Raw genomic sequence first — 54,776 nt, forward strand, 5'->3', positions numbered from 1 at the left:
CACGACCGCCTCACCGAGCGACACGAGCTGGCCTGAGTCGGAGCCGCGATCATGCCGCTACTTGGTCGGATCTCGTTCGTGCTGGGCGCGACGGCGGTGACGCTCCTCGCGGTCGGCTGTGCCGCACGTCACGAACCCGCACCCACCGTGGCCGCCGGCGCCGCGCCGCCGGCGGCACCGGCCACTCCGCTTCTCGCGCCCACCTGGCCCGACGCCGCCCCCGTGCCGGAAGCCTCCGCGCCGGACGCGGCGGGTCCGGCGCCCGATCCCGAGCGCATCGCCGAGTTCGCCCCGCGCGAGGAGCTGAAGGACGTCCACTTCGCCTCCGGCCACATCCAGGTGGAGCGGCGCGACCTGGCGTCGCTCGACGCGGCGGTCGCGTGGCTCAAGTCCAATCCGAGCCAGCTGGTGATCCTGGAGGGGTACACCGATGCGGTGGGCGCCCGCGCCGCCAATCTGGCGCTCGCCCATCGGCGCGCCACGTGGGTGATGCAGTACCTGGTCGGCCACGGCGTCCCGGAGAGCCGCATCACGGTGGTCTCGCGCGGCGAGGACGGCACGCGGTGCGCGGAGCGCCGCGCGGCCTGCCAGAGCCGCAACCGGCGCGTGCACTTCCTGGTGCGCGAGAGCGAGACCGTGCAGATCAGCGCGTCGCCCAGCCGCTGAGGCAGGCGCGCGCATCTTCGCGCCCGCGCTCCAGCGCGCGGGCCATCCCGGCCGGATCGAAGTCGAGCGGCCGGAGCGACAGCGGGGCCGACGGGGCCAGCAGGTGCACCTCCGCGGCGGGGAACTTCAGACGGGCCAGCTCGACGTCGCGCCGGATCTGGTGGATCATCCCCATCTCGAAGGCTTCCTCGAGAGCTCGCCGCACGGTGGTGGGCGGGGCGCCGCGCTCCTCGGCCGCGTAGCTCATCACCACCACCGCCCGCTCGACGTCGGGCGCCGCCGCGAGCGCCTCCAGCACCGGCGCGCGGCCGGTCAGGCCGCCGTCGACCAGCAGCGCGCCCTCGACGTCGACCGCGGGAAACGCCCCGGGCACCGCGGCGGCCGCCATGAGAGCCTCACGCGTCACGGTCGCGTTGTCGAAGAGGCGCTGCTCGCGGCGGGCCAGGTCGGTGGTGACCACGAGGAGGCGGACCGGGGAGGCGCGGATACGCTCGAGGTCGAGGCTCTCGGCGATCAACTCGCGCAGCGGAGCCGGATCGAAGAGCGAGCCGGCACGGTCCAGGATCAGCAAGGTCAGCCAGCCGGGCAGGAGCCCGCCGAAGAGCACTCGCGTGCGCAGCGAGTACACGCGATCGCGAGTGAGCTCGCGCCAGAGGGCCTCCAGTCGATCCGTCCGGCCGGCGGCGATCATGGCCGCGTTCAGGGCGCCCGCCGACGAGCCCGCGACCAGGCGGATCGGCAGCCCGCGCTCCACGAGCCACGCGGCCACCCCGGCCTCGTAGGCGCCCTTGGCGCCGCCGCCCGAGAGCACGAGCGTGGTCGGCGTGGCGAGCGGGCGCGCGGAGGTGCCGCACGACGACGCGGCCGTGGATCCGGCGCCGAGCGCGCACGCGAGGAGGGCGAGCGCGGAGCCGCGTCGGCCCGCGAGATGGCGGAGCATGCCCGGCTCTTACAACGAGCCGGGCCGGCCCGTCAATCGTCCACGCGTCTGCTGGACGACGCGCGAGTCGGTCTAGCCCGCGCGCCCGGTGAGCGGCGCGGTCGCGGCAGTGGACCGGTCAGCGAGGACCATGCGCACGCGCCGCGACAGGTACTCCACCGTGAACGGCTTCGTGATGACCGGCCCGGTGGGGACGAGACCGCGCGCGACCAGGAAGTCGCGGTCGTAGGCCGACATGAACATCACCTTGATGCCGGGCAGCAGCGCGGTGAGCCCGCTGGCCAGCTCGCAGCCGTTCAGGCCGGGCATCACCACGTCGGTCAGCAGCAGATGGATCGGCCCCGGATGCTGGGCCGCGACCCGGATCGCATCCTGACCGTCGGACGCTTCGAGCACTCGGTAGCCTTCATCGGCCAGCATGTCGCGAGCCAGGATCCGCACCCACGGGTCGTCGTCCACCACCAGGATCGTTCGCACGGCTATCGGCCTCCGGTTCGTGTCGTTAGGATTCAGACGGCGCGGCGCTGGGTCCGCAGGGGAAGCGGCACCGGGACCGCCGCGCGGACGGGATCGGGCATCGTGCTGCGGAGCCGTTCGATGAAGCGCGAGCGGGACGCCGGCTTCGGCGCGGCATCGACGCTGAACGTGGCGCGCACCGGCTTGCGCGAGCGCTCGCGATTGAGCCAGGTCTCGAGCGGATAGGACTCGACGCTGGCGCAGGTCGGACAGTGCCGGTACATGCGGGCGTCGAAGACGGTATTGCAATCGAGCTCCACGCAGAGCTTCGCGGAGCGCAGTTCGATGCGAAAGGTGTCTTGCTCGAGCTTCATCGATTCCTCCTGTCGGCCTCGTACGGCTCCGTCGTCTTCCGTGACCAGGCAGGCCGGGCGGGAGCATCCGGGCCGACGCGTCGGTGGAGAAGGGACCGAAACCCCGTTCCGTACACTCGCCGCTCGACCTGCCTGATCCGTACTTCGCTACTGGCGGCAAGTCCTGTACCAACGAAAATGCGGCGCAGAATCCAGCGCTTCCCGGGAATGACGCGGGGGTGACACCCCGCGCCCTTCCGTGGCTGGGCAACGAAATGCCCTCTCGCACGGTAGCTGGCTCCTCCTGCACTTTCTGCGGAGAGGATGCGTCTTGACAGCCCGCTCGCCGCGCCGTCATGATCTCTCGCCCATGGATCGCGACGATCCGTCCTCCCTCTCCGCCGCCGTCGCGGCGGCGCGAATCGCGGAAGGCGCACTCTCACCAGTCGAAGTCGTCGACGCATGCCTCGCCCGCATCGCCGCCCGTGACGGCCACGTGCGCGCGTGGGCCCACGTCGACGAGGCGGGCGCGCGCGCGACCGCGCGCGAGCGCGAGGCCGAAGCCCGCGCCGGACATCGACGGGGACCGCTGCACGGCGTGCCGGTGGCGATCAAGGACATCTTCCACGTCGCCGCGATGCCCACGACGTGCGGCGCCGGGCCCGCGTTCCATATCCGTCCGGTCGACGACGCCACCGCGGTGGCGCGTCTGCGCGCGGCTGGCGCGATCGTGCTCGGCAAGGTGCACACGACCGAGTTCGCGTACTTCGAGCCGGCACCCACGCGCAATCCCTGGAACGTGGCCCACACGGCGGGCGGATCGTCGTCCGGCTCCGCGGCGGCGGTGGCCGCGCGCATGGCGCCGCTGGCCCTGGGGACCCAGACCGTGGGCTCGGTGCTGCGCCCGGCCGCCTACTGCGGCGTGATCGGCTTCAAGGGCACGCATCGACTGATCCCGACCGAGGGGGTGGTGCCGCTCGCGTGGAGCTTCGACCACGTCGGGATCTTCGCCCGCGCGGTGGCCGACGTGACGCTCACCGCGGGCGTGCTGGCCGCTCGGGCGCTCGACGCGCCCGCCGCGTCCGCGCCGCGCCTGGCCCTCGCTCCCGAGCTGCTCGAGCGCGCGACGCCCGAGGTGGCCGCGGCGGTGCGCGAGGTCGCGCGGCGCCTCGCGCGGGCCGGAGCCACCGTGCACGAGGTGAAGCTGCCCGCCTCCTTCGCGGCGCTGCACGCGGCCGGCCGGGTCGTGCTCGAGGTCGAGGCCGCCGCGTATCACGAAGACCTCTACCGCGCCCACGCCGCCGAGTACCGGCCGCGCACGCGCGAGCTGATCGCGGACGGACTCGCCCGCCCCGCGGTGGCGTATGTGCGAGCCCAGCGCGAGCGACTCGCGTTTCGCGCCGAGGTGGCGCCGCTGCTCGCCGACCACGACGCGCTGCTCTCGCCGACCGCGGCGTCGACGGCGCCCGAAGGCCTCGCCACCGGCGATCCGTGGTTCTGCGCTCCGTGGAGCTTCGCGGGCGTTCCCGCGTGCTCGCTGCCCGGCGCGGTCTCGTTCGCGGGGCTGCCGCACGCGGTCCAGCTGGTGGCCGCGCGCGGTCGGGACGCCGCCTTGCTCGCGGTGGCGGCGTGGTGTGAGCGCGTGCTAGACTTTTCTGGCTCGCCATCGATCTGACGGCGACGCAGGTGCGGTGCCCAGTATGCGACGGTTGCTCAGAGGAACGTCCGAAGTCGACGGACAGTTGACCACGCAGTGGCAGACTTGATTGGTCGGTTCTCGCTGAGGCGTCTGTCCGGTCCCCGCCCGACCTCCCAGACCGCGCTCGCCACCGGCGTCCTGAGCGACGTGCTCGCGCGGCGGGCCCGCCGCCCGCGGCCGTGGATCGGGCGCCTGCGCGAGCAGCTGCATCGCCCGCCCGTCCTCGTCCCGGTGCTGGTGTCGATCATCGTGCTCGCCGCGCTCGCGGAGGCGCGCACCTCCACCATGCAGGCGCTCTTCCTCTCGACCGCGGCCCGCATGCTCACCTACCGCGTGGAGCCGGGGCCGAATCCCTCGCCGCAGGTGCCGCGCTCCGGCCCGTACGACGAGCGGCTGGGCTACACGCGGCTCGTCGACTTCGTGGACCGCCTCGACGCCGCTGGCTATCGGGTGGAGCAGCAGGCCCGGATGTCGAGGAGCCTCGCGCACTTCGCGGCGTGGGGCCTCTATCCGCCCTACCACGAGAAGACGCGGGCCGGCCTCGCGGTGGTAGACCGCGAGGGGCGGGCGCTCTACGTCACGCGCTATCCCGAGCAGGTCTACGGCCGTTTCGAGTCCGTGCCGCCGCTCCTGATCAACACCCTGCTCTTCATCGAGAACCGCGAGCTGCTCGACGCGCGGCAGCCGTACCACAACCCGGCAGTGGACTGGCGCCGGCTCGCCAAGGCGGTCGGCGTGGAGACCATCGGCCGGCTCGGGGGCGAGCGCCACTCCATCGGGGCGAGCACGCTGCCGACCCAGCTCGAGAAGATGCGCCACTCGCCGGACGGGCGCACGCGCGCGCCCGCCGACAAGCTGCGGCAGATGCTGTCGGCGAGCCTGCGCGCCTACAAGGACGGCGCGGCCACCCACGCCACCCGCCGCCAGATCGTGGTCGACTATCTGGATTCTCTGCCCCTCGCGGCCGCCCCCGGCCACGGCGAAGTGCACGGGCTCGGCGACGGCCTCGAGATCTGGTACGGGATGGACTTCGCGGAGGCGAACGCGCTGCTTGCGGCGCGGCCCGCCGGCCCCGACGCGGCGCGAGCGCGTGTGTTCAAGCGCGCGCTCAGCCTGATCCTGGCCGCCCGCCGCCCGTACTATTACCTGGTCGAGAATCCCGCCGGCCTCGAGGAATTCACCGACAGCTATCTACGGGTGATGGCCCGCGCGGGCGTGATCGACGCGGGCCTGCGCGATGCCGCGCTCGCCCGGCGACTCGACCTGCGGCGCGGCAGCGGCGGGCCGCCCGCCGCCTTCGTGGAGCGCAAGGGCGCCAACCTGGTGCGCACCCGCATCTCGGGCATGCTGGGGACGCCCGCGCTCTACGACCTGGACCGGCTCGACCTGACCGCGCGGAGCACGCTCGATGCGCCGGCCCAGGAGGCCACCGCGCGCCTGCTGCGCTCGCTGGGCGACCCGGCCACCATCGAGCGCCTCGGGCTGGTGGGCGAGAAGCTGCTGGGTGGCGGCGATCCCGCCCACGTGCTCTACAGCGTCACCCTGTACGAGCGCACCCCGGGCGCCAACCGCGTCCGCATCCAGACCGACAATCTCGACCAGCCGCTGGACATCAACGGCGGCGCGCGCATCGACCTGGGGTCCACCGCCAAGCTGCGCACGCTCATCTCGTACCTCGAGGCGATCGCCGCGCTCCACGACCGCTACCAGCGGCTCGCCCCCGCCGAGCTGGGCGCGGTGAAGATCCATCCGCGCGACCGCCTGGGCGCGTGGGCCGTCGAGTACCTCCGGGGCGCGCGCGGCACGGATCGGAGCCTGCAGGCGATGCTGGAGGCGTCGCTCGAGCGCCGCTACTCCGCGAGCCCGGGCGAGGCGTTCTTCACGGGCGGCGGCCTCCACACCTTCGGCAACTTCGACCACGACGACGACCGGCGCATCATGACCATCCGCGAGGCGTTCCAGCACTCGGTGAACCTCGTGTTCATCCGGCTGATGCGCGACGTGGTCTGGAATCACCTCTATGGCTCCTCCGGCTCGCTCGCGCTCCTGATGGAGAATCCGGTCGACCCGCGCCGGGACCGCTACCTGAGCCGCTTCGCGGACCGTGAGGGCAGCGAGTTCGTCCGGCGCTTCTACCGGAAGTACCAGGGCCTGCCCGCCGCGGACGCCCTCGATCGCCTGCTGAGCGGGGCCCGGGTGACGCCGCACGGTCTGGCCACCGCGCTCCGCTCCGTCTATCCGGAGGTGAGCCCCGCGGTGTTCCGCGAGCTGATCGCTCCGCGCCTGCCCGCCCCCCGGTTGTCCGACAAGGCGATGGACGAGCTGTACGAGCGCACCGCCCCCGAGGGGATGCCGCTGGCCGATCGCGGCTACGTGGCGCGCGTGCACCCGCTCGAGCTGTGGGTGGTGAGCTATCTGCGGCGGCACCCGGGCGCCGGGATGGGTCAGGTGGTACGCGCGAGCAGCGCCGAGCGCCAGGCGGTGTACAACTGGCTGTTCCTCACGCGGCACCGCAACGCCCAGGATCACCGCATCGCGACGCTGCTGGAGATCGAGGCCTTCCTGGACCTGCACCGCGGATGGGAGCGGCTCGGCTATCCCTTCGCGTCGCTGACCCCGTCGCTGGCCACCGCGATCGGCAGCTCGGGGGACCGGCCCGCCGCGCTCGCCGAGCTGATGGGCATCATCGTCAACAACGGCGTGCGTCAGCCCACCGTCCTGGTGGACACCATGGACTTCGCGACGGGCACGCCGTACGAGACGCGCGTGGGCCGCGCCGAGCAGCCGACCAGCCAGGTGCTGGCCCCCGAGATCGCCACGGTGATGCGCGGCGTGCTGACCCAGGTCGTGGACGTCGGCACCGCGCGCGGGCTGCGTCCGGCGCTGGCGCGGCCGGGCGGCGCGCCGCCGCACCTCATGGGAGGCAAGACCGGCACCGGCGACCATCGCTACTTCGTCTACGCCAAGAACGGTGCGGTCGTCGAGTCGCGGGTGGTGAGCCGCGCCGCCACGTTCGTCTTCATGCTCGACGAGCGGTACTTCGGCACCGTGACCGCGTACGTGCCCGGTCCCGAGGCGGGGCGCTTCCACTTCACCAGCGGGTTGCCCGTCCGCCTCGTGGGCCTGCTGATGCCCACCCTCGACGCGCTCTCTTCTTCCTCGCCCGCCACGACCACCACCGCCTCCGCCCGCTGACCGCGGTCACCCGCCGGGGTGGGGAGCCCGGGGACGTCCGCCCGGGAACACGCTGAGTCGCGCCGCGCTTGGGCTGCATGACGAGCCACGAGAGAGCGCGCTCTCCTTCGCCTACCCGCAGAAGTCACGCTTCCCGGGCGGACATCCCCCGGCCCCCCACCCGGTGCGCCGCCGCAATTCCGCAACCAACGCAACAGCGCGATCGAGCATCAGCAGACTGTTGTCAATTCTTCAGTGGGCGGGGTGGTTGGGGGCGGCGGAGAGGACGCAAAGGGCGGGGGAGCGGGAGGGGGCCCTGCCGGGAACCGTGTCTTCTGCGCGCAAGCGAAGCGCAGCGGCACCCCGTCTCGTGGCCCGTCATGCCGCCCAAGCGGATCGCGACTCAGCGTGTTCCCGGCAGGGCCCTCCCGCTCCCCCGCCCGCCGGTCGACCTACCGCAGAGCCCCGACCGGCTAGAACACGTCGTCCCGCTCGCCGAACTCGAACTGGTAGGTGGTCTCCTCGAGCTCGGCCGGCGCGACCAGACCCTTGGCCGCCAGCAGCGCCTCGAAGGTCTGGAGCCAGATCTCGTAGTAGCTGAAGGGCCCGGGGCGACGCTCGGCCCGGGCGATGTGGGCGATGAGGCCCTGGCGGAACTCTTCCCACTCGTAGAGGCCACGCTCGTGCAGGGCCACCGCCATCCCGAAGACGCGGCCTTGCCACGGCTCCTCGAAGACCAGCTCGCCGTTCTTCCGGGGCAAGGCGGCGCGTCCTTCCATGATGGCGACGACGCGATCCACCGACAGGGCCTCGCCCTCCGCGGTCACCCCCGAGGGCGCGGCCGCGCACTGGTGCGCCGCGCGCGGCGGCCAGAGGCGGACGTCGTCCACTGGCTGCCCGTCGGGGCGTGGCTGCCAGGCCGAGGCGGTGAAGTGATAGGGCGCCAGCGCGGCGCACGGGGGCAGACAGCTGTCGGCCGCGAGCATCGCCTCGACGTGGTCGTAGAGCGCGATCGCGAGGGCGTCCGAATCGATCGAGTGAAACCACTGGGCCTGTCCGTCGAAGAGCAGCAGGACCACGTTGGCAAGGGCGCAGGGGCCGAGGCAGCCTCCGATCGTGAGGTGGACGACGTTGCGCAGCCGCCTCCGCTCCCACTCGCGGTGGAAGGTCTCGGCGGGCACTGCAGCAAAGCCGTCCTCGGTCCGCCCACAGCAGCAGCCGGTGGCGCACACGAGGAGCTGGCCGCGGAAGCGCGCCACGTTCACGCGGCGGCCGTCGCGGCGCATGACGATATTGCGCCGCCGCTCGTACATGCCGGCGCCCCTCAGCGCGCGGCCGCGGGGGACGGCCGCACGTCCGCCACGCCGATCAGCGCGTCGCGCGTGATCAACGGGACCAGCTCGGCCTCCGAGAGCCCCTCGGCGCCGGCCGGCCGCTGCGGCAGCACCATGTAGCGCATCTCCGCGCTCGAGTCCCACACCCGGATCTCGCGTCGCTCCGGCACCTCGAGTCCCATCTCCCGCAGCAAGGCGCGCGGCTCGCTCACCGCGCGCGAGCGGTAGGCGGGCATCTTGTACCAGGTGGGTGGCAGCCCCAGCACCGGCCACGGGTAGCAGGAGCAGAGCGTGCACACCACGAGGTTGTGGGTCGCCTCGGTATTCTCGACCACCATCAGCATCGCGTAGTCGAGATCGAAGCGCGCCAGCGCGGCCCGCGGATCGTCCAGCAGCAGCCGCCGGTACCCCGGATCGGTCCAGGCCTTCGCCACCGCGCGGGCCCCCACCATCGGCCCGGTGTCGGACTCGTAGCGCTGCACCACCCGGTCCACCGCGTCGGGGGCCAGGATGCCCTTCTCGAGCAGCAGCGATTCGAGCGCGCGCACGCGCGAGACGATGTACGGATCGACGTTGGGATGGTTCTTGCCCATCGCGGATCACCTCCCGGGCAGGAGATAGCTCTCCCAGAGATCGATGTGGACGGCCTGGTTGGGCTCGGCCGACTCACCCCACAGCACGCGCGCGTCGAAGCGCACGCTGTAGAGCGGCTGCGGCTGCTCGCCCTGACCGTGGGCGTTCGTGTCGGGGAACACGTGGATGCCGTGGCAGCAGTGGATGACACCGCGCTTGCCCCGAGCGTAGCGAGGCAGTCGGGTGTGGCCGCGGGGGTGCATGTCCCGGGTGAGCACCGGGTCCCCCGCGGCGAAGCGCGGGGTGGCGCCGGTCTCGCGGATCACGTCCTGCACCCAGCCCGGATTGGCGGTGCCGCGCTCGGGCAGCGGCCCGCGCACGGCCGAGCGCGCGGCGGCGTCGGGACGCTCGCCGAAGAAGGCCAGGCGGCCGGCCAGCTCCTCGGCCCCGACCACGCCCTTCTCGACCAGCACCCGGGTGACGCCGTCGAGCCACTTCTCGTAGTAGGTGGCCCGCAGGTAGTGCGCCGGCGCCATCCGCTCGATGCCGTGGCGGAACTCGTCGATGTTGAACAGGCCGCGCGAGCCGGCCGCCCGCATCATCGCGAGCACCGCGGCCTCCCAGTCGGCGTGGAAGACCGGCTCGTTCTCCTCCCGCTCCACCGGCCCGAAGCCCTGCATCCCGCCCAGATCGTGCACGCCGTCCATGGCCGCGATTCTATCTCAATGGGTGCGCGGCGGCGCCGCGTCGACGGGCGGGGCCTCGGCGGGCACCCCGGCGTGGCGGGCGCGCAGCTCCATCCAGAGCCGCAGGCGCGACCAGTCCGGCGTGTCGACGTAGTGGCCGCGCGTCGGGTCGATCCAGGGGTTCGGGAAGAAGATCGTCAGCATCTGCTCGTCGCGCCCGTTCCACAGGCGCGCCCCCCACGCGCTCGGCCGCCCCGCGCGATCGCGGCTCTGAAAGAACGCGGCGCGCGCGCAGCGGCGCCACTGGGCCAGAGCCGGCGGCGTGGGCAGCCCAGGCGAGCCGGCGTGCAGACCGATGCACAGGTGGAAATGCCACGATTCGCGGCCCGCGATCTGCACCGTGACGTAGCCGTCGAGGAGGCTGACCCGCGGCCGCTCCACGAACCGTCCTTCGAAGACCGCGCCCTCGATGCACGGCCCGAAGATGACCTCGGCCCAATGCTCCTCGAAGATCTCGCGCAGCAGCACGAGCAGCCGCGGCTCGGTGCACTCGATCGGGAAGTAGTCGGTGGCGCTGCCGTCGAGGTTGGCGACCTGCGTGGCCGGCTCGGGCGCCGGCGCGGCGAGCCCGGGCTCAGTGCTCACGGTAGCCCACGAGGCCGGCGTCGAGCGAGCGACCGGGCGGACATCAGATCGATGGCCGGCCGCCTACCAGTCCAGGCGGGACTCGAGGATGACGCCGCGCCTCCGATTCGCCCAGCGCGTGACGCGCACGACCTGGTGGAAGAACCACAGCGACAGGTGCAGCCGCCGGGGAAGCAGGCCGAACGATCCGCCGGCCAGCACCCCGGTCACCGCGGGCACCACCCCGAGCACGTTCTTCGGGCGCATGAAGACCTCGAGGAACGCGCGATCGTAGTAGGACTCGATGAAGCGCTCGAACGGCTTCGTCCCGCGGCGCACCGCGCGCTCGTAGCCGCGAAATCGGCGCGCCTCGAAGCGGCCGGCCCGGAAGGCGCGGAGGATCGCCCCCGCGGCCAGCTCGCCGGTCTGCATGGCCAGGAACACGCCGGGAGAGAAGATCGGATCGACGAAGGCGACCGCGTCGCCCACGCACACGAAGCGGTCGCCCGTGATGGGCTCGATCGAGTAGGCGAAGTTCGAGGTGGTGTAGAGCTCGGTGACCCGCTCCGCGCCCCGCATGTTCTCCGAGATCTTCTCGCAGCGGGCCACCATCTCGTCGAAGAGCTCGGACAGGGTCCCGCGGCGGGCCTTCACCACCCGCTGGTGCAGCACGCAGCCCACGCTGGTCTCGTCGCGCGTCAGCGGGATGTACCAGAACCATCCCTCCGGGAAGATGTAGAGGCGCACGTTGCCTTCCGACCGGCCCGGGAAGCGCCTGGCGCCGCGGAAGTAGGCGAAGATGGCGACCTTGCCCAGTCCCGGCCGCGGCTTGCGCTGGCCCTGGCGGGCAGCCAGGAAGGCGTCGCGGCCGCTGGCGTCCACCAGGAAGGAGGCGCGCAGCGCGCGCTCGCCGTCGCGGTCGCTGAGCCGGGCGGTGACCCCGTCGCCGTCGAAGACGACCTTCTCCACGGTGGCAGGCTGGTGGACAGTCACCCCGGGCTGCGACGCGGCGTGCTCGAGCAGGAGCTGGTCGAACTCCGCCCGGTGAACGTCGAGGGTGAAGGAGGGCCAGGGCCGCCCCGGCTGGAAGTCGAACGTGGTCTCGAGCCCCAGCTCCTGGTCGTGAAAGGTCGCTCCGTACTTCATCTGGAAGCCGTGGGCGAGCACGCGGTCGAGGACGCCGAGGCGCCTGCAGATGTCCATGCAGGTGGGGATCAGCGACTCGCCGACCTTGAAGCGCGGGAAGGCCTCCCGCTCCACCAGCGCGACGCGAAGGCCGCCCTGGGCCAGGAAGGTCGCGGCGGTGGAGCCGCCCGGCCCGGCCCCTACCACCAGCACGTCGGCGTCGCGCGGGGACGTCGTCACGCCCGGTATCCTACCCGATCCGGGCCGCCGCGGGCGAGCATGGAGAGCGTGATTTGCCGCCTCTTCGGGTGCATGTTAGCCTGCTGCGGCCGAGGAGGCCGTGGCCATGACCGACATCCGGATGGTGTCCAACCCGCACGCGTCTCAGTCCCTCAAGCAGGTCGTGATGGATCACCTGGACGCCTACAACCTGGCCGTCACCGGGCTCACCGCCTACTCGCCGGTCAACTACTTCCTGTACGACGGAGGCGACGAGATCGTGGGCGGGCTGCTGGGCTTGATCTGGGGGGGCGCCCTGCACGTGCGCATCCTGTGGGTCGCCGAGTCGCTGCGCGGCCAGGGACACGGACGGCGCCTCCTGGATGCGGCCGAGCGACGCGCGATCGAGCGGGGCTGCCGCCACGTCTTCCTCGATACCTTCAGCTTCCAGGCGCCGGGCTTCTACGCCCGGCTCGGCTATGAGATGTACGCGCGGGCCGAGGACTGGCCGATCGGTCATGCACATTGCTTCCTGAGAAAAGTTTTGCCGAGCCCGTCATGATCAAGCTCGTCTTCTGCCTTCGGCGCCTTCCGCACCTCTCGCGCGAGGAGTTCCAGCGCTACTGGCTCGACTCGCACGGTCCGCTCGTGCGGGAGCTGGCCCCCGCCCTCGGGATGAAGCGCTACGTGCAGGTCCACACGCTGCGATCCGCCTTCAGCGAGGCCCTGCGCGCCCACCGGGGTGCGCCCGACGACTTCGACGGCATCGCCGAGCTCTGGTGGGACAGCGTCGACGACTTCGCGCGAGCGGGCAGCACCAGGGAAGGCCGCGAGGCCGGCCGCCGACTGCTGGTGGACGAGAAGCGCTTCATCGATCTGTCCCACTCGCCGATCTGGTTCGGCGAGGAGCATTCGGTGGTCGATCTTACTCGGTAACTTCCGGAAGTACTCGCCGCGACGGCGGCGGCGAGGTGTGTCCGATTCCCGGCACTTCTTCGTACGCGGCGAACATCAGGCGCGTCCTCCAGTCCCGATGTCCGTGTTTTCTTGGTTCCTGCATTGTGGAATTTGTTTTCCCTACTAGGCTCCGGTGGTCAACGGCCCTCCGTCGCCTAGTGGCACATAACTTGTTTCCGTCTCCTCTCCATGCTGTCGAAGCCGTCGGACCACCCGCGTAAGGAGGTCAATGAAACTATGGGTAGAATTGTCGCAGTTGCACTCGTCGTCATCGTCACGCTGATGGGTGTCGCCCTCGTCGGCACACCCGCGGAGGCGATCTCCTGCATCGGCGCAGGCAACGTCACCGCCCTCGGTCCCTCCGGCTGCACCCAGGGAGGTCTGACGTTCAGTGACTTCTCGGTAGCGGCAGCTGGGTTCACCGGGGTGACGATCTTTCTGAGCCCCCTCTCCGCCACCGTCGGACAGGACGTGAACCTGAACTTCCAGGTCGCTCACGACCCGTCGCCGGTCAGCCTGGCGGACATTCTCTTCTCCTACACCGTCACTGCCAGCGGCGGCGCAGCCGCACTCAACGGTATCGATCTTTTCAACCCGGGCGAGAACGTGACCATCCGCGAGGTCGCCTGCGCCGATCCGTTCGTGAATGGCGTCTGCGGCGGGACCCCGCTTGCCAGCCTGGTGGTCGGCCCAAATTCCAACCTGGCGGCAAGCTTCGATCCGGACTCGCAGATCTTCATCCGCAAGGACATCCAGTTCGGAAACAACTCGTTTATCAGTGAGTTCACCCAGAGTCACGACCTCACGCCCGTCCCCGAGCCGGCCACGCTCGTGCTGCTCGGCAGCACCCTGACTGGTCTCGGCGTATTCAGCCGACGGAAGCTCCGCAACAAGCAGGCTGAGGCCGACTAACCAGCCGCGTTCAGAGGCATCCGGTGCGCCGTAGGGGGGCGGGCCGGGTGCCTCTAATCGCAGCAGGGTCGGTGCCGCCGGATGGCGTAACCGATCTACGCGATCCCGAAGCATTCCGGTAGTAATGTCCCAGTTGCTACGCGGGACCGCCGAGCGCCTACCGCGGATATCCTAGCGTCTTCAGCGAATCGCCGATCTCGCCGAGGACGGCGGGATCGTCAATGGTGGCAGGCACCCCGTACTCCACCCCGTCGGCAATCTTCTTCATCGTGCCGCGGAGGATCTTGCCCGAGCGGGTCTTGGGCAGCCGCTTCACCACCGCCACCGTCTTGAACGCGGCCACCGGGCCGATCTTCTCGCGCACCAGCTCGACGAGCTCGCGGCAGAGCTCGGCATCGCCCCGGGCCACCCCCGCCTTGGTCACCACGAGCCCGACCGGCACCTCGCCCTTGATGTCGTCCGCCACGCCCATCACCGCGCACTCCGCCACGTCGGGGTGCGAGGAGAGCACCTCCTCCATCGCCCCGGTCGAGAGCCGGTGGCCGGCCACGTTGATGATGTCGTCCACGCGACTCATGATGTAGATGTAGTCATCCTCGTCCTTGTAGCCCGCGTCGCCGGTGAGATAGAAGCCGGGATGCCGGGTGAGATACGAGCGCTCGTAGCCCGCGTCGTTGTTCCACAGCGTGGGCAGGCTGCCCGGCGGCATCGGCAGCTTCACGGCGATCGATCCGATCTGGCCGGCTGGCACCGGCTGGTTGTCCTCGCCGAGGACCTGGATGTCGTAGCCCGGCACGATCTTCGTCGGCGACCCCGGCTTGACCGGCAGCATGCCGAGTCCCACGCAATTGGCCGCCATGGGCCAGCCGGTCTCGGTCTGCCACCAGTGATCGACCACCGGCACCTGCAGCCGTTCCCGTGCCCAGATCAACGTGTCGGGATCGCAGCGCTCGCCGGCCAGGAACAAGGTGCGGAAGCGAGACAGGTCGTAGCGGGCCATGTGCTCGCCCCCCGGGTCCTCCTTCTTGATCGCACGGAACGCGGTGGGGGCGGTGAAGAGCGCATTGACCCCGTGCTGGGCGCACAGGCGCCAGAACGCGCCGGGATCCGGCGTGCCCACCGGCTTGCCCTCGTAGAGCACGGTGGTGCAGCCCTTGAGGAGCGGGGCGTAGACGATGTAGGAATGACCGACCACCCAGCCGATGTCGGAGGCGGCCCAGAACACCTCGCCCGCGCCCATGCCGTACACCGCGCCCATGCTCCACTTGAGCGCGACCGCGTGCCCGCCGTTGTCCCGCACCACCCCCTTCGGGACGCCGGTGGTGCCCGATGTGTACAGGATGTACAGCGGATCGGTCGCGGCCACCGGCACGCACTCCACCGGACCCGCCGCGGCCACCGCCTCCTGCCAGTCCACGTCGCGGTCCGGCACCATCGGCGCCGTCTCCATCGGCCGCTGCAGGATCAGGCAGCGCTGCGGCTTGTGGCCGGCCATCGCGATCGCCTGATCGAGCAGCGGCTTGTAGGGGATGACGCGGTTGACCTCGATGCCGCACGAAGCCGACAGCATGACCCTGGGCCGGGCGTCGTCGATGCGGGTGGCCAGCTCCTTGGGGGCGAAGCCGCCGAAGACCACCGAGTGGATGGCCCCGAGCCGCGCGCACGCCAGCATGGCAATCACCGCCTCCGGCACCATGGGCATGTAGATGATGACCCGGTCGCCCCGCTCGACGCCCTGCCGTCGCAGCGCGCCCGCGAAGCGGGCCACCGCATCCCGCAGCTCGAAGTAGGTGAAGACCCGCGCGGTCCCGGTCACCGGCGAGTCGTAGATCAGCGCCGGCTGCTTGCCGCGGCCGCGGTCGATGTGCACGTCGAGCGCGTTGTAGCAGGTGTTGAGCACGCCGCCCGCGAACCAGCGGTAGTAGGGCGGCCGCGTCGAGTCGAGCACGCGGTCCCACCGACGCTCCCAATACACGTCCTCCGCCACCGCGCCCCAGAACCCCTCCGGGTCACGCTGGGAGCGCCGGTAGACCTCCTCGTAGATCGTCGTCATCGAGCCCGCCTCCTTGCCGCGTTCCGGGCCTGGGACTGTACACCGCCGGCCGGATGCCTTGCCAGGGGCCACCGGCACGCCCTATCATCGCGCGGGCCATGCTTCCTCCCCGCATCCTGCTCGGGCTCGCCGCCGTGATCGGCCTGGCCCTGCCGTCGCGCGCCGACGCGGCGGACCTCCGCACGATCCCGTCCCGGCCGGGCGTCACCGAGTCGCTGCTGCTGCTCCGGCCGGCCGGGACGCCGGTGGCCAGCGTGATCCTCCTCGCCGGCGGCGATGGCGTCGTCGCCCTGACCCCGGCCGGTCCCTCGCGCCTGCAGGGCAACTTCCTGCTGCGGACGCGGCGGCGCTTCGCCGCCGAGGGCTTGCTGGTCGCGGTGCTCGACTCGCCGTCCGACCGGACGAGCCTCTGGAACTTCCGTACCACCGCGGACCACGCGACGGACCTGCGGGCGGCCATCGCGGCGGTCCGGGAGATCGCGCCGGTGCCGGTCTGGCTGGTCGGGACGAGCATGGGCACGCTGTCGGCGGCCAGCGCGGCGGCCCGGCTCGAGCCGGGGGGGCCCGACGGCATCGTGCTGACCTCGTCGGTGAGCGTGGTCTCGAGGATGAGCGGCGAGTCGATCCGCCACGTGGCCCTGGGCGACATCCGGGTGCCGACGCTGATCGTCCACCACCAGCACGACGCCTGCCGGTCCTCGCCCTACGCGTGGGCCGCGGACGCGCCGAAGGCGCTCACCCGGGCGCCCGCGAAGGCGCTCTTGTCGTACGACGGCGGCAGCCCGCCCATCTCGGATCCCTGCGAGGCCAAGTCGGCCCACGGCTATCTGGGGCTCGAGGCGCAGGTCGTGTCCGACATCGCGGCCTGGATCCGCGCCCACTGACCGCGCCGGCGCACGGACTCCCCGGCGCGCGGGCTCAGGTCGGCGGCGGCTGGGCCAGGCGCGTGCGGCGGATGCGCGCCTGGATGTCGCGCACCCGCTCGTGCTCGAAGTCGATCTGCACCTCACGGTGCTCGACCTCCCAGTGGTTGACGGTGGCGAACCAGCCGAATCGCCGGCCGCGGTTCGGGACCATGGTCTGGCCGCGGTAGATCACCGAGCGGATCTCGCCCGAGGGCAGCCGCTGCTCCTCCTCGGGCTCGCCGCCGGTGAGCTTCAGCACGTCGTCGTAGGTCGTCTCCCCCGGCCGGATGCGCGCGAGCGTCTCCGGTGAGGGCACCTGCCCGGTGGCGCGCCGGGTCGCCTCCTTGCCGAAGTGGATGCGCTCCCGGACCGTGCGGACGAGGCGGCGGAGCAGGTTGCCGACGATCGGCCCGGTGAGATTGCCGAGTCCGAGCAGCAGCGCGGACAAGAGAATGGGCCGCCACGGTAGCCGGCCCCGGAAGTACACGAACTGCACCTTGAGCGTCTGCGGCACGGTCCCGTCCGCGGCCAGGAGGGGAACCGAGAGCGACTCGGTATTCTCGCGTGTCTCGCTCATCCGGCGGTTGGCCGTCGTCGGCACCATCTCGTCGATCTTGAGGTGGTTCGCGTCGCTGAAGTTGATGGCGAGGCGAGAGAAGTCCGTGGCGAGCGGGATCACGCGGTCGCGCTTGCCGAAGTAGAAGGGATACAGCGACGAGTAGCCGACGTCGCCGAAGGTCAGCGTGATGATGTGGCGCGGGCCCCAGAAGGTCTCCTCGAGCCAGCTCACCCGCCGGGAGGTCATCACTCCCCTCGCGGCCAGCTCGAGCCGGGGCACCCAGTCGAGGCTGGCCAGCTCGGGCTTCCACGGGATGCGGATGTAGGTGGCGGGCTTCGCCCCGCGGGCGAGCCCCTCGGGCCGCGCGAACGTCACGAAGACGGCCCCGCCCAGATCCTTGGCGGCGGCCGCGCCGGCCCCGGTGCCCATCAGGACGCGGCTGCGGGCCGTGAAGGGCACGCGGCCGTGCACCAGGACCTTGAAGCCGGCGCCCTCGACCTCGCGCGTCAGCGTGGGATCGGCGCCGTCCGCGCCGTCCGTGCCCACCAGCTCGCCCGGCCACAGCAGATAGATGTCCTGCGCAAACTCCGAGGGGTCGCGCGCCGGCGGCGGGGCCACGCTGAAGGACACCTGCAGCGCCAGCGGCCCCGGCTCTCGCACGTCCCTGCGCGCCACGTTGGCGGTGATGAAGACCGGAGCGACCCAGAACTCGGGGTGCGGCTTCGAGGCGATGAACACCTGCGCGCCGGCGACCGCCGGGCTCAGGCCCAGCGCGACCAGCGCGATCGCGGCCGCCCGCGTCAGGCGTCCGCGGCGGGTCACCGGGTCGGATCCTCCCCCACCCGCACCAGCAGCTTGCCGAAGTTCTTGCCCTGCAGCAGCCCGATGAAGGCCTCCGGAGCCTTCTCGAGTCCCTCCACGATGTCCTCGCGATGCTTGAGCCGTCCCTCGCGCAGCCAGCCGCCGCACTCCGCGAGGAAGTGGCCCATGCGATCCAGGTGATCCGAGACGATGAACCCCTTCAGCAGCACGCGATTGAACAGGAAGGCCCGCAGGTCGGGACCGGGGGTGGGCTCGGTGGCGTTGTACTGAGAGATGAGGCCGCAGAGCGGGATGCGCGCGTTCTGGTTCAGCAGCGTCATCACCGCGCGGAGCACGTCGCCGCCCACGTTCTCGAAGTACACGTCGATGCCGCTCGGGCAGGCCGCCTTCAGCGCGGCGGGCAGGTCGCCGGTCTTGTAGTTCACGCACGCGTCGAAGCCCAGCGCGCGCACCACGTAGTCGCACTTGTCCGGGGAGCCCGCGATGCCGACCGCGCGGGCGCCCTTGATCTTCGCGATCTGGCCCACCGCGGAGCCGACCGCCCCCGACGCCGCCGACACCACCACCGTCTCCCCCGGCTTCGGCCGACCGATGTCGAGCAGGCCCACATAGGCGGTCATGCCGGGCATGCCGAGCACGCCCAGCGCGGTGGAGATCGGCGCCTGCTTCGGGTCGAGCTTTCGGAGCGCGCCGCCCTTGGACACCGCGTGCGACTGCCAGCCGTCGTAGCCGAGCACGAGGTCGCCGCGCGCGACCGCCGGGTGCCTGGACTCGAGCACCTCGCCGACGGTGCCGCCCACGATCACCTGCCCGGGCTCCACCGACTGCGCGTACGAGCGCGCGCCGCTGATGCGGCCGCGCATGTAGGGATCGAGCGAGAGATAGATGGTCCGGGTCAGCACCTCGCCGTCCTTCGGCGTGGGCCGCGGCGACTCGACCAGGTCGAAGTCGCTCGGCTTGGGCATTCCGACCGGACGGCTGCGCAGCACGATCTGCCGGTTCACGGGCGTGGGCATGGCCTGGCTCCCTCGGGCGGCGCCCTCCGCTCAGCGCGGGTCGTCGCCCCACCGGTACTCGCGGGTGATCTCGTCGAGACGCGACTTCAGCAGCGCGTCGATGGGCTTCTCGGGCGCGGACAGCAGGTCGTCGAGCTGATCGGGCCGGCTCGCCCCCACGATGGGCGCGGTGATCGCGGGCTCGGCCAGCATCCACGCGACGGCCAGCCGCGCCAGCGGCATGCCGGCCTCGTCGGCGAGCGGGCGCAGGACCTCGACCGTGTCGAACTCGCGCGCGTGCCAGTAGCGATCCTGGTAGCGCTCCGCGGCGGTGCCGAGGGTGAAGCGGGTGCCCACGGTCGGCCCGCTCTCGCGGCGGTGCTTGCCGGAGAGCAGACCGCCGGCCAGCGGATTGTAGGGGATCACCCCGAGGCCTTCCTCGCGGCAGAGCGGCAGCAGCTCGCGCTCGATCTGGCGGAAGAGCAGGTTGTAGCGCGGCTGCACCGAGTCGAAGCGCACCGCCCCGAGCACCTCGCTGCGCCCGAGCGCGCGCGCCACCTGGTAGGCCGCGAAGTTGGAGCAGCCCACGTAGCGGGCCTTGCCCGCCCGCACCACGTCGTCCAGCGCGCGCAGGGTCTCGTCGATCGGCGTCTCCGGGTCAGGATGGTGCAGCTGATACAGATCCACGTAGTCGGTGCGGAGCCGCCGCAGCGATCCCTCGATGGCGTCCAGGACGTGCTTGCGGGAGGCGCCGCGGTCCCATCGCCGCCCGCTCATCGCCCCCACGCACTTGGTGGCGACCACGAAGTCGCGCCGGCGGCCCTCGAGCCAGCGGCCCACGATCTCCTCGGTGCGGCCCACCGTCTCGAAGCCGCCGCCCAGCGGATAGACGTCGGCGGTGTCGAGGAACGTGATGCCGCCCGCGGCCGCCCGGTCGAGGATGGCCCGCGACGTGGCCTCGTCGCACTGCAGCCCGAAGGTCATGGTGCCGAGGCAGAGGCGCGAGACGGAGAGGCCGGTGCGGCCGAGACGAGCGTGGCGCATGCGAGGGAGAGAGTACCGAAGGGCCCGCGCGGGGGCAAGCGAGCGGTCCGTGATATAAGAGACGGCCATGGAATATCGAGTGCTCGGGCGGACCGGATTGCGGGTGTCGGCGCTGGCCTTCGGCTGCGGCGACGTGGGTGGGCTGATGGTGCGCGGCGCGCCCGCCGATCGCGAGCGCGGGGTGGCGCGCGCCATCGAGCTGGGCATCAACTACCTCGACACCGCGCCGTCCTACGGCTCGGGCGAATCCGAGAAGAACCTGGGGCAGGTGCTGCGCGCGCTGCGTCCGTCGGTCATCGTGGGCACCAAGTGGCGGCTCGTCGCGCGCGACCTCGCCGACGTGGCGGGAGCGGTCGCGCGCTCGGTGGAGACGAGCCTCGCGCGCCTCGGGCTCGAGCGGGTGGACCTGCTGCACCTGCACAACCTGATCGGCCGCGTGGGCGACGAGCGGCCGCTCGGGGTCGCGCGCGTGCTGGAGGCGGTGGTGCCGGCGGTGCGGCGGCTGCAGGAGCAGGGCAAGGTGCGCTTCTTCGGGGTGACCGCGTCCGGCGAGACCGGCGCCCTGCACCGCGCGATCGCCAGCGGAGCCGTCGACACCGCGCAGACCGTCTTCAACCTGCTGAATCCCACCGGGGCCTACCAGATGCCGGTCGGCTATCCCGCGCAGGACTACGACCGGCTACTGGCGCTGGCACGCGAGCAGGGCGTGGGCACCATCGGCATTCGCGTCCTGGCCGGCGGCGCGCTGAGCGGCCGGATCGAGCGTCACCCGACCGCCATCCCCACGGTGGCGCCGATCGCCTCGGGCCCCGACTACGCGAGCGACGTGGCGCGGGCCCGCGCGCTGCAGCCGCTGGTGGCGCAGGGCCACGCGGGCAGCCTGGTCGAGGCGGCCCTGCGCTTCGCCATCACCGGCGACGCGCTGTCCACCGTGCTCATCGGCTGCTCCGACCTCGCCCAGCTCGAGCAGGCCGCCGCCGCGGTCGAGAAGGGCCCGCTCTCCCCCGCCGCCCTCACCGCCTGGGGTCAGGTCTTGCAATACGACATTTCCACCCCGCGCGAGCGCGGCTGACCGCGAAAATGTCGTAATGCAAGACCTGACCCCGGCCTAGCGATTCGGGCCGCGGCCCATGGGGTAGGGCTGCCAGCGGATCAGCGAGGTCTTGGGCAGCACGCCGGGGTTGACCGCGGAGCGGGGCCACTTGCCCTGGAGCACGGTGGCGATCTCGCGGCCGAGCCGCCGCCGGGTCTCGGGGGCCATGCGCGCGGTGGCGGACGCGATGTGCGGGCTCACCAGCACGTTGTCCATGTGCAGCAGCGCGTTGTTGGGGTCCACCGGCTCGACCTCGAAGACGTCGAGCGCGGCGCCCGCGATCCACCCCTGACGCAGGGCCTCGGCGAGGGCGGCCTCGTCGACCGTCGGCCCGCGGCCATTGTTGATGAAGAGCGCGCTCTTCTTCATGGCGCGGAACTCGCGCTCGCTCATCATGTGCCGGGTCTCCGAGTTGAGCGGCGCGTGCATGGACAGGAAGTCGGCGCGCTGGCACAGCTCGATCAGGCTCGTCACCGGCTCCACCCCCACCGCGGTCATCTCCAGCTCGGCCAGGAACGGGTCGTAGGCGATCACGCGCAGCCCGAAGGCGTGCGAGCGGCGCGCCACCGCCTTGGCCACGTTGCCGAAGGAGATGAGGCCGAGGGTCTGGCCGTAGAGCCGCGGGATGTTCGCGAAGTAGGGCCGGCCCTCCGACCACTTGTTGTCGACGGTCAGCTGATGCATCAAGCGCAGGCGGCGGTGAGCGGCCAGGAACATGGCCATGGTGTGATCGGCCACCTCGTCGATGAACACGTCGGGCACGTTGGTGACCACGATGCCGGCCTCGGTGGCCGCGTCCACGTCCACCGTATCCGCGCCCACGCTGCCCAGCCCGATGACTTTGCAGTTGCGCAGCCCCTTGATGATGGTCGCGGTGATGCGCCGGTTGCGCGCGATGACCGCGTCGGCGTCCCGGGCCGCCGCGATGAACTCCTCCTCGGTCTTGGCCGCGACCTCGACGATCTCGGCGCCGATCGGGTCGAGCGCCTCTCGCTCGATCTTGTACGCGCCGTCGGCCAGGTCAAACGTGACCCCGCCCGACGGCTTCTGGACGACGACCTTGAACTTCGCGCTGGGGGCTGCCATGCCGACGACCTCCTGGGTCAAAGGTGAGGTGCTGCGTCCGCGGCCCCCCACTCTGGGGTCCACAAGGATACGCTCCGCGCCGGCCTGAAGTCGAGCGCCTCTTGTGCTAGGGTGTCGCTGATGCTCGTCGGAGCCTTCGCGGTCGCGCACACGCCGCAGCTGCTGATCCGTCCGGAGACCGAGGACCGCGATCTGGTCCTGCGCGTGCACGCGGCCATGCAGCGGGTGAAGGCGCGCCTGCAAGCGATGCGGCCGGACGCCATCGCGATCGTGGCCGGCGACCACGTCGAGGCGTTCTTCCTCGACGGCGTCCCCGCGCTGGCGGTGTACGTGGGCCGCGAGTGCACGGGCAGCTTCGGTCCCTACCGCTACCGTCTCGACATCCACGAGCCGCTCGCCCGCGCGGTCGTCGAGCAGGGCATCGAGCGCGGCTTCGATCTGCTCTACACCCAGGACGCCTCGCTCGACTACGCCTTCTACGTCCCGCTGCACTTCGTGATGCCGGAGCCGGCGGTGCCGATCGTCCCGCTGCACGTCAACGTGTACCTGCCGCCGCAGCCCACACCGGCCCGCTGCCACGCGTGGGGGGTGACGCTCGGCGAGATCCTGCGCGCGCGTCCGGAGCGCATCGCCCTGATCGCCTCGGGCGGCATGTCGCACTTCCCGGGCACCGACCGGTACAGCTCGCCCGAGTTCGACTACGACCGCGGGCTGCTCGACACGCTCCGCGCCGGCCGCGGCCGCGAGATGGCGCGGCTCACCGGCGAGGAGCTGGACAAGCGTGGCAACATCGAGCTGCGCACCTGGATCACGCTGCTGGGCGCGGTGGGCGACGCGCGCGCGGACGTGTACTGCTACGAGCCGTCGTGGCATCACGGCAACGCGGTGGTCGAGTGGCCGATGAGCGGCGGATGAGCGACGGCGCCCACTACCGGTTCCCCCCGTCCGAGGCCTACCGGGTGAATCGCTGCCTGTACGCGCTGAAGTCGGACCGGGCCTTCGCGGAGCGCTTCCTCGCCGATGCCCGCGCGGCCACCGACTCGATGGGGCTGACCGACGGCGAGCGCGCCGACCTGCTGCATCTCGACCGCGACGCGCTGGTGGCGCGCGGCGCTCATCCCTACCTCGTGTTCATGGCCGGGCTCCGCCTCAAGATGCTGAGGGAGCCGTCGCGGATGGAGTACTTCTAGGACGTCACCTCGATGCGGGTGGCGACCAGCTTGGCGCCTCGCTCCTCGTAGAACGCCTTCACCTTCGCGCCCTCCTGCAGATCGGCGAAGCGCGCCTCGCGGCCGTCCACCTGGATCAGCGTGTCCGGTCGCACCTCGAGGGTCTTGCCGAGCAGGCTCAGCGGCCCGATCGACACGTCCACCGTCTCGGTGCGGCCGTCCACCCGGGTGAGCTTGCCCTCGATCATGCCCGCGCCCCGGTCGACCCGGGCCAGGGTCTGGGCCGCCCGCGGCCCCGCGTGGGCCTGGGCCACCGCCGGCGCGGTGTTCACGCCGGGGCCGGCGGCGGCCGCCACCAGGCCGAGGGCGAGTCCGATGCCGCGTCCGATATACCGCCGGATCTGGTGCCGCTCCATGGCATCCTCCTCTCGCGGGCGGATTGGCCCCGCTTGCGCATATAGAGAGAGCAAGTGCGGTACCAGCAGCCGACATGTCGCTTTGAAAGACCCGAATCGGCGGCTGCGATGCGCGAGCTGTGGGCAGGGCGTGTAAGCGTTACACGCATCCAGCACGTAAGTTGTTCCGGGAGATGGACCATGACACGACGCTTCAGGCGGCTCGCTCGACGGTACGGCTCGATCGCATTCGTGGTCGCAGTCCTGCGTAGCTACCGGGAGGGCCGACGCCGAGGGCAGACCCGCTTGAGCGCGCTCCGCTTCGGACGCGCGGTGGCCCGGTGGCGCCGTCAGAACGGAGCCGCGCATTCGTAGACGCGGCCGGGGCCCCGCGCGTCGGCCGGGGCAGACCGGGCGCGGCGCGGTGGCCACGCTCCTCCTGCTCCTGACCGTCGCGGCCGTCCCGGGCTCCTCGCCGCCCGCGGCGGTGGCGCAGACGCCGGCCCCCGCTCCCGCCGCTCCGTCACCGCCACCCGGCTCGCCCGCCCCGGACCCGGTCGCGCGCGAGCTGCAGCAGGCGCTCGCGGTGGCCACCCAGCGCTTCCAGGCCATGGACGGCGCGGGCGTGCTCGCCAATATCTCCGACCGGTATCGCAACGGGCCGTTCACCAAGACCTCGGTGCGCGAGCACCTGCTCACCATGTTCGCGCTCTACGACACCGTGCGCGCCCGCGTGCGGGTGGACGAGGTGCGGATGGTGGACGGCCGCGCGTGGGTGTATTCCACCGGCGAGATCACCGGCCGGCTGCGCGGCATCGGCGCGTGGACCACCGTGCTCTCGTGGGAGCGGGAGCCCGAGGTGGCCCAGCGCGAGGGCGCCGCCTGGAAGCTGATCGGCCCCGGCGCCTGACCGGCGCCCGAGTACCCCCGCCGCGCTCAATCGTCGCCGGCCCCTCGCGCGCGATCGGCTATGCTAGCCGCCGCCGCCCGAGGCGGCCACGGGGGGAATCGACCTGGCCGGCGTCCTGCTGCTCTACGCCCTGACGTTGTTCGCGGGAGCCACGCTCCTGTTCGCCATGCAGCCGATGGTGGGCAAGATGATCCTGCCCCTGCTCGGCGGCACGCCGGCGGTCTGGAGCACCTGCATGGTGTTCTTCCAGGCCGCCCTGCTCGGCGGCTACGCCTACGCGCACGTGATCAGCGCGCGGCTGCGGCTCTCCCGGCAGGTGCCGGTGCACTTGATCGTGCTCGCTCTGCCGTTCCTGGTGCTGCCCCTGGCCGTCAACCCGGGCCTCCCGCGCGGCGGCGAGGGCAACCCGGTGCTGGACGTGCTCATCCTGCTCTCGGTCTCGGTGGGACTGCCCTTCCTGGCGGTGAGCGCGACCGCGCCGCTGCTGCAGCAGTGGTTCACCCGGACCGGGCATCCGGCGGCCCACGATCCCTACTTCCTCTACGCCGCGAGCAACCTGGGCAGCATGCTGGCCCTGCTGGGCTATCCGACGCTGGTCGAGCCCCACCTCCATCTGCAAGGGGCCTCCTGGCTCAGCCAGACGCGGCTGTGGACCGCCGGCTACGTGGGGCTCGTGCTCCTCGTCGCGCTCTGCGCGCTGACGCTCCGGTGGACGCCGGCCGGCGCGACCACCGGCGGGACGACGGTCGAGCCGCCCGAGGAATGGCCCGCCTGGCCGCGCCGGCTCTACTGGGTCGCGCTCGCCTTCGTGCCGTCGAGCCTGCTGCTCGGCGTCACCACCTACATCAGCACCGACCTCGCCGCGGTGCCGCTCCTGTGGGTGCTGCCGCTCGCGATCTACCTGCTGACCTTCATCCTGGCCTTCGGCCGGTGGCCGCGCCGGCTGCATCGCCTGGTGGTGGCGGCCACGCCGGCGATGGTGCTGCTCGTCATCTTCCTGATGGTGTCGAGCCTGCCCGAGCGCATCTGGATCACGGTGCTGTGGCACTTCGGCCTGCTCTTCGTGGTCGCGCTGGCCGCCCACGGCGAGCTGGCGCAGGAACGGCCCGCACCGCGTCATCTCACCGAGTTCTACCTGCTGATGTCGATCGGCGGAGTGCTGGGCGGGGTCTTCAATGCCCTGGTCGCACCCCTCGTGTTCCGCTCGCTGATCGAGTACCCGCTGATGATGATCCTGGCGTGCGTGCTCCTGCTCGCCCCGCGCACGCCCGCGCTCGGCCTCGGCGCGGGCGCCGGGCGCGCCCTCGGGCTGGTGGCGATCGTCGCCGCGCTGGCCCTGGTCCTCTACTCCGAGTCGATCAAGGTGCGGACCGACTTCGCGTTCGTGGCGCGGGTGCTCGAGCTGAGCCGGGACTGGGTCGGCACGTGGCTCGATCCGGTCGAGCGCGCGGCCAACAAGTTCATGATCTACGGCCCGCCCATCGTGCTCGCCGGCTTCCTGTGGCGCCGGCCGCTGCACCTGGGCCTGGCCCTGGGCGCGGTGCTGCTGATCTCGGGCTACGTGGACGCGCGCAACAACGATCAGATCCGCCAGAGCCGCTCGTTCTTCGGCGTCGTGCGCATCTCGCGCGATCACGACGCCACCGGCTACACCGAGCTGCGGCACGGCACCACCCTGCACGGCCGGCAGAGCCTCGAGCCGGCGCGCCGCGCGCAGCCGCTGTCCTACTATCAGCCGAAGGGACCGGTGGGCCAGCTCTTCGAGGAGCTGGACCGCCGGCCCGCGCCTCTCAGCATCGCGGTGGTCGGCCTGGGCACCGGCACCCTGGCCGCCTACGCGCGCCCGGGCGACCGGGTGACCTTCTACGAGATCGACCGCCTCGTGCGCGACGTGGCCTTCAACCCCCGCTACTTCACCTACGCGGCGGACGCGCGCGACCGCGCGGTGAGCGTGCGGCTCGAGATGGGCGACGCGCGCATCCGGCTCGAGACGGTGAAGCGGGAGCGCCCGCAGGAGCGCTACGACGTGATCCTGGTGGACGCCTTCAGCTCCGACGCGATCCCGGTGCACCTGATCACCCGCGAGGCGTTCCGGCTGTACTTCGACATGCTGGCCGCGCGGGGCATCCTCGCCCTGCACATCTCCAACCGCTACCTGCGCCTCGAGCCGGTGGTGGCGAACCTCGCCGAGGACGGACGCTACGCCGCGATGGTCCAGCACGGCGACACCGGCGACATTCGCGGCGGCGTCGAGGCCAGCTGGGCGATCCTGGGCCGCCGGCCGGAGGACTTCGGGGCGCTGGCGTCCGATCCGCGCTGGACCGAGGCCTCGCTCGATCCGCAGCCCGCCGTCGGCATCTGGTCCGACGATTTCCACAACCTGCTGTCGGTGTTCAAGTGGTGAGACGGAAGTGTCGGCGCCGACGCAAGATCTCCATCGCCGCGTTGCGGCCCGGCGCGCCCATCACCCCGCCGCCGGGATGGGCGGCCGCCCCGCAGAGATAGAGCCCGCGCACCGGCGTACGGTACGACGCCCAGCCGGGCAGCGGCCGCAGCGAGAAGAGCTGGCCGGGAGTCATCGCCCCCTGGAAGATGTTGCCGCCGGTCAGGTTGAAGACGCGCTCCAGGTCCGGCGGGGCCAGCACCTGGCGCGCCAGCACCGAGCGGCTGAAGTTGGGCGCGTACTCGTCGAGCAGCGCGAAGCACCGGTCCGCGAAGGCCTCGCGGGTGTCCTCCCACGTGGTGTCCCGGAGGGTATAGGGCGCGTACTGCACGAACATCGACATCAGGTGACGGCCGGGCGGCGCCACCGTGCCGTCCACCACCGAGGGAATCGTGCATTCGAGCACCGGACGCGCCGACGCCCGCCCGTACTTGGCGTCGTCGAACGCGCGCTCGATGTAGTCCGGGTCGGGGCAGATGTGGATGGTGCCCCGATGCTGCGGCCCCGGGGCCCGCCCGGGACACGCGAGGAAATCGGGCAGCTCGGACAGCGCCACGTTGATCTTGACCGAGGCGCTCTCGTACGAGATCCGCTCGACCGCGGCGCGGAAGGCGGGCGGCAGCGCCTCGGGGGCGAGCAAGCGCAGGAACGTCACGTGGGCGTCCGCGTTGCTCGCCACCACCGGCGCCCGGAATTCCTCCCCGTCGGCGAGCGCCACGCCCACGACACGGCCGTCGCGCACCAGGATCCGGCCGACATCGGCCTCGCAGCGGACCTCGACGCCCAGATCGCGCGCGGCGCGGGCCAGCGCCAGGGTGAGCCCGCCCATGCCGCCGCGCACGTAGCCCCAGACCCCGCGGCGCCCGTCGGTCTCGCCCATCACGTGATGGAGCAGCACGTAGCCGGTGCCGGGCATGGACGGGCTCGCCATCGCCCCGATGATCGCGTCGGTGGCCAGCGTGGCCTTGAGCACGGGGGATTCGAACCAGCGGTCCAGGATGGCGCGCGCGGGGCCGGTCAGCAGCTCGACGGCGTGCGAGGCGTCGTCGCCCAGTCGTCCGAGCGCGCGGCCGAGACCCCACAGGTCGTGGAGCCCGCGCAGGCCCGGCCGCATGAGGTCGGGCGGAGTCATGACGAGCGTGGGCTCGACGAGCGTGGCCACCCGCTCGAGCATGGCCTCGTACTCCGGATACCGGCCGGCGTCCCGGACGCTGAACTTGGCGATCTCCCGCCGCGTCCATTCCGGGTCCGGGCCCAGGGTGAGCGATCGCCCGTCGGGCAGCGGGGTGAACGATGAGGGATTGCGCGCGAGCACCTCGAAGCCGTACTCGCGCAGGCGCAGGTCGTGCACGATCTCCGGGCGGAAGAGGCTGCTGACATAGGCGGCGGTGGACACCTTGAACCCTGGAAAGACCTCCTCGGTGACGCACGCGCCACCGACCACCGGCCGCCGCTCCAGCACGAGCACGCGCAGCCCCGCCCGCGCCAGGTAGCCGGCGGTCACCAGCCCGTTGTGACCGGCGCCGACCACGATCGCGTCGTGCCGAGCGGCGCGAGGCATGACGCCATTATCGCCGAGCGCGGAGTGCCTCGCGCCGCCATCCCTGCTACGATGGCGCGGATGCGCTCCGCGTCATCCGTCCGCGCGAGACTGATCCGGCTCGGCGTCGGCCTGTCGGCTTCGGCGGCGCTGGCCGCCTGCGCCACCGCCCCGATTCCGCCGACCTACTCGCAGGCCGAGCTCAAGGCCGAGTGTGAGCGGCATGGCTTCTGGTGGCACCCGGACGAGCTGACGGGGGGATTCTGCGAGCACGATAGTCAGATGTGAGGCGATCGCCCACCGCCTCGACGCCCTGGGCGACCGCGGCGCAGATCACGACGGGAATCGCGACCGCGACCCACACCACCCCGACCAGCACCGCCACCGTCACCACCAGGGCCACGCCGGTCATCACGAGCAGCAGCGCCGTCTTGATCACGGCCCGACCTCTCGTTCGGCCGCCTGGCCCACGCTCGCCTCATACGCGGTATAGCCGCACGAGCGGCAGAGCAGAATCACCACCGTGCGGCCCCACCGCGTGAACCGCCGCAGCGTATCGAATCGGTCGCCGCACCGCGGGCACGCCTTCGCGTCCTGGCCTTCGCTCTCCATGACGAATCCTCCTGCCTGCATGGGCAAGCGGCGTGCCGCGGCGCAAATCACCGGAATGCCCGGTGTGGCGCAGGGAACCCGCCGGCAATGCGTCGGAAGGGCCGGGAAAGCTTTACCGGGGCCGCACATCCGGCCGCGGCTTTCGTGCTACGGTCCGTGAGGCCATGACCCTCGAGCCGGTGACGCCGCGCCTGGAACGGCTGTGCCGGGTCACCGTGGAGATCGCCGAGCCCCTCGTGGTGGGCGACACCCCGCTCGGGCGGCGCCGCATCATCCCGATCACCGGCGGGCGGGTCGAAGGGCCGCGGCTGCAGGGCGTGGTGCTGCCGGGCGGGGCCGACTGGCAGCTCGTGCGCGCCGACGGCGGCGCGGTGCTCGAGGCGCGCTACACCATCCGCGCCGTCGATGGCGCGCTGATCTACGTGCGCAACATCCGGGTGTGCCACGCGCCACGGCCCGCCCGACGTGCTGGCGCGGCTCGGACGCGGCGAGTCGGTGGATCCCGCCGCCTACTACTTCCGCACCACGCCGCGCTTCGAGACCGGAGCGCCGTCGTACGCCTGGCTCAACGACGTGGTCGCGGTGGGCTCGGCGGTGCGCCGGTCCGACGCGGTGATCCTGGACGTCTACGCGGTGACCTGAGGCGGAACGGGTCGCTCGCCGGCGGGCGGATCGAGTCGCCCAGTCGGGCTAGCGGACGACGCGGTCGGCGCGGGCGATGACCGCGGGAGGCATCTTCAGGCCGAGGGCGCCCGCGGTCTTGAGGTTGAGCGCCAGCTCGAACTTGCTGGGCCGCTCCACCGGCAGCGAGCCGGGATTGGCGCCCTTGAGGATACGGTCCACGTAGCTGGCCACGCGGCCGTTGATCTCGGCCAGGCTCGGACCGTAGGACATGAGACCCCCGCTCTCCACGACCTCTTTCCAGTCGTACATGGCGGGGACGCGGTGCTGGGCCGCCAGCTGCACGATGCGATCGCGGTTGCTCGACAGCACCGCGTCACTGGTCACCACCATCGCCTGGGCGCCGCCGCGCAGGCTCGACTCGAAGGCAACCGGATATTGCTCGGGCAGCCGCGCGTCGGCGACCTGGATGTCGATCGACATGCCCTTGGCGGTCGCCTCGAGCTCCCGCACTTCGCCTGCGCTGGCCGGGTTGCGCAGGTTGGCGAGCACCGCGACCCGCCGCAGCCCGGGCAAGCACTCGCGCAGCAGGTCGAGCCGCCGGCCGACCAGCTCGGGCACGTAGGTGGTGACGCCGGTGACGTTGCCGTCGGGCTTGGCGAGGCTCGAGACGAAGAGGCCGGCCACCGGGTCGGTCCCGCTCAGCATCACGATCGGGATCGTGGAGGTCGCGTTCTCCGCGGCCCGGATCGCGGGCGACGACACCGCGATGATGAGGTCCACGCCGGACCGCACGAGGTCGGCGGCCAGGTCGGGCAGGCGCTCGAAGTCCTCGTTGGCCGAGCGCACCTCGAAGCGAACGTCGCGGCCCTCGACGTAGCCCATCTCGCGCAGGCGCTGCCGCATCTCGGGCATGATCCCGCGCGGGGAGATCGCGGAGGGGGTCAGGAAGCCGATGCGCCAGGAGCGCGCGGGGGCCTGGGCCCCGGCCGGGCGCCCGATCAGCAGCACGCCGGTGGCCATGGCGGCGACGAACGACCGGCGGTCGGCCGCGGAGCCGCCCGTCGGTGTCGAGGCTCTCGTCATTGGAGTCGCGTTCTCTCCCGTCGTAGAATAGCCGGAACCGCGACCACGTCAACCGTCACCGGAGAGGACATGGGACGAGCCCGCATCCTGGTCATCGACGACGAGCGCGCCGTGCGCGAGCTGATCTCGGACGCGCTCGCCATCGAGGGTCACGACGTCCACACCGCGGAGAACGGCAAGGAAGCGCTCGACCTCATCGGGCAGCACCGCTACGACCTGGTCTTCTGCGACCTGCGCATGCCCGAGATGGACGGGCAGCAGCTCTACGAGGAGGTCCAGCGCGACTACCCCCAGGTCCTCAAGCGGATCGTCTTCGTGACCGCGCAGGCCCATTCATCCGACTACGGGCCGTTCCTGCGCACCACCGGCATCCCGGTCATCGAGAAGCCCTTCACCCTGAGCCAGCTTCGCCAGATGGTCGACAAGATGGTCGGGCCGAGCCGCTAGGCTCGGGGCGCCGCCGGGCGGGTCAGCTCTGGCCCAGCCCCTTGAGGAAGTCCGCGTTGGTCGCGGTGAGCTTGAGGCGGCCGAGCAGCGCCTCCATCGCCTCCTGCGGCTTGGTCCCGGACAGCGCGCGGCGCAGCAGGTGGATCTTCTTCATCTCCTCCTCGGAGAAGAGCAGCTCCTCGCGCCGCGTGCCGGAGCGCATCAGGTCGAACGAGGGGAAGATGCGACGGTCCGCCAGCTCGCGCGAGAGGTACAGCTCCATGTTGCCGGTCCCCTTGAACTCCTCGAAGATGATCTGATCCATCCGCGAGCCGGTGTCCACCAGCACGGTGCCGATGATGGTGAGCGAGCCGCCCTCCTCGATCTTGCGGGCCGCTCCGAAGAACGCGCGCGGCATCTGGAAGGCGCGACTGTCGATGCCGCCCGACATGGTGCGGCCGCGGGCCGACAGCTCGTTGTTGTAGGCGCGGGTCATCCGGGTGAGAGAGTCGAACAGGATCAGCACGTCGCGCTTCTCTTCCACGATCCGCTTCGCTCGGTCGATGACTTGCTCGGTGACTTCGATGTGACGGCGGTAGGGATTGTCGTTGCTGGAGGCGACGATCTCGGCCGACTTGCCGATCTGCATCCGGAAGTCGGTCACCTCCTCGGGTCGCTCGTCCACCAGCAGGACCATGACCACCACCTCGGGGTGGTTGGCCAGCACCGACTTGGCGATCTTCTGCAGCAGCATCGTCTTGCCGGTGCGGGGCGGCGCCACGATCAGGCCGCGCTGACCGCGGCCGATCGGCGCGATCATGTCCATCGCCCGCATCGACAGCTCGTCGGGGCTCAGCTCGAGCTTCAGCTTCTCGTAGGGCTGGACGGCGGTGAGGCCTTCGAAGAGGGACGGCGTGGGGGCACGCGGGGCGGGGCGTGGGGGCATCGGGCCTCGGGGCCCTTGTCCCTGCCCCTGCCCTTGCCCCTGTGGCGGTCGATTTCCGGAATGCCGGCGGCGGTGCGATCGCCTACTCAAGGGCCACACTCATGGCACAGACACCTTTCGGTCCAGACAATGGAAAGCAGGCGACACGCTCCTCGCCGTGCTCCGGGGACCCCGTCACTGCCGGGGAAGGGGGCAGCCGCCCGACTCGGCGGCGCCAACACTGACCCGAGTGTACCGGAAGCCGGGCGCGCCAACCAGCGAATCGAGAGCGCCCCGGCGAGGGTGTTCTTACCGGGTCGTTCGTACCCGTCCACGGGCTGAGCGAGGCGGCCGCCCCGCAACCACCGGGCGATCGAGCCGCGCGGCGCCGGCACATCGCTTGCTCCCTCCATCCGCATGGCCACGCGATGGCCCTCGGTCGGCATCGTGCTGACACCGGGATCGGGCGAGGGCCGCACCCGCGGCATTGCACGCCGACTCGCGCGGCGCGTGCGCCGACGCGGCTCGGAGGTGACGATCCGGGCGTTCGACGATTTGCCGTCCCTCGTCGAGTGGGCGCGAGCGAGCGGCCCCGACTTCTCGGTGCTCATCTGTGTCGGGGGCGACGCGACGCAGAGCGCGGCCGCCGACCTGGCCCGGCGGCACCGGATCCCGTTCGTGCCGATCCCCAGCGGCTTCGGGAACCTGTTCGCGAGCGTCTTCGGTCATCGCCCGTCGCCGCGCCAGGCCGCGCGCCTGCTCGCCGACGGCGAGATCCGGTTGGTGGACGTGGGGCTGGCCGGCGACGAGGTGTTCCTCTCGCACAAGAGCTACGGCGTCATCGATCGGATCCAGGAACAGGTCGAGGAGGACCGCCGCCAGCCGCGCGATCGGACGCGCCGGCTCCTCGCCTACTACCGGACCGCGGTGCGCGCGGTGTGGACCACGCCGCTCACCCCGCACTCGGTCGAGGTGGACGGCGTGACCGTGGCCGACGACGCGGTGCTGGTCACGGTGGCCAACGTCGAGACGTATCGCGACTTCCTGCCATTGACCCCGCGCGCGTCTCCCATCGACGGCCGCTTCGACGTCTTCGTCATCCCGCGCACCTCCAAGCTCGGGCTGGCCTGGCGCCTCTTCCGGTTGAAGCTGCGGCTCCCCGGCCGCTGGAACGGCGTCGCGCTGCATCGCGGCCGTACCGTCGTGGTGGGCCACGATGGCGTCCGCGAGCGGCTGCAGGTGGTGCGGCGCGCGCTGCCGCTGCTGCTGCCGCCCGGCTCGGTGGCCGCGCTCGAGCGGCGTCAGGTCGAGGAGGAGGACCCGGTCGAGACGCCGGCCTGAAGCTCGGCGCGCTTGCCGAGCCAGCCCATCGTGACCAGTACCACCAGACCGATGCCGATCCACACCACCTGACGCGCGCGCCGCACGAAGCTGAACGCGAGCCCGGCGCCGGCGCCCAGCCCCATCGCCTCGAAGGCCGCGGCATTGGCGCTCTCGAACGCCCCCAGGCTGGCCGGGACCAGGAAGGCGGCGAAGCGCACGCCCGCGCCCAGCGCCTCGATGACCGTCGCGGTCACGAGGTCCGCGGGGATCGCGAGGAAGAAGAGGATCAGGTAGGCCTCGAGCGCGCCGAGCAGCCAGCCGGCCAGGTGGAAGCCGGTCGAAAGCGAGAGGCGGCGCCAGTCCCGCCGGTAGTAGTCGCGCAGGGCGGCGTCGAGCCGCTGCGCGTAGTCCTGACGCTGCACCACGCCGAACCACTGCAGCAGCCGCCCCGCCCGGCCCACGACGCCCACCACCTGCACGCCTACGAAGCCGGCGACCGCGGCGATCTCGACCACGAGCAGCCACACCATGGCAGCGATCACGCGCGAGTCCGTCGCGAGCAGGCTCCACGCGAGCGCTACCCCGATGAGCAGGAACAGCGCCTGGGCGATCGTGAGCGTGGTCTTGGCGATGACGACCGAGGGCACGCTGGCCTCGTAGGTGACGTCGCGCCGGATCAGCCAGGCCTTCACCGCCTCGCCGCCCATCGAGCCCAGCGCGGTGACCAGGTTGAGCGCCTCGCCGGCCAGCCGCGCGCCCACGAGACGCAGGAACGGCGCCGGATCCCGCGGAAAGGCATAGCGCCAGCCGAGGGTATCCACCGCGGTGATCACGGCGTAGGGCAGGCACAGCAGGGCCAGCTGCCACCAGGTCAGCCGCGCCAGGGCCTCGAGGATCGGCGCCCATCCGATGCGGTGGATCGCGTAGACGATCGCCGCGATCCCGAGGACCAGCAGCACCAGCTTCAGCGCGCGCATGTGCCCCTCATCGTACGACCGAGCACTACAACATCCATGCCACGGGGTAGGCCCTTCCCCCATATGGCAAGATGGAGACGATGAGCACCAGGGCACGACGACAGCCGGCCGGCGGGGTCGGCGTGGGACTCCTCACGGCGGCCGCGCTCTTGCTGACCGCTTATCTCGGCCTCTCGATCGACGCAGCGCACCATCACCTCCTGCCGCTCGATCGCGACGTGCGGGCCTGGGTGCAGCCAATGCGAAGCGGCGGCCTCGATCTCTCCATGGAGACGGTGTCGCTCCTCGGCGAGCCCTCCGGGCTCGTGCCGTTGATCCTGCTCTCCTCGGCCCTGCTCTGGCGCTCCAGCCGGCGCTGGGCCGTGCTGCTGCCGGTGGTCATGGCCGGCACCGGCGCCCTCCAGGTCGCGGGGAAGTGGGCGGCGGATCGCCCGCGGCCCAACGCAGCGCCGTGGGGATTCCCCAGCGGCCACGTGCTGAGCCTCGTCGTGTTCTTCGGCGTCGTCGCGTTCCTGCTCGTCACCCTGAGCGAGCGGCGCCGACGCTTCCGGATCCTGGCCTGCCTGCCGTGCGCGGCCACCGTCTCGCTGGTCGCGGCCAGCCGCATCTATCTCGACATGCACTGGCTCTCCGACGTGGTCGGCGGCTTCGTCCTCGGCACCGCCTACTTGCTGCTCGCCCTCTGGGCTCACCAGCGCCTCTTCGTGCCGCGGCCGGCCGCCGCGGCGGCCGAGTCGGTCCCCGCCGTCTCCGCCGCGTGACGATCCCGCGCGCGGACGTGGTCGGCAGCCTGCTGCGCCCGGCCTACCTTCGCGAGGCGCGGCAGGGCGCGCGCGAGGGCCGCGTGACCGCCGGGGCGCTGCGCGCGGCCGAGGACACCGCGGTGCGTGAGGCCATCGCGCTGCAGGAGGCCGCGGGCCTCGACGTCATCACCGACGGCGAGCTGCGCCGGTCGTCCTGGGTGATCACGATCCCGCTCCGCGAGGAGGGCGCCGCGCGCGCGCCGCTTGCCGGCTTCGAGTTCCTGCCCGCCGATCCGGGCTGGTGAGCCCGCAGTGCGGCTTCGCCTCGGGCGAGGCCGGCAACCCGCTGACCGCCGCGCAGCAGGAGGCCAAGCTCCAGCGCGTGGCGACCGTCGCGCGCACGGTCTGGCGGAGCTAGCGCCGGGCGCTCGGCGCGTAGAACGGATCGCGCGGGGCCGCGTCGGGCCAGCCCTCGTAGAAGCGCTGCACGTGAGGAAAGATCGCGGCGGACAGGCGCCGCCGCCGCTCCTCCTCGGGACGGAGCGACGCCCGCAGCGCGGCGGACAGCTCGGCCAGCGCCGCGTCGCGGTCCACGCGGGTGGTCGGGCGGCGGGATGGTCTGCGCGGTCAGGTACTCGGCCAGCTCGGCCCCCGGCGCGGGCGGCAGCCGTCGGCAGAACGCCTCGTCGGCCTCGTAGACCAGCCGGTTCTGATCGCGCAGCGCGTACGAGTAGGAGACGCGCATACCCACGTCGTGGTAGGCGCGCAGGATCCGCTCGGCCACTCCGAGCACGCGCGCGGCGGCAGCGCCCCGCCAGCCGTGGAGGTGCTGCACGGTGGTGATCCCCGACTGCAGCATGTCTCCGTACAGGGTGTCGAGGTAGGGATCGACGTCGCGCGCGGCCATGCGGCTGGCGAACCACAGCTCGAGCGGATGGTCGGGCGAGCCCAGCTGAAACGGGGTCAGGCCGACGTGATGGTGGCTGTTGACGAAGCCCGGCAGCACGACGTGATCGGCCGAGCCCAGCGTCTCCTCGCCCGGGTGACGGCGGGCGAGATCGGTGGCCGGCCCCACCTCGACCACGACGCCGTCACGCTGCCAGACCGCGCCGTCCTCGACGACGACGGCGCGCCCCCGCTCCACGCCGGTGACGACGTACCGGCCCCGGACGAGTGCCGACGCCATGGAAGCCGCGCCCGGCTCAGGCGCGCGCGGAGGCGGGCTGGGCGATGCCGCCGCGGACGGCGCCGCCCCGGGTGGTGCCCCAGAGCACCTCGAAGCCTTCGGGGAGCGGCCGGCTGTCGGGCGGCGCCAGCCAGAGCCGCATGAGCAGCCGATCGCGGCCGGCCTCGGGCGCGTCCTCGTAGGCGGCCCGGCCGTGATAGATCACGTGATTGTTCAGGAGCTGGATGTCGCCCGGCTCGAGCGCCATCTCGTACCCGTACTCGTCGCAGACGGAGGCGAGCAGGTCGAGCGCCTCGTCCTGTGCGGCGGTCAGGCGCGGGATCCCCGCGATCTTCTGCGCGGCCTCCACGAAGGTGCGCGAGTACTGGGTGGTGAACTTGCCGTCGCGCATCGCGAAGATCGGCAGCGCGTAGCAGGAGGCCTCGCCGCCGGCCTCCTCCCCCTGCCGGCTGCGGTGATAGTCGGCGCAGAGCAGCGCGTGCAGGTCGGGTCGCCGCGCCCGGATCGCGTTGCTCACCGCGGGCACGCTGACGACCCGGCTGGTGCCGCCTCGTCGGGCCGCGCGCACGCACAGCAGTCCGACCACGTCGCAGCGATCGGTGTGCCACCGCAGCGGCCCGCTCGATCGCGCCTTGGCCCGCGACGTCACGCCCTCTCTCTTCGGCACCGCGGGCTCGACGACCTCGCCGTAGAGGCGAACCTCGTCGCGCACCTCGCCGATCAGCTCGCCGTGGGCATTCTGGTGCACCGCGGTGCCGAGGTGGCAGCCCAGGCCCCACCAGATGGTCCGCAGCTCCTCCTCGGAGTACCGCTCCACCGGCAGCCCGCGCAGGAGCACGAGCCCGCGTCCCCACTCCAGATCCCGGTTGACCTGGGCCAGGTCGGCGGAGAGCCCGGGCAGCGGGAAGTCGGCGGTGCGCACGTCGCGCCAGGTCAGCCCGCGCGCCTGCACCGCGCGCAGCGCGGCGTCGATCTCCGCGAGGGCCGCGGCGGAGAACGGCCGGATCCAGTCGGTCGAGCCGGCGAGGTCCTCGCCGCGCCAGACCGCGGGGCCGGTGATCGGCTCGTCGAGCAGGGGCCGACGCATCGGTCTCGAGGCTAGCCGAGACGGCCTCGCATCCGCAACCCCGGGTGACATAGAATCCGTGCCACCGAGTGCCTCGATTGATATCGGAGGCGCCGGAAGGGAGCGGCGGATGCCGCAGTCCGGACCGAGGCGTTGGGCGTGGCTCGCCGCCCTGACCCTGATCTATATCCTCGCCGGCAAGGTCGGCCTGACCTTCACCGCGGTCCACGCCAGCGCGAGCCCGGTGTGGCCGCCCACCGGCATCGCGCTCGCGTCGTTGCTGCTGTTCGGCGCGTGGGTCTGGCCGGCGGTCACCATCGGGGCATTCGTGGTCAACCTGACCACCGCGGGCTCGGTGGCGACGTCGCTCGGCATCGCGGGCGGCAACACCCTCGAGGCGGTGATGATCGCCCGGTTCGTGGAGGAGTTCGCCGCGGGCCGCTACGCCTTCGCCCGCCCGCGCACCGCCTTCGTCTTCTCCGCCGCGGTCCTGCCCGGCGCGGTGGTGAGCGCCTCGCTGGGCGTGGCCAGCCTCACCCTCGCCGGCTACGCCTCGACGAGCGACCTGGCGATCGTGTGGACCACGTGGGTGTTCGGCAACGTGACGGGAGCCCTGATCATCACCCCGGCCCTGCTCCTCTGGGCCAACGACCGGCGGATCCGCCCGCTGCTGGAGCGGCCGCTCGAGCTGGGCGCGACCGGGCTCGCCCTGATCCTGCTCGGCGAGGCCGTCTTCGGCGGCTTCTCGCCGGCGACGCTGCGCCACTACCCGCTGGCCTTCGTGTCGGTCCCGCCGCTGCTGTGGATCGCGCTGCGGTTCGAGCGACGCGCGGCCGCGCTGGCGGTGCTGCTGCTCTCGACCATCGCGCTGCACGGCACCGTGGGCGGCCACGGCCCGTTCTCGGATCTGCCCCCGACCCATTCGCTGCTGGTCGCCCAGGCCTTCGCGGCCACCATGGCGCTCATGACCTTCGTGGTCGCGGCGCTGGCCTGGAGCCGCGAGCGCGAGAGCGCGCTGCTGCAGACCATCATCGATCGCATCCCGATCATGATCACGATGTCGCACCCCAGCACGCGGCTCCTGCGCCTGAACCACGAGTTCGAGCGGCTGACCGGCTGGTCGACCGACGAGGCCCGCCACGTCGACCTGATGGCCCGCTGCTACCCGGACCCGGCGTATCGCGAGAAGGTGGCCGCGTTCATGAACGGCGACGGCGGCGGCTGGCGCGACCTCACGATGGTCACCAAGGCAGGCGCGGCGATCGAGACGTCGTGGTCCACCGTGCGCCTGGGCGACGACACCCGCATCGGCATCGGCCTCGACGTGCGCGAGCGCAAGGACGCCGAGGCGGAGCGGGCGCGGGCCCACGCGGAGACCGCGGCCGCGAACCGGGCGAAGGACGAGTTCTTCGCGATGCTCGGCCACGAATTGCGCAATCCGCTCGGGGCTATCACGGGGGCGCTGCACGTGATCGATCTGTGCGGCCCGGGCGACGAGCGGAGCGTCCAGGCCCGGGCCATCATCACCCGACAGGTGCGCCACCTGGTGCGCCTGGTCGACGACCTGCTCGACGTGACCCGGCTCACCACCGGCAAGATCACGCTGAGCCTGCGCCCGGTGGACCTGGCCGCGGTCACGCGGCGGGCGGTGGGAGGCGTCTCCGCGACCGCTCCGGGCCGGAGCGTGGAATGCCGTGCCGCGAGGCCAGCGTGGATCGCGGCCGACGAGACGCGGCTCGAGCAGATCCTGACCAACCTGCTCGGCAATGCCATGAAGTTCACCCCGGCGAGCGGGGTGGTCTCGGTCACGGTGAGCGACGAGCACGGGCACGCGGTGCTCCGCGTGGCCGACACCGGCGCGGGCATCCACCCCGACCTGCTGCCGCGCATCTTCGATCTCTTCGTGCAGGGCCACACCGGCCTACACCGGCGGGAAGCCGGGCTCGGCATCGGCCTCACCCTCACCCGGCGCCTGGTGGACCTGCACGCCGGCCGCATCGAGGCGGCCAGCGACGGGCCGGGGCGCGGCAGCGTCTTCACCGTGACCTTCCCCGCCATCGAGCGCCCGGTCGAGCCGCGGGAGCCGTCGTCTCCCGTGGGCCACCGGGGCGCGCGCCGGCGCGTGCTGATCGTCGAGGATCACGACGACGCGCGCCAGATGCTGCGCCACCTGCTCGAGAGCCTGGGCCACGAGGTGCACGAGGCCGCCGACGGCATCTCCGGGCTCGACCGCGCGCTCACCCTGGCTCCCGACGCGGTGGTGGTGGACATCGGGCTGCCCGGACTCGACGGCTACGCGGTCGCGCGCCAGCTGCGGAACGCCGGCCGCCCCGGCACGCTCCTGATTGCGGTCACCGGCTACGGCCAGGACGGCGATCGCCAGCGCTCGACCGAGGCCGGCTTCGACGCGCACCTGACCAAGCCGATCGACCCGCGCGCGCTCGACGTGCTGCTCGGCAACCAGCCGCTTGACCGGGAGCGAACGGGCCGATAGGCTCTCCCCGCCATGATCTCGACCAGCCCTCCCGTGACCATTCCCGACGTGACCATCACCGACTATGTGCTGCGCCACGCCGCGCGGCTCGGCGACAAGCCCGCGCTGGTGGACGGGCCGACCGGACGGACGCTGACCTATCGCCAGCTCCTCGACGGAGCCCGCCGGACCGCGGCCGGCCTCGCCCGGCGGGGCTTCGGCAAGGGCGACGTCTTCGCGATCTACTGCCCGAACCTGCCCGAGTACGCGGTGGTGTTCCTGGGCGTGGCCCTGGCCGGCGGCGTCAACACCACGGTCAACCCGCTCTACACCGCCGACGAGCTGGCCAACCAGCTCAACGACTCGGGCGCGCGGTTGCTCGTCACGGTGCCGCCGTTCCTCGACAAGGCGAAGGCGGCGGCGGCGCGGAGCCGCGTCGAGGAGATCTTCGTCTTCGGGGCCGCCGAAGGGGCTCGGCCCTTCACCGATCTCCTGCAGTCGGGCGACGCGCCGCCCGCGATCACCATGAATCCGGCCGAGGACCTGGTCGCCCTGCCGTACTCCAGCGGCACCACCGGGCTGCCCAAGGGCGTGATGCTGACCCACCGCAACCTGGTGGCCAATCTCCGCCAGTGCGAGGGCATGCAGAACTTCGAGACCTTCGGCGAGCGGGACGTCACGATTGCGGTGCTGCCGTTCTTCCACATCTACGGCATGGTCGTGATCATGATGCTGGGCCTCTCGGGGGGCGGCACGATCCTGGTGATGCCGCGGTTCGACATGATGGAGTTCCTCAGCTTCGTGCAGAAGTACCGGGTGACCGTCCTCCCGCTGGTGCCGCCCATCGTGCTGGGCCTCGTGAAGCACCCCGCGGTCGCGCAGTTCGATCTCTCGAGCGTGCGGCTCGTGTTCTCGGGTGCCGCCCCGCTCGGCGAGGAGATGGCCCGCGCGCTCAGCGCGAAGCTCGGCTGCCCGGTGGTGCAGGGTTACGGCATGACCGAGGCGAGCCCGGTCACACACCTGAGCCCCACGCTCAACTCGCCGTTCAAGCCAGGCTCGGCCGGGAAGATCGTGCCGAGCACCGAGGTGAAGATCGTCGAGGTCGGATCGGACCGCGACGCGGAGCTGCCGGTGGGCAAGGAGGGCGAGCTGTGGATCCGCGGGCCGCAGATCATGAAGGGCTATCTCAACCGGCCCGAGGAGACCGCGGAGAGCATCGACCGTGACGGCTGGTATCACACCGGCGACGTCGGTTACGTCGACGAGGAAGGCTACTTCTTCATCGTCGACCGCACCAAGGAGCTGATCAAGTACAAGGGGCTGCAGGTCGCGCCCGCCGAGCTGGAGGCGCTGCTGCTCACCCACCCGGCCATCCTCGACGCGGCGGTGGTGCGCCGGGCCGACGAGGAAGCGGGCGAGGTGCCCAAGGCCTACGTGGTCCTCAAGCCCGACGACGCCTCGAAGACGACCACCGGTGAGGCGATCATGGGATGGGTGGCCCAGCGGGTGGCGCCCCACAAGCGCATCCGTCACCTCGAGTTCATCGAGCAGATCCCCAAGTCGGCCTCCGGCAAGATCCTCCGCCGCGTGCTGATCGATCGCGAGAAGTCGCGGTAGCCGGCGTGAACAAGATCGAGCGGGTGCGCGCGGCCCTCGCCGGCCGGCCGGTGGACCGGGCTCCCTTCTCGGTCTGGTATCACTTCGGCACGCAGCACGCGCCGGCCGAGCGGGCCGCGCAGGTGCACCTCGAGTTCTTCGAGCACTACGACCTCGATCTGCTCAAGCTGATGAACGACTACGACTACCCCATGCCGGACGGCATGGAGGTGATCGCCACCGCGGCCGACCTCGGTCGGCTGCGCCCGTTCGATCCGGCGCAGACGCCGCTCGGCACCCAGCTGCGGACCGTCGAGCTGGTGGCCCGGGCCCTCCGTGACCGGGCGCTGTTCGTGGACACCGTGTTCAACGCTTGGAACACGCTCAAGCGCAACCTCGTGCGCGAGGCCATGCCGACCCTGATGGCCGAGCAGCCCAAGGCGGTCGAGGAGGCGCTGGCCGTCGTCAACGACAACCTGATCCGCTACGCCCAGGCCAGCCTGTCGCGCGGCGCGGCCGGCATCTTCCTCTCGGTGCCCGCGACCGCGGAGAGCCTGACGCCCGAGCAGTACGAGCGCTTCATGCGGCCCTTCGACCTGGCCTTCCTCGAGGCGATCCGCGGACGCGGCGAGTGCCACGTGCTGCACGCCCACGGCGAGCGGCTCTATCTCGACCGGCTCCTCGACTACCCGGTGCACGCCCTGTCCTGGGCCGACCTCAACGGCGGCCCCACGGTCGCCGAGGCGCGCCGGCGCACCTCGCTCACCCTGATGACCGGGCTCGATCACGTGAAGTTGGCCGAGAGCTCGGCGGCGCTCGTGCGCGACGGCGTCCGGCGCGCCCTCGCGGCCGGCGGGGCCACGCGCTTCATCCTCGCACCGGGCTGCTCGGTGCCGACCTACACGTATCCCCCGCTGCTCCACGCCGCGCGCGACGAATCCGCGAGGGATCTGCCTCGGTGAGCGTCGGGTAGTGTTCAATCCGGCCTGGGTGAATCCATGCCAACAACTGGTAAATCACTGCCTCTCTCATCGCATGCACCCACGTAACCGCTCGATCTTCCTGGACGATTGTCCTGGAATGCCCTTTGCTGCCATCGAATGCGCATGAGCGCGAAAGCGATGCCGGAGCGGATGTCGCCGAAGCGGATGATCCTGACGGGCATGATCGTCCTGGGCGTCGTGTTCCTGAGCCCCATCGCCTACCTCACGGGACAGCGGGCCGGGCTCTGGCTCACGAGTCCCGCCCTGGAGTCGGCCGGGCCGTGGCCGAGCCTCGACGAGGGCGAGATGGATCCCGGGGGCATGGGCGAGAAACTGAAGCCGGCCACTGCCGGCGTCGTCGAGATCTAGCCTCCTAGTCAATACTGAGGCATGGCCACCTGGTCGGCCGGCCTCGAGGTTCTGATCCGCGATCGGAGCCTGGTTCACATCGGGCTCTTCCTCACCGCGCTCATCGACGCCACCGGCCTCCCCTTCCCGGGCCGCGCCCTCCTGGTGGCCGCCGGCGCGACCATGGCCACCGGGTGGAGCGACGTCTTCACCATGACCCTGGCCGCCGCGCTGGGCGCCACCAGCGGCGATCACGTCTGGTACGCGGCGGGACGACTGGGCGCCGGGGACCGGATCACCGCGCTCTACTGCCGGCTCTCGCTCGCCTCCGGTCGCTGCGAGCAGCGCGCGCGCTCGCGCTTCGAGCGCTTCGGTCCCCTCGCCATCGTGATCGGGCGCTTCGTGGCCGGCGTTCGCTTCGTCGCCGCGCCGCTCGCCGGCAGCGGCGCCATGTCGTATCCGCGCTATCTCCTCTACGAGCTCCTGGGCGCGCTCGTCTGGTCCGGGCTGCTGATCGCCCTGGGCTACGCCCTCGGCACGCCGGGACGCGCGCTCATGGCCCGCTTCGGCAGCGGCCCGATCCTGGCCATCCTGATCGCGCTCGCCCTGGCGCCCCTCGTCATCGTGCTGGTGCGTCTGCTTCGCCGGCGCCGTCACGGGCCGGGCGGCCGCTTTGCCCGCGACGCCGGCGTCTAGACGGTGACCACGAGGCCGTCGTGGGCGCACTCCTCCGGCACGGTGGCCGCGTGGGCCAGCATCTCCCGACTCATGTGGGTCAGGATGAGGTGGCGGGCACCGACGCGCGAGGCGTGGGCGCGGATATCGGGGTAGTTCAGGTGCCACTTCACCGGCTTGTCGTAGAAGTAGGACTCCGCGATGAGCAGGTCGGCGTTGCGCGCGGCGCGGGCGACCTCGTCGGTCCACTCGGTGTCGCCGGTGTAGGCGATCACCCGGTCCCCCACCGTCACGCGTAGCGCGGTCGGGTTGGTCTCCTCGGTGTGGCGCGCCCGCTCGGGCGTGACGGTCAGATCGAGCACTCGATGGGGCCGGCCCGGCTCCATCTCGATCCACTCGAGCGGGAACTTCGGCGTCATGAGGCCCGAGCCCGGGAAGAGCGCCTCGCGGATCGCGTCCATGCGCGCGCGCAGCGCGCGGGGGCCCGCCACGGTGAGGGGCCGCGTGCGGCGGGCCGCCAGCATCGCGTCGATCAGGAGGAACGGCACTCCGCCGCAGTGATCACCGTGGAGGTGGCTGAGCAGGATCGCGTCGAGCGAATTGGGCTCGATGCCCTGCTGGGCCAGCGCGATCAGCGACGAGGTCCCGAAGTCGATCGCGAAGCGGCAGGCCGGCCCGTCGACCACGATGCAGGTCTGGAAGCGCCCGCCGCTGCCGAAGGAGTCTCCCGAGCCGACGAAGCGAACCGTGATGGGCATGGCGGTCTCCCTCGCCGGGCCATCTTACGCGAAAATGCTCGCGTGCCGCGGCGCACCTGGGCGACCATGACCGCGTGCGGCCCTTCGACCGGAAGTTCGGCGCCGGCTTCCTGGCCGCGGTGCCCGCCGCGCCCGGAATCTACCGCTTCCACGGCGAGCACGGCGGCCTCCTCTACGTCGGCAAGGCGGTCAACCTGCGGCGGCGGCTCGCGCAGTACCGCCTGGCCGGACGGCGCAAGCAGGAGCGCAAGCGCCGGGCGCTCGTGAAAGCGGCCGCGCGCATCACCTGGGAGGTCTGCGAGTCGCCGCTGGCCGCCGCGCTCGAGGAGATCCGGCTCATCCAGTCGCTGCGGCCGCCGCGGAACGTGGCCAGCGCCTACCCGTTCCTCTATCCCTACATCGGCCTGGCCGCCGACGGCGACGAGCTGTACTTCTGTCTGACGACCTCGCCCGAGGCCTTCCCGGCCGTCGAGTTCCACGGCGCCTTCCGCTCCCGCGAGATCACCCGCGAGGCGTTCTTCGCGCTGTCGCTCCTGCTCCGCTACGTCGGCCATCCGGTGCCGCGTCACCGCTGCCACCGCCTGGGCCGCGCGCGGCACTCCCACGTGCGCGGGTTCCGCCGCCTGCCCGCGGGCAGCCTGGCCGCCTGGAGCGGCCTCCTCCGCGGCGAGTCCCGCGCCGCGCTGGAGGCGCTCGCGCTGCGCCTGGTGGACCACGCGGGCGCGCGGGCCCGGAAGCGCGAGATCCAGGAGTCGCTCTCGGCCGTCAAGCGCTTCTTCGAGGAGGAGGCCGGCGCCCTGGCCCGGGTACGCGCGGCCACCGGCTTTGAGCCGTATCCGGTCCCGCAGCGAGACCGCGATCTGCTGTTCGCGCGCTGTCGCCTCGACCCGCTCCACGCCTGACTGACGGCGCTTGTCAGAGGGATTGAGCGCGCTCGTAACCCGGGACGTTCATTCCAGGTCTAACTACGCGTTGATACGAGCGGAACCGGCTGGCACTCACCGTGCAGTGACGATCGCTCATGCCCGAAGAGCGTCCGGCCCGCCGCATCCTCATCGTCGACGACGACGAGGCCCTCCGCGAAGTCCTCGCGACCGCGCTGTCGGGCGAGGGCCGTGAGATCGACGGGGCCAGCGACGGCACCGTGGCGCTGGCCCTGCTCGAGCAGCAGCCCTACGACCTGGTGCTGAGCGATCTGCGGATGCCGTGCGTCGACGGCCCCACGCTCTACGAGACCCTCCGGACCCGCCACCACTTCCCGGTGCGCTTCGCCACGAAGCTGCCGCGGGTGATCTTCATGACCGGCAACGCCTCGGAGCACACCGAGTTCCTCCGCGGCACGACCGATCCGATCCTCGAGAAGCCGTTCCCCCTGCGGGTGATACGACAGATGGTGACCGTCCTGCTGGCCGCCTCGTCGTAGCGGCCGTCGCGCGAACGCGCGTCCCGTCATGCGCCTCGCCCCCAAGATCTTCCTCGTCGCCGCCCTCGTCATCGCGGTGCTGTCCGTCGCGGTCGGCTGGAGCGCGCTCACCGTCGAGCGGCTGGTCACCGCGAACCAGGACATCGCCGCCCGCTCGGTGCCCGCCATGCGCTTGCAGGCCGCGCTGCGCGAGTCGGCCGGCAGCCTGGTGCGGCTCGAGACCCGCGCGCTGGTGCTGCGGGACGCTGACTACGCGGCGGCCTGGAGCCGGCGCGCGGCCCGCCTGGCCGAGGACCTCACCGCGCTCGGCGCGCGCCTGGAGACCGACCGCGAGCGCGCCGCGTACCGCACCCTCCAGTCCGCGATCGACGAGTACCTCCGGCACGTCGAGGCCGAGCGGCACCTCGCGGCGAGCGGCCGGGCCGCGGCGGCGCTGCGGATCGCGGAGGGACCGGCCCGCGCGGCCATCCAGCGCGCCGAGACCGCGCTCGACGAGATGGCCGCGGCCACCGAGGCCGCGCTGGAGCGGTCGCAGGCGCGGGCCCGCGCGCTGGAGGTGTCGACGTGGCGCGCCGTCGCGATGGCGCTGCTGACCAGCGTGGCAGTCGCCCTCGGGGCCAGCGCGCTGCTCGCCTACCGGATGACGCGGTCGCTGGGACGGCTCACGGTGGCCACCGCATCGCTCGCGGCGGGGACGTGGAACGGGCCGATGGCCACCGAGGGCCGCGACGAGATCGGAGACCTCGGGCGATCGTTCAACCGCATGGCGGCGCGGCTGCAGGAAGTCGACCGGCTCAAGGAGGAGTTCTTCTCGCACATCTCGCACGACCTGCGCAATCCGCTCGCCGCCATCCGGCTCGCCGCCGAGACCTCGCTCGAGCGTGCCCGCGCCGCCGGCGACTCGCGTCAGGCCCGCTTCGCCTACCTCATCGATGCGAGCGCGGCGCGCATGCTGAGCCTGGTCAACCAGATCCTCGACTTCACGCGGCTGCGCGCGAACGCGGTGCCGCTCGACCGCCGCCCGGTGGACGTGCTGAAGACGGTGGTCCGCGCCATGGACGAGATGCGGCCCCTCGCCGAGGAGAAGCGGGTGCGGGTGGATCTGGCCGCCGACGGCGGCGACTTCACCGCCCTGGCCGAGGAGGGCAGCCTGGTGCGCGTGGTCGTCAACCTGCTGGGCAACGCCATCGCGTTCACGCCCGCGAGCGGCGCGGTGGCGCTGCGCCTGACCGAGGACGGCCATCGCCTCGAGCTGCAGGTGCGCGACACCGGCGTGGGCATTCCGGCCGACGCCTTGCCGTGGATCTTCGAGCCCTACCGTCAGGCCCACGGCCCGGCCAGGGGCACCGGGCTCGGCCTGGCGGTGGTGAAAGGTCTCGTGGGCGCGCACGGCGGCACGGTGCGCGTCGAGTCCGAGCCGGGCCAGGGCAGCTGCTTCACGGTGACGATCCCGAAGGCGGAGGCGGCGGCGTGAGGGCGAGCCGCTGGCTCCTCGTGCCCGCGATGCTCCTCGCGGCCGGCTGCGCCGCCGCGCGCCCCTCGCCGTGGATCGCGGACGCGCGCGAGACCACCGGCGGCTCGCGGGACGCCGCCCGCCTCGTGGCCCGCGCCGACGAGCTGGTCGAGCGTGGTCAGCCGCAGGCCGCGATGGCAATCTACGAGCGCGTGGTGCGCGAGCATGCCCAGAACCCCGAGGCGGCCGCGGCGCTCTACGGCCTGGGTCGCCTGCAGGCCGATCCCGCCGGCCGGCTCCGCAACTACCGCGCCGCGCACGCCACGTTCTCTCGCCTGATCGCGGGCCATCCGGGCAGCCGCTGGGAGCCGGAGGCGCGAGCCTGGCGCGCGGTGCTCGCCGATCTGATCGCGCGCGAGGACGAGGCGGCGCGGCTCCGGACGCAGATCGAGCGGCTCCGCCGCACCGACCTCGATCTGGAGCGACGCCACTGATTCGCGGCCCCGTCCGGTAGACTCGACCGGAACTTTCGTCGCGGTCGTGGCGTCCCGCCGCGGATTCTGCTTCCTCCTCGCGGGTTTCGATCCGGCACACGCCTTGCCTTCCTCGAGAGGCCATGAAATGCCCCAGGTGCGGAACCGAGATGAAGGCGATCGAGCACGGGTCGTTCGAGCCGGGCAAGCCGGAGCGGCCCCCGACCCCGGCCGCGGATACGCCGCCCCCGGAGCACACCACCGAGATGACCCAGAAATGCCCGAAGTGCGGCGCGGAGGTCGCCTAGCCCCCGGGCGGTGACGCCGGGCGCTCGCGAGCGCGCGCGGTTCGCAGTAAGATACCGCGCGTCCTCGCATGGCGCGCATCCGGATCGAGCATCTCTGGAAGCGGTATGGGCCGGTGGAGGCCGTCCGCGATCTCAGCCTGGTATGCCCCGACGGCCTGCTGCTGGCGCTCCTCGGCCCGTCGGGATGCGGCAAGACCTCCACGCTCAAGATGCTCGCGGGCATCGAGGACGTGAGCGCGGGCGCGATCTATTTCGACGAGCGGCCGGTCACCGGCCTCGCCGCGGGCGCCCGCAACGTCGCGATGGTGTTCGAGGACTACGCGCTCTATCCGCACCTCACCGTCGCCCAGAACATCGCCTTCCCGCTCGAGATCCGGAAGCAGCCGGCTCAGGCGATTCGCCGCGCGACCGACGCGGTGATCGCCCTGCTCGGCCTCGAGGCCCTGCGGGACACCGGCGTGCGTACCCTGAGCGGCGGCGCTCAGCAGCGGGTCGGCATCGGTCGCGCGCTGGTGCGACAGCCCGACGTGCTCTTGTTCGACGAGCCGCTCAGTCACCTGGACGGGGCGCAGAAGAGCGGGCTGCGCGCGGAGATCAAGCGGCTGCAGAAGGAAGCCGGGGTGACCAGCGTGCTCGTGACCCACGACCAGACCGAGGCGATGGCGATGGCCGATCAGGTCGCGGTGCTGGATCAGGGCGTGCTCCAGCAGGTGGGAACGCCCGACGATCTCTACGAGCGGCCCGCGAACCTGTTCGTCGCCCAATTCATCGGCGAGCCGCCCATGAATCTCCTGCCCGGCCGGCTCGAGCGCCGCGGCGACCGCCTCGTGCTCCACGGCGCGAGCGGCGAGCTCGCGCTGCCCGGGTTCGACGTGGCGGACGGCGCGCACCCCGACGTGGTGGTCGGCGTGCGCGCCGAGCACCTGCGGCTGTCCGACCCGGCCGCCGGCACCGGGCTGGCCGGCGCGGTGTTCTTCCGCGAGCCCCGCGGTGACAGCGACGTGGTGCTCGTCCAGGTCGACGGATCGGACGCGGCGCCGCTCGCGGTCGAGGTGGAGCCGGCGGCCGGGTGGCGCGCGGGCGATCGGGTGCGGGTCGGCATGGCCGACGCGCGCCTCCACGTCTTCGACTCGCTCCACGGCACGCGCCGGTGACGCTCGAGCTGGAGGCGATCGGTCAGCGCTGGGGCGACACCCAGGCGCTCGACGGCGTCAGCCTGTCGGTCGCGCCCGGCGAGATCCTCGGCGTGACCGGCCCCTCCGGCGCGGGCAAGTCCACCCTGTGCCGGATCGTGGCGGGCGTGCAGGCCCCGTCGCGCGGTGAGGTCTGCCTCGACGGACAGCGGGTGACTCGCGTGCCCCCCGAGCGGCGACGCGTCGCCATCATGTTCGAGTCGTACGCCCTCTACCCGCACCTGTCGGTCTTCGACAACGTCGCCTTCCCGCTCCGGGCGCCGGGGGCGTCGACCCTGTCCCGCGAAGGGCTGGCCGGGCGCGTCCGCGAGGTTCTGCGGTTCGTCGAGCTGGAGCATCTGGAGCGCCGACGGCCCGCAGAGCTGTCGGGCGGTCAGCGCCAGCGGGTGGCCCTCAGCCGGGCGCTCGTGCAGGACGCGCGGGCCGTCGTCCTCGACGAGCCGATCTCCCATCTCGACGCCAAGCTGCGGCATACGCTGCGCGGGGCCATCCGCCGACACCTCGCCCGTGGCGCCGCGCCCGCGATCTGGACCTCGCCCGACGCCGCCGAGGTGCTGGCGGTCGCCGACCGCGTCGCGGTCCTCGTGGCCGGCCGGATCCGCCAGGTCGGCGCGCCCGGCGAGATCTACCGATCGCCGGCCCACCTGGACGTGGCGCGCCTCGTGGGCGATCCGCCCTGGAACCTCCTCGAGGGCGAGCTCGTCCCGGGCGCCCGCGGGCTCGCGTTCCACCACCGCGCCCTGACCCTGCCGCTGCCGGACGATCTCCGGCGGCGCCTCGAGGCGGGGCCGGCCGGCCGCCGCGTCGTGCTGGGACTGAGACCCGGCGAGCTCCGGATCGGCCCGGCGACCGGCGGAGCGCCGGCGCGTGTCTGGGTGTGGGAGCCGCTCGGGCGGTATGGCATCCTCACGGTGCGGCTCGGCGACGATGTGGTGCGTCTGCGGGTGGAGCGCGGGCGCTCGTTCCAGCCGGCCGAGGCGGTGACGCTTCATCTCGGGTCCGCGGAGCCGCGGCTGTTCGACGCGACGCACGGAGGAGCGCTGTAGCCAATCGGGCGCGAGCGTGATGCGGCCGCTCGTCGAGCACGAGTGAACCTTTCACGGGACAGGAGAGACCCATGAGCGCGAGGCGACGGATATGGATGCCCCTGGTGGCGGTCGCGATGATGGCCGTCGCGCCCGGATTCGCAGCCGCCCAGGCCTGGTCCTACAAGGACGCGGCCAAGCCCTACGCGGGCCGGTCCATCACGATCCTGGACGAGGTCACCCCGCTGCAGGAGCACATGCGCACCCTCGTGCCCGAGTTCGAGAAGGCCACCGGGATCAAGGTCGACTACCAGCTGCTGAACCATTTCGAGGTGATCAGCAAAGGCCAGGCCGACATGCTCTCGGGCCGCGGCGCCTACGACGCGGTGATGCTCCACTCGCCCCAGATGGGGCTGTTGCTGGACGCGGGGGTGATCCGTGCCATCGACGATCTGCTCGGCAACAAGGCGCTGACCAACCCGGGCCTGGACCGCGCCGACTTCATCGAGCCGGCCGCGGACTCGCTGACCAGGTTCCGGGGCAAGACCTACGGCTTCCTCAACTGGAACTACAACGTGGTGTACTGGGCCCGCGGCGATCTGTTCGGCCATCCCGAGGAGAAGGCCGCCTTCAAGAAGAAGTACGGCTACGATCTGGCCCCGGCCAGGACGCTGCAGCAGATGCGCGACATCGCCGAGTTCTTCACCCGCAAGAAGGGCGAGAAGCTCGCGGGCCAGACCCTCGACAGCGACTTCTACGGCATCGTGATGGAAGGCATCAAGGGCGGCACCACTCTCTGGACGGTGCTGAACGCCTTCGTCAAGAACTTCGGCGGCGACATCTTCGACGCCGAGGGCAAGCCGACCGTGAACCGTCCCGAGAACGTCGCCGCGGTGAAATTCTGGGCCGATCTCTGGAAGTTCTCTCCGCCCGGTCAGGCCGAGTACTCGCTGATCGACGTGCCGACCGTCATGGGCAACGGCATCGCGGCGCAGACGCTGGCCTGGAGCGATTTCGTGCTCGGCATCGACCAGCCGGGCAAGTCCAAGCTGGCCGGCAAGTTCGTCTACGCGGGCTCGCCGGCCAACGCGCAGGGCAAGAAGCGGTCCGCCGAGACCGAGCCCTCGGGCATCGTGATCAGCAAGCACAGCAAGCAGCCGGAGGCGACCTACCTCTTCCTGCAGTGGATGGTCGACAAGTCCACCCAGCAGATGCTGTTCGACCGGTCGGGCGGGGCCGGCGTGCCCATCCGCACCAGCACGTGGGCGCTGCCGAGCGTGAAGCAGTCGAAGTTCGCCCCGCTCTACGCGGCGATGCAGGACAGCCTCCGGTACGGCAGTGCCAAGCCGAAGGCCCCCAAGCTGTTCGAGATCATGGACGTGCTGGTGGGCCTCGTGCAGGAGGTCGGTCTCGGCAAGAAGACCGCCGAGCAGGCCATGAAGGAAGGACAGGAGAAGGTGCAGGCCCTCTGCGCCAAGTGCACCCTCTGACGCCCGGAGAGCGGGCGCCCCTCACCCTGCCCTCTCCCCACGGGAGAGAGGGTGGCGGCGGGTGGTTCCCCTATGCGCTGATCGCGCCGGCCATGCTGACCCTGGTGGTCGTGGCCCTCGTGCCGTTCCTCTATACGGTGTACCTGTCGCTGCACGAGATCCGGCACGCGCAGGTGGGCGACTGGGCCGGCCTCGCCAACTACCGCACCCTGCTCGCCAACCCGCGGTTCTGGCACAGCGCGGGCATCTCGCTGCTGTTCATCGCCATCGCGGTGCCGCTCGAGTTCGGCCTGGGGCTGGCCGGCGCGCTCGTCTTGAACCAGGGCGTGCGCCTGCGCTCGCTCATCATCCCGGTGCTGTTCGTGCCGACCATGATGGCACCGGTGGTGGTGGCGATCTTGTGGAAGATCATGCTCGCGGGCTCGTGGGGCCTGCTCTCCTACAACCTGATCGAGCGATTCGGCATCCTCACCGGCACCTCGGTGCTCGCCTCGCCGAGCCTGGCCCTCTACGCTCTCGTGCTGGTCGACGTGTGGCAGTGGACTCCGTTCATGATGCTGGCCTTCTTCGCCGGGCTGCAGTCGCTGCCGCTGACGCCCTACCGCGCCGCCGCGGTGGACGGGGCCAGCGACCTGCAGGCCTTCCGGCGGCTGACCCTGCCGCTCATGGCGCCCCTCATGGCGGTCATCGGGCTGCTGCGGCTCATCGACGCGTTCAAGGTCTTCGACACGATCTTCCTGCTCACGGGGGGCGGGCCCGGCACCGCCACCGAATCCACGAGCCTCTTCGTCTACAAGACCGTCTTCGACTTCTGGGACCTGGGCCCCGCCTCCGCGACCGCGGTGGTGATCTGGATCATGTTCTTCGTGTTCGCCAACGGGTTCTACCAGATCGCGCGGCGGAAGCTCGGTGCGTTCTAGCCGCCCCGTCCTGTTCACCGCGCTCGCGATGGCGTGGGCCGCGCTCGCGATCTTCCCGGTGCTCTGGATGGCCGCGATGACCGTGAAGCCGGAGGCGCTCATGTTCGCGCGACCGCCCGCGTGGTCGTTCACTCCCACCCTCGCGCATCTGCGCTACGTCGTGGCCGAGGGCTTCGCGTGGAGCCTGGTGCGCTCGCTGACGGTGGCCGCGCTGAGCACGCTGCTCATCGTGGTGATCGGCACCCCGGCCGCCTACGCGTTCGCGCGGTTCCCGATCCGGCGCCGCGACGATCTGCTCCTGTTCGTGCTGGCCACGCGCCTCGCCCCGCCGGTGGCCCTGGTGATCCCGTTCTATCTGATCTACGCGCGGATCGGCCTGCTCGACACCTACGCGGGGCTGATCCTCGCGTACCTCACCTTCAACCTGTCGTTCTACGTGTGGGTGCTGTGGAGCTTCTGCCGCGACCTGCCCCCCGAGCTGGAGGAGGCGGCGCGGGCCGACGGCTACTCCCGCGCGCGCGTGCTGCTCCACGTGGTGCTGCCGCTGCTCCGTCCCGGCATCATCGCCACCTCGGTACTGTGCTTCATCTTCGCGTGGAACGAGTTCCTGTACGCCTTCATGCTCGGGGGGAAGGCGGTCGAAACCTTACCGGTCGCGGTGCCCAAGCTGATCACGTCGCAGGGGGTCAAGTGGGGCGAGCTCTCGGTGGTCGGCATCGCGGCGCTGATCCCCATCCTCGCGGCGGTGTTCGTCCTTCAGCGCCACATCGTCCGCGGCCTCACGATGGGAGCGGTCAAGGGCTGATCCGCGGAACGTGGCATGCCTCTTGCCCCTCGTGAGGGCGGAGGGATGTCCATGAACAGTGCGGCCATGATCGATCGATGCTTCCGGCACCAGCATCCCGAAGCCTACGGCGAGATCGAGGTCTCCGAGCCGGCGATCCCGATCGACTTGCGCTACGGGCGAGACCGGACGCCCGCGCCGTCGCGCGAATGCCTCGGCGAGGACGCGGTCGGTTATCCGGGTGCGATTCCGCTGGCCGACTGAGGCGGGCGGGCCCCGCTCGCCTCAACCGGCCGCGGCTCCGCTATGCGGGTTGGATTCGCAGGTTGTTGACGACGTCGCGCACGCCCTTGACCTGCCGCGCGAGCTCCTCGGCGCGCGTGCGATCCGTGACCGTCTTCACCGTCCCGTTCAAGGCCACCACGCCCCGATTCGTGTCCACGTCGATCCGGGTCACCGTCGAGATCTTCTCGCCGGCCAGCTTCGACTTCACCGCCGCGGTGATCCCCGCATCGTCGATGTTCTCGCCGAGGGTCTCGCCGGTCATCGACTGGCAGGCCGCCAGTAGCACCGCCACCGCCAGCGCTGCCGCGACCGCTCCGCCTCTCCGCCACATCGCTCTCATCGCAGGCTCTCCCTTCCCTGGAATTCGCTGCTCGGCAAGGAGAGCAAGAGGTATGCCCGCGATCCGGACGGGAATGAATACGGCGGACGGGCGGAAGGACGCGGAAGGGGCGCCGGCAGGAGGGAAACGAGCAACGCGGTTACCGAGTAAGTTTGGGTCAGCGCCGCCAGGGCAGCGGCGTCGCCTCGCTCCATCCGTCGGGGCGGATGCCGAAGGCCTCGATCAGCCGCTGCCAGCCCGAGGCCACGGTCAGCGCGGCACCCAGCTCGAGGATCTGCCCCTCGTCGAAGTGCTGCCGCAGGCGGGCGTAGAGCGGGTCGTCGACGTGGGGCCGCTCGCCGCCGAGGCAATCGGCAAGCCGCAGGGCGGCCACCGTGCGCGCGGGCAGCTCGGCGTGGTCGAGATCGCCCAGCGCCTGCTGCACCTCCCGCTCGGTCAGGCCCTTGCGCACCAACGATGCGCTGCGCGCGAGGCTTCAGTGCACGCACTGATTCCGGTGGGCGAGACGGACGCGGCACAGCTCGACCAGCGCGGGGTCGAGGCTCGAGCCCC

At 71.7% G+C, this 54,776-nt stretch carries 59 protein-coding genes and 1 pseudogene (1 of these 60 running past the window's edge); 34 read left to right on the top strand and 26 right to left on the bottom strand.

Annotated features, from left to right (window positions below; translation table 11 throughout):
• Positions 1–51 precede the first annotated feature (51 nt).
• A complete protein-coding gene (locus VKN16_11070; GenBank protein ID HME94744.1) occupies positions 52–666 on the top strand; it encodes an OmpA family protein in 615 nt (204 codons plus the stop codon).
• On the opposite strand, the gene VKN16_11075 is transcribed toward VKN16_11070, so the two are convergent.
• The 3 genes from VKN16_11075 to VKN16_11085 all read right to left on the bottom strand — a co-directional run bounded on the left by VKN16_11075 (position 644) and on the right by VKN16_11085 (position 2,436).
• Positions 644–1,606 carry a patatin-like phospholipase family protein gene (locus tag VKN16_11075; protein ID HME94745.1) on the bottom strand — a complete coding sequence of 321 codons (963 nt, stop codon included), beginning with the start codon at positions 1,604–1,606 and terminating at the stop codon, positions 644–646. The two genes, VKN16_11070 and VKN16_11075, sit on opposite strands and share 23 nt — an antisense overlap.
• Positions 1,607–1,678: 72 nt before the next feature.
• Positions 1,679–2,083, bottom strand: coding sequence for a response regulator (locus VKN16_11080; protein HME94746.1), 405 nt, complete (start codon positions 2,081–2,083; stop codon positions 1,679–1,681).
• Positions 2,084–2,115: 32 nt separating this feature from the next.
• Positions 2,116–2,436 carry a hypothetical protein gene (locus VKN16_11085; GenBank protein ID HME94747.1) on the bottom strand — a complete coding sequence of 107 codons (321 nt, stop codon included), beginning with the start codon at positions 2,434–2,436 and terminating at the stop codon, positions 2,116–2,118.
• Between the two features lie 349 nt (positions 2,437–2,785).
• Here VKN16_11085 and VKN16_11090 point away from each other — a divergent pair, with 349 nt between their 5' ends.
• Together VKN16_11090 and VKN16_11095 are read left to right on the top strand one after the other, a co-directional pair.
• Entirely contained in the window at positions 2,786–4,090 is a 1,305-nt protein-coding gene (locus VKN16_11090) for an amidase (GenBank protein HME94748.1), read from the top strand.
• A 78-nt stretch (positions 4,091–4,168) separates the two neighbouring features.
• Complete coding sequence (locus tag VKN16_11095; protein HME94749.1) at positions 4,169–7,309, top strand: transglycosylase domain-containing protein; 3,141 nt, start codon at positions 4,169–4,171, stop codon at positions 7,307–7,309.
• Positions 7,310–7,761: 452 nt separating this feature from the next.
• Here VKN16_11095 and VKN16_11100 read toward each other — a convergent pair whose 3' ends face one another.
• From VKN16_11100 to VKN16_11120, 5 genes are all read right to left on the bottom strand, one after another.
• Positions 7,762–8,601 (bottom strand): nitrile hydratase accessory protein, encoded by an 840-nt coding sequence (locus VKN16_11100; GenBank protein HME94750.1) that lies wholly within the window; start codon positions 8,599–8,601, stop codon positions 7,762–7,764.
• An 11-nt stretch (positions 8,602–8,612) separates the two neighbouring features.
• A complete protein-coding gene (gene nthA / locus VKN16_11105) occupies positions 8,613–9,215 on the bottom strand; it encodes a nitrile hydratase subunit alpha (GenBank protein ID HME94751.1) in 603 nt (200 codons plus the stop codon).
• A 6-nt stretch (positions 9,216–9,221) separates the two neighbouring features.
• Positions 9,222–9,902, bottom strand: a complete 681-nt coding sequence (nthB, locus tag VKN16_11110) for a nitrile hydratase subunit beta (GenBank protein ID HME94752.1) — start codon at positions 9,900–9,902, stop codon at positions 9,222–9,224.
• Between the two features lie 15 nt (positions 9,903–9,917).
• Positions 9,918–10,526: a hypothetical protein gene (locus tag VKN16_11115; protein ID HME94753.1), complete on the bottom strand. Its 609-nt coding sequence runs from the start codon at positions 10,524–10,526 to the stop codon at positions 9,918–9,920.
• Between the two features lie 63 nt (positions 10,527–10,589).
• Entirely contained in the window at positions 10,590–11,870 is a 1,281-nt protein-coding gene (locus VKN16_11120; protein HME94754.1) for an NAD(P)/FAD-dependent oxidoreductase, read from the bottom strand.
• A gap of 106 nt (positions 11,871–11,976) precedes the next feature.
• Between VKN16_11120 and VKN16_11125 the strand changes: the two genes are divergently transcribed.
• The 3 genes from VKN16_11125 to VKN16_11135 all read left to right on the top strand — a co-directional run bounded on the left by VKN16_11125 (position 11,977) and on the right by VKN16_11135 (position 13,718).
• A complete protein-coding gene (locus tag VKN16_11125; GenBank protein HME94755.1) occupies positions 11,977–12,411 on the top strand; it encodes a GNAT family N-acetyltransferase in 435 nt (144 codons plus the stop codon).
• Positions 12,408–12,785 (top strand): EthD domain-containing protein, encoded by a 378-nt coding sequence (locus VKN16_11130; GenBank protein ID HME94756.1) that lies wholly within the window; start codon positions 12,408–12,410, stop codon positions 12,783–12,785. Before VKN16_11125 ends, VKN16_11130 begins: the two co-directional genes overlap by 4 nt.
• A 210-nt stretch (positions 12,786–12,995) precedes the next feature.
• Positions 12,996–13,718 carry a PEP-CTERM sorting domain-containing protein gene (locus tag VKN16_11135; GenBank protein ID HME94757.1) on the top strand — a complete coding sequence of 241 codons (723 nt, stop codon included), beginning with the start codon at positions 12,996–12,998 and terminating at the stop codon, positions 13,716–13,718.
• Positions 13,719–13,875: 157 nt separating this feature from the next.
• On the opposite strand, the gene VKN16_11140 is transcribed toward VKN16_11135, so the two are convergent.
• A complete protein-coding gene (locus VKN16_11140; GenBank protein HME94758.1) occupies positions 13,876–15,771 on the bottom strand; it encodes a propionyl-CoA synthetase in 1,896 nt (631 codons plus the stop codon).
• Positions 15,772–15,869: 98 nt separating this feature from the next.
• Here VKN16_11140 and VKN16_11145 point away from each other — a divergent pair, with 98 nt between their 5' ends.
• Positions 15,870–16,655, top strand: a complete 786-nt coding sequence (locus VKN16_11145; protein HME94759.1) for an alpha/beta hydrolase — start codon at positions 15,870–15,872, stop codon at positions 16,653–16,655.
• 34 nt (positions 16,656–16,689) lie between these two features.
• Here the strand turns inward: VKN16_11145 and VKN16_11150 are convergent, their stop codons facing one another.
• From VKN16_11150 to VKN16_11160, 3 genes are read right to left on the bottom strand one after another with little or no spacing between them, the layout of a single operon-like run.
• On the bottom strand, positions 16,690–18,057 hold the full coding sequence (locus VKN16_11150) for a hypothetical protein (protein HME94760.1): 1,368 nt from the start codon (positions 18,055–18,057) through the stop codon (positions 16,690–16,692).
• On the bottom strand, positions 18,054–19,073 hold the full coding sequence (locus VKN16_11155; protein HME94761.1) for an NADP-dependent oxidoreductase: 1,020 nt from the start codon (positions 19,071–19,073) through the stop codon (positions 18,054–18,056). Before VKN16_11155 ends, VKN16_11150 begins: the two co-directional genes overlap by 4 nt.
• A 30-nt stretch (positions 19,074–19,103) precedes the next feature.
• Entirely contained in the window at positions 19,104–20,096 is a 993-nt protein-coding gene (locus tag VKN16_11160) for an aldo/keto reductase (protein HME94762.1), read from the bottom strand.
• A 67-nt stretch (positions 20,097–20,163) separates the two neighbouring features.
• Here VKN16_11160 and VKN16_11165 point away from each other — a divergent pair, with 67 nt between their 5' ends.
• Positions 20,164–21,168 (top strand): aldo/keto reductase, encoded by a 1,005-nt coding sequence (locus VKN16_11165; protein ID HME94763.1) that lies wholly within the window; start codon positions 20,164–20,166, stop codon positions 21,166–21,168.
• Between the two features lie 36 nt (positions 21,169–21,204).
• Here the strand turns inward: VKN16_11165 and VKN16_11170 are convergent, their stop codons facing one another.
• Positions 21,205–22,275: a C-terminal binding protein gene (locus tag VKN16_11170; GenBank protein HME94764.1), complete on the bottom strand. Its 1,071-nt coding sequence runs from the start codon at positions 22,273–22,275 to the stop codon at positions 21,205–21,207.
• Positions 22,276–22,395: 120 nt separating this feature from the next.
• Between VKN16_11170 and VKN16_11175 the strand changes: the two genes are divergently transcribed.
• Positions 22,396–23,190, top strand: coding sequence for a hypothetical protein (locus VKN16_11175; protein ID HME94765.1), 795 nt, complete (start codon positions 22,396–22,398; stop codon positions 23,188–23,190).
• Positions 23,187–23,465, top strand: a complete 279-nt coding sequence (locus VKN16_11180; GenBank protein ID HME94766.1) for a hypothetical protein — start codon at positions 23,187–23,189, stop codon at positions 23,463–23,465. The genes VKN16_11175 and VKN16_11180 overlap by 4 nt, the downstream gene beginning before the upstream one ends.
• Here VKN16_11180 and VKN16_11185 read toward each other — a convergent pair.
• Positions 23,462–23,860, bottom strand: coding sequence for a hypothetical protein (locus VKN16_11185; protein ID HME94767.1), 399 nt, complete (start codon positions 23,858–23,860; stop codon positions 23,462–23,464). The two genes, VKN16_11180 and VKN16_11185, sit on opposite strands and share 4 nt — an antisense overlap.
• A gap of 403 nt (positions 23,861–24,263) precedes the next feature.
• On the opposite strand from VKN16_11185, the gene VKN16_11190 reads away from it, so the two are divergent.
• Together VKN16_11190 and VKN16_11195 are read left to right on the top strand one after the other, a co-directional pair.
• Positions 24,264–24,749 (top strand): hypothetical protein, encoded by a 486-nt coding sequence (locus VKN16_11190; GenBank protein HME94768.1) that lies wholly within the window; start codon positions 24,264–24,266, stop codon positions 24,747–24,749.
• 136 nt (positions 24,750–24,885) lie between these two features.
• Complete coding sequence (locus VKN16_11195) at positions 24,886–27,153, top strand: fused MFS/spermidine synthase (GenBank protein HME94769.1); 2,268 nt, start codon at positions 24,886–24,888, stop codon at positions 27,151–27,153.
• On the opposite strand, the gene VKN16_11200 is transcribed toward VKN16_11195, so the two are convergent.
• The 3 genes from VKN16_11200 to VKN16_11210 all read right to left on the bottom strand — a co-directional run bounded on the left by VKN16_11200 (position 27,143) and on the right by VKN16_11210 (position 29,344).
• Positions 27,143–28,753, bottom strand: a complete 1,611-nt coding sequence (locus VKN16_11200) for an NAD(P)/FAD-dependent oxidoreductase (GenBank protein HME94770.1) — start codon at positions 28,751–28,753, stop codon at positions 27,143–27,145. The two genes, VKN16_11195 and VKN16_11200, sit on opposite strands and share 11 nt — an antisense overlap.
• A 181-nt stretch (positions 28,754–28,934) precedes the next feature.
• Entirely contained in the window at positions 28,935–29,171 is a 237-nt protein-coding gene (locus tag VKN16_11205; GenBank protein ID HME94771.1) for a hypothetical protein, read from the bottom strand.
• On the bottom strand, positions 29,168–29,344 hold the full coding sequence (locus VKN16_11210) for a hypothetical protein (protein HME94772.1): 177 nt from the start codon (positions 29,342–29,344) through the stop codon (positions 29,168–29,170). The genes VKN16_11205 and VKN16_11210 overlap by 4 nt, the downstream gene beginning before the upstream one ends.
• Positions 29,345–29,508: 164 nt before the next feature.
• On the opposite strand from VKN16_11210, the pseudogene VKN16_11215 reads away from it, so the two are divergent.
• Positions 29,509–29,721 (top strand): annotated as a pseudogene (locus tag VKN16_11215) (DUF3237 family protein).
• Between the two features lie 88 nt (positions 29,722–29,809).
• Positions 29,810–29,986: a DUF3237 family protein gene (locus tag VKN16_11220; protein ID HME94773.1), complete on the top strand. Its 177-nt coding sequence runs from the start codon at positions 29,810–29,812 to the stop codon at positions 29,984–29,986.
• A gap of 48 nt (positions 29,987–30,034) precedes the next feature.
• Here the strand turns inward: VKN16_11220 and VKN16_11225 are convergent, their stop codons facing one another.
• The gene (locus VKN16_11225) at positions 30,035–31,051 is read right to left on the bottom strand and encodes an ABC transporter substrate-binding protein (protein ID HME94774.1); all 1,017 of its coding nucleotides are present in this window, start codon (positions 31,049–31,051) and stop codon (positions 30,035–30,037) included.
• 69 nt (positions 31,052–31,120) lie between these two features.
• On the opposite strand from VKN16_11225, the gene VKN16_11230 reads away from it, so the two are divergent.
• On the top strand, positions 31,121–31,498 hold the full coding sequence (locus VKN16_11230; GenBank protein ID HME94775.1) for a response regulator: 378 nt from the start codon (positions 31,121–31,123) through the stop codon (positions 31,496–31,498).
• Between the two features lie 22 nt (positions 31,499–31,520).
• Here VKN16_11230 and rho read toward each other — a convergent pair whose 3' ends face one another.
• Positions 31,521–32,423 (bottom strand): transcription termination factor Rho, encoded by a 903-nt coding sequence (gene rho / locus VKN16_11235; protein HME94776.1) that lies wholly within the window; start codon positions 32,421–32,423, stop codon positions 31,521–31,523.
• A gap of 396 nt (positions 32,424–32,819) precedes the next feature.
• On the opposite strand from rho, the gene VKN16_11240 reads away from it, so the two are divergent.
• Complete coding sequence (locus VKN16_11240) at positions 32,820–33,743, top strand: diacylglycerol kinase family protein (GenBank protein ID HME94777.1); 924 nt, start codon at positions 32,820–32,822, stop codon at positions 33,741–33,743.
• Here VKN16_11240 and VKN16_11245 read toward each other — a convergent pair.
• Complete coding sequence (locus VKN16_11245; GenBank protein ID HME94778.1) at positions 33,704–34,702, bottom strand: lysylphosphatidylglycerol synthase domain-containing protein; 999 nt, start codon at positions 34,700–34,702, stop codon at positions 33,704–33,706. The genes VKN16_11240 and VKN16_11245 overlap by 40 nt on opposite strands.
• Positions 34,703–34,782: 80 nt before the next feature.
• On the opposite strand from VKN16_11245, the gene VKN16_11250 reads away from it, so the two are divergent.
• Entirely contained in the window at positions 34,783–35,463 is a 681-nt protein-coding gene (locus tag VKN16_11250) for a phosphatase PAP2 family protein (protein HME94779.1), read from the top strand.
• Positions 35,460–35,750, top strand: coding sequence for a hypothetical protein (locus VKN16_11255; protein HME94780.1), 291 nt, complete (start codon positions 35,460–35,462; stop codon positions 35,748–35,750). Before VKN16_11250 ends, VKN16_11255 begins: the two co-directional genes overlap by 4 nt.
• A 109-nt stretch (positions 35,751–35,859) precedes the next feature.
• Here VKN16_11255 and VKN16_11260 read toward each other — a convergent pair whose 3' ends face one another.
• Both VKN16_11260 and VKN16_11265 read right to left on the bottom strand, forming a co-directional pair.
• Complete coding sequence (locus VKN16_11260) at positions 35,860–36,039, bottom strand: hypothetical protein (GenBank protein HME94781.1); 180 nt, start codon at positions 36,037–36,039, stop codon at positions 35,860–35,862.
• A gap of 608 nt (positions 36,040–36,647) precedes the next feature.
• A complete protein-coding gene (locus VKN16_11265) occupies positions 36,648–37,718 on the bottom strand; it encodes a TauD/TfdA family dioxygenase (protein ID HME94782.1) in 1,071 nt (356 codons plus the stop codon).
• 109 nt (positions 37,719–37,827) lie between these two features.
• On the opposite strand from VKN16_11265, the gene VKN16_11270 reads away from it, so the two are divergent.
• From VKN16_11270 to VKN16_11290, 5 genes are all read left to right on the top strand, one after another.
• Positions 37,828–40,191: an MASE1 domain-containing protein gene (locus VKN16_11270; protein HME94783.1), complete on the top strand. Its 2,364-nt coding sequence runs from the start codon at positions 37,828–37,830 to the stop codon at positions 40,189–40,191.
• A 12-nt stretch (positions 40,192–40,203) separates the two neighbouring features.
• Complete coding sequence (locus VKN16_11275) at positions 40,204–41,787, top strand: 4-coumarate--CoA ligase family protein (GenBank protein ID HME94784.1); 1,584 nt, start codon at positions 40,204–40,206, stop codon at positions 41,785–41,787.
• A 5-nt stretch (positions 41,788–41,792) separates the two neighbouring features.
• On the top strand, positions 41,793–42,728 hold the full coding sequence (locus tag VKN16_11280; protein ID HME94785.1) for a uroporphyrinogen decarboxylase family protein: 936 nt from the start codon (positions 41,793–41,795) through the stop codon (positions 42,726–42,728).
• Between the two features lie 144 nt (positions 42,729–42,872).
• The gene (locus VKN16_11285; protein ID HME94786.1) at positions 42,873–43,118 is read left to right on the top strand and encodes a hypothetical protein; all 246 of its coding nucleotides are present in this window, start codon (positions 42,873–42,875) and stop codon (positions 43,116–43,118) included.
• 21 nt (positions 43,119–43,139) lie between these two features.
• The gene (locus tag VKN16_11290; protein ID HME94787.1) at positions 43,140–43,793 is read left to right on the top strand and encodes a DedA family protein; all 654 of its coding nucleotides are present in this window, start codon (positions 43,140–43,142) and stop codon (positions 43,791–43,793) included.
• On the opposite strand, the gene VKN16_11295 is transcribed toward VKN16_11290, so the two are convergent.
• The gene (locus VKN16_11295; protein ID HME94788.1) at positions 43,790–44,530 is read right to left on the bottom strand and encodes an MBL fold metallo-hydrolase; all 741 of its coding nucleotides are present in this window, start codon (positions 44,528–44,530) and stop codon (positions 43,790–43,792) included. The genes VKN16_11290 and VKN16_11295 overlap by 4 nt on opposite strands.
• Before the next feature lie 74 nt (positions 44,531–44,604).
• Here VKN16_11295 and VKN16_11300 point away from each other — a divergent pair, with 74 nt between their 5' ends.
• The 11 genes from VKN16_11300 (at position 44,605) to VKN16_11350 (ending at position 53,863) form a co-directional block, all read left to right on the top strand.
• Entirely contained in the window at positions 44,605–45,432 is an 828-nt protein-coding gene (locus VKN16_11300; protein ID HME94789.1) for a GIY-YIG nuclease family protein, read from the top strand.
• Positions 45,433–45,551: 119 nt separating this feature from the next.
• On the top strand, positions 45,552–45,953 hold the full coding sequence (locus VKN16_11305) for a response regulator (protein ID HME94790.1): 402 nt from the start codon (positions 45,552–45,554) through the stop codon (positions 45,951–45,953).
• A gap of 28 nt (positions 45,954–45,981) precedes the next feature.
• Positions 45,982–47,427: a HAMP domain-containing sensor histidine kinase gene (locus VKN16_11310; GenBank protein HME94791.1), complete on the top strand. Its 1,446-nt coding sequence runs from the start codon at positions 45,982–45,984 to the stop codon at positions 47,425–47,427.
• Positions 47,424–47,900, top strand: coding sequence for a tetratricopeptide repeat protein (locus VKN16_11315; GenBank protein ID HME94792.1), 477 nt, complete (start codon positions 47,424–47,426; stop codon positions 47,898–47,900). Before VKN16_11310 ends, VKN16_11315 begins: the two co-directional genes overlap by 4 nt.
• Before the next feature lie 149 nt (positions 47,901–48,049).
• The gene (locus VKN16_11320; protein HME94793.1) at positions 48,050–48,187 is read left to right on the top strand and encodes a hypothetical protein; all 138 of its coding nucleotides are present in this window, start codon (positions 48,050–48,052) and stop codon (positions 48,185–48,187) included.
• Positions 48,188–48,255: 68 nt separating this feature from the next.
• Positions 48,256–49,341, top strand: a complete 1,086-nt coding sequence (locus tag VKN16_11325; protein ID HME94794.1) for an ABC transporter ATP-binding protein — start codon at positions 48,256–48,258, stop codon at positions 49,339–49,341.
• Entirely contained in the window at positions 49,338–50,426 is a 1,089-nt protein-coding gene (locus tag VKN16_11330) for an ABC transporter ATP-binding protein (protein HME94795.1), read from the top strand. The genes VKN16_11325 and VKN16_11330 overlap by 4 nt, the downstream gene beginning before the upstream one ends.
• A gap of 71 nt (positions 50,427–50,497) precedes the next feature.
• Complete coding sequence (locus VKN16_11335) at positions 50,498–51,895, top strand: extracellular solute-binding protein (protein HME94796.1); 1,398 nt, start codon at positions 50,498–50,500, stop codon at positions 51,893–51,895.
• Positions 51,896–51,987: 92 nt separating this feature from the next.
• On the top strand, positions 51,988–52,815 hold the full coding sequence (locus tag VKN16_11340; protein ID HME94797.1) for a sugar ABC transporter permease: 828 nt from the start codon (positions 51,988–51,990) through the stop codon (positions 52,813–52,815).
• Complete coding sequence (locus VKN16_11345; protein HME94798.1) at positions 52,805–53,620, top strand: carbohydrate ABC transporter permease; 816 nt, start codon at positions 52,805–52,807, stop codon at positions 53,618–53,620. Before VKN16_11340 ends, VKN16_11345 begins: the two co-directional genes overlap by 11 nt.
• Positions 53,621–53,671: 51 nt before the next feature.
• Positions 53,672–53,863 carry a hypothetical protein gene (locus tag VKN16_11350; protein ID HME94799.1) on the top strand — a complete coding sequence of 64 codons (192 nt, stop codon included), beginning with the start codon at positions 53,672–53,674 and terminating at the stop codon, positions 53,861–53,863.
• A gap of 40 nt (positions 53,864–53,903) precedes the next feature.
• On the opposite strand, the gene VKN16_11355 is transcribed toward VKN16_11350, so the two are convergent.
• From VKN16_11355 to VKN16_11365, 3 genes are all read right to left on the bottom strand, one after another.
• Complete coding sequence (locus VKN16_11355; protein ID HME94800.1) at positions 53,904–54,224, bottom strand: BON domain-containing protein; 321 nt, start codon at positions 54,222–54,224, stop codon at positions 53,904–53,906.
• Positions 54,225–54,381: 157 nt separating this feature from the next.
• Entirely contained in the window at positions 54,382–54,675 is a 294-nt protein-coding gene (locus VKN16_11360; GenBank protein ID HME94801.1) for a hypothetical protein, read from the bottom strand.
• A 24-nt stretch (positions 54,676–54,699) separates the two neighbouring features.
• Positions 54,700–54,776, bottom strand: the 3' end of a protein-coding gene (locus VKN16_11365; protein HME94802.1) for a hypothetical protein. The gene runs 181 nt beyond the window's last position; the window shows 77 of its 258 coding nt (coding positions 182–258); the start codon falls outside the window, past its right edge; it ends in the stop codon at positions 54,700–54,702.

The sequence above is a fragment of the Candidatus Methylomirabilota bacterium genome, from assembly GCA_035315345.1.
Taxonomy (GTDB): domain Bacteria; phylum Methylomirabilota; class Methylomirabilia; order Rokubacteriales; family CSP1-6; genus CAMLFJ01.

Excerpts from the sequence above, each read along its gene's own strand:
- VKN16_11070 (HME94744.1), top strand. The coding sequence starts at position 52 with ATGCCGCTACTTGGTCGGATCTCGTTCGTGCTGGGCGCGACGGCGGTG.
- VKN16_11075 (HME94745.1), bottom strand. The coding sequence starts at position 1,606 with ATGCTCCGCCATCTCGCGGGCCGACGCGGCTCCGCGCTCGCCCTCCTC.
- VKN16_11085 (HME94747.1), bottom strand. The coding sequence starts at position 2,436 with ATGAAGCTCGAGCAAGACACCTTTCGCATCGAACTGCGCTCCGCGAAG.
- VKN16_11090 (HME94748.1), top strand. The coding sequence starts at position 2,786 with ATGGATCGCGACGATCCGTCCTCCCTCTCCGCCGCCGTCGCGGCGGCG.
- VKN16_11100 (HME94750.1), bottom strand. The coding sequence starts at position 8,601 with ATGTACGAGCGGCGGCGCAATATCGTCATGCGCCGCGACGGCCGCCGC.
- nthA (HME94751.1), bottom strand. The coding sequence starts at position 9,215 with ATGGGCAAGAACCATCCCAACGTCGATCCGTACATCGTCTCGCGCGTG.
- nthB (HME94752.1), bottom strand. The coding sequence starts at position 9,902 with ATGGACGGCGTGCACGATCTGGGCGGGATGCAGGGCTTCGGGCCGGTG.
- VKN16_11125 (HME94755.1), top strand. The coding sequence starts at position 11,977 with ATGACCGACATCCGGATGGTGTCCAACCCGCACGCGTCTCAGTCCCTC.
- VKN16_11130 (HME94756.1), top strand. The coding sequence starts at position 12,408 with ATGATCAAGCTCGTCTTCTGCCTTCGGCGCCTTCCGCACCTCTCGCGC.
- VKN16_11135 (HME94757.1), top strand. The coding sequence starts at position 12,996 with ATGCTGTCGAAGCCGTCGGACCACCCGCGTAAGGAGGTCAATGAAACT.
- VKN16_11140 (HME94758.1), bottom strand. The coding sequence starts at position 15,771 with ATGACGACGATCTACGAGGAGGTCTACCGGCGCTCCCAGCGTGACCCG.
- VKN16_11145 (HME94759.1), top strand. The coding sequence starts at position 15,870 with ATGCTTCCTCCCCGCATCCTGCTCGGGCTCGCCGCCGTGATCGGCCTG.
- VKN16_11155 (HME94761.1), bottom strand. The coding sequence starts at position 19,073 with ATGCCCACGCCCGTGAACCGGCAGATCGTGCTGCGCAGCCGTCCGGTC.
- VKN16_11160 (HME94762.1), bottom strand. The coding sequence starts at position 20,096 with ATGCGCCACGCTCGTCTCGGCCGCACCGGCCTCTCCGTCTCGCGCCTC.
- VKN16_11165 (HME94763.1), top strand. The coding sequence starts at position 20,164 with ATGGAATATCGAGTGCTCGGGCGGACCGGATTGCGGGTGTCGGCGCTG.
- VKN16_11170 (HME94764.1), bottom strand. The coding sequence starts at position 22,275 with ATGGCAGCCCCCAGCGCGAAGTTCAAGGTCGTCGTCCAGAAGCCGTCG.
- VKN16_11175 (HME94765.1), top strand. The coding sequence starts at position 22,396 with ATGCTCGTCGGAGCCTTCGCGGTCGCGCACACGCCGCAGCTGCTGATC.
- VKN16_11180 (HME94766.1), top strand. The coding sequence starts at position 23,187 with ATGAGCGACGGCGCCCACTACCGGTTCCCCCCGTCCGAGGCCTACCGG.
- VKN16_11185 (HME94767.1), bottom strand. The coding sequence starts at position 23,860 with ATGGAGCGGCACCAGATCCGGCGGTATATCGGACGCGGCATCGGACTC.
- VKN16_11200 (HME94770.1), bottom strand. The coding sequence starts at position 28,753 with ATGCCTCGCGCCGCTCGGCACGACGCGATCGTGGTCGGCGCCGGTCAC.
- VKN16_11210 (HME94772.1), bottom strand. The coding sequence starts at position 29,344 with ATGGAGAGCGAAGGCCAGGACGCGAAGGCGTGCCCGCGGTGCGGCGAC.
- VKN16_11225 (HME94774.1), bottom strand. The coding sequence starts at position 31,051 with ATGACGAGAGCCTCGACACCGACGGGCGGCTCCGCGGCCGACCGCCGG.
- VKN16_11230 (HME94775.1), top strand. The coding sequence starts at position 31,121 with ATGGGACGAGCCCGCATCCTGGTCATCGACGACGAGCGCGCCGTGCGC.
- rho (HME94776.1), bottom strand. The coding sequence starts at position 32,423 with ATGCCCCCACGCCCCGCCCCGCGTGCCCCCACGCCGTCCCTCTTCGAA.
- VKN16_11240 (HME94777.1), top strand. The coding sequence starts at position 32,820 with ATGGCCACGCGATGGCCCTCGGTCGGCATCGTGCTGACACCGGGATCG.
- VKN16_11245 (HME94778.1), bottom strand. The coding sequence starts at position 34,702 with ATGCGCGCGCTGAAGCTGGTGCTGCTGGTCCTCGGGATCGCGGCGATC.
- VKN16_11250 (HME94779.1), top strand. The coding sequence starts at position 34,783 with ATGAGCACCAGGGCACGACGACAGCCGGCCGGCGGGGTCGGCGTGGGA.
- VKN16_11265 (HME94782.1), bottom strand. The coding sequence starts at position 37,718 with ATGCGTCGGCCCCTGCTCGACGAGCCGATCACCGGCCCCGCGGTCTGG.
- VKN16_11270 (HME94783.1), top strand. The coding sequence starts at position 37,828 with ATGCCGCAGTCCGGACCGAGGCGTTGGGCGTGGCTCGCCGCCCTGACC.
- VKN16_11275 (HME94784.1), top strand. The coding sequence starts at position 40,204 with ATGATCTCGACCAGCCCTCCCGTGACCATTCCCGACGTGACCATCACC.
- VKN16_11285 (HME94786.1), top strand. The coding sequence starts at position 42,873 with ATGAGCGCGAAAGCGATGCCGGAGCGGATGTCGCCGAAGCGGATGATC.
- VKN16_11290 (HME94787.1), top strand. The coding sequence starts at position 43,140 with ATGGCCACCTGGTCGGCCGGCCTCGAGGTTCTGATCCGCGATCGGAGC.
- VKN16_11295 (HME94788.1), bottom strand. The coding sequence starts at position 44,530 with ATGCCCATCACGGTTCGCTTCGTCGGCTCGGGAGACTCCTTCGGCAGC.
- VKN16_11305 (HME94790.1), top strand. The coding sequence starts at position 45,552 with ATGCCCGAAGAGCGTCCGGCCCGCCGCATCCTCATCGTCGACGACGAC.
- VKN16_11310 (HME94791.1), top strand. The coding sequence starts at position 45,982 with ATGCGCCTCGCCCCCAAGATCTTCCTCGTCGCCGCCCTCGTCATCGCG.
- VKN16_11320 (HME94793.1), top strand. The coding sequence starts at position 48,050 with ATGAAGGCGATCGAGCACGGGTCGTTCGAGCCGGGCAAGCCGGAGCGG.
- VKN16_11325 (HME94794.1), top strand. The coding sequence starts at position 48,256 with ATGGCGCGCATCCGGATCGAGCATCTCTGGAAGCGGTATGGGCCGGTG.
- VKN16_11335 (HME94796.1), top strand. The coding sequence starts at position 50,498 with ATGAGCGCGAGGCGACGGATATGGATGCCCCTGGTGGCGGTCGCGATG.
- VKN16_11340 (HME94797.1), top strand. The coding sequence starts at position 51,988 with ATGCTGACCCTGGTGGTCGTGGCCCTCGTGCCGTTCCTCTATACGGTG.
- VKN16_11350 (HME94799.1), top strand. The coding sequence starts at position 53,672 with ATGAACAGTGCGGCCATGATCGATCGATGCTTCCGGCACCAGCATCCC.
- VKN16_11355 (HME94800.1), bottom strand. The coding sequence starts at position 54,224 with ATGAGAGCGATGTGGCGGAGAGGCGGAGCGGTCGCGGCAGCGCTGGCG.